This is a genomic window from Streptomyces sp. NPDC037054, assembly GCF_055606745.1.
In genome coordinates this window covers 1,018,547-1,074,297 of record NZ_JBVJSJ010000001.1, presented here as the reverse complement: position 1 = coordinate 1,074,297, position 55,751 = coordinate 1,018,547, and the positions used below count along the sequence as shown (strand labels likewise).

General features: G+C 71.5%; 55 protein-coding genes and 2 pseudogenes (2 of these 57 running past the window's edge). 41 read left to right on the top strand and 16 right to left on the bottom strand.

The features are described 5' to 3' along the window. Positions 1–1,323, top strand: partial view of an FAD-dependent oxidoreductase gene (locus ACZ7D7_RS04750; RefSeq protein ID WP_470822317.1) — the 3' portion only. 87 nt of this gene lie to the left of the window's left edge; the window shows 1,323 of its 1,410 coding nt (coding positions 88–1,410); its start codon lies off the left edge, out of view; it ends in the stop codon at positions 1,321–1,323. Positions 1,324–1,380: 57 nt separating this feature from the next. Here ACZ7D7_RS04750 and ACZ7D7_RS04745 read toward each other — a convergent pair whose 3' ends face one another. Both ACZ7D7_RS04745 and ACZ7D7_RS04740 read right to left on the bottom strand, forming a co-directional pair. Then, entirely contained in the window at positions 1,381–2,553 is a 1,173-nt protein-coding gene (locus ACZ7D7_RS04745) for a cellulose-binding domain-containing protein (RefSeq protein ID WP_470822315.1), read from the bottom strand. 132 nt (positions 2,554–2,685) lie between these two features. Beyond that, positions 2,686–4,071: a cellulase family glycosylhydrolase gene (locus ACZ7D7_RS04740; protein WP_470822313.1), complete on the bottom strand. Its 1,386-nt coding sequence runs from the start codon at positions 4,069–4,071 to the stop codon at positions 2,686–2,688. 236 nt (positions 4,072–4,307) lie between these two features. Between ACZ7D7_RS04740 and ACZ7D7_RS04735 the strand changes: the two genes are divergently transcribed. From ACZ7D7_RS04735 to ACZ7D7_RS04720, 4 genes and pseudogenes are all read left to right on the top strand, one after another. Further along, positions 4,308–5,048 carry an NUDIX hydrolase gene (locus tag ACZ7D7_RS04735; RefSeq protein ID WP_470822311.1) on the top strand — a complete coding sequence of 247 codons (741 nt, stop codon included), beginning with the start codon at positions 4,308–4,310 and terminating at the stop codon, positions 5,046–5,048. Between the two features lie 3 nt (positions 5,049–5,051). Next, complete coding sequence (locus ACZ7D7_RS04730) at positions 5,052–6,215, top strand: 5'-methylthioadenosine/S-adenosylhomocysteine nucleosidase family protein (RefSeq protein ID WP_470822309.1); 1,164 nt, start codon at positions 5,052–5,054, stop codon at positions 6,213–6,215. Beyond that, complete coding sequence (locus ACZ7D7_RS04725) at positions 6,212–8,203, top strand: hypothetical protein (RefSeq protein ID WP_470822307.1); 1,992 nt, start codon at positions 6,212–6,214, stop codon at positions 8,201–8,203. The genes ACZ7D7_RS04730 and ACZ7D7_RS04725 overlap by 4 nt, the downstream gene beginning before the upstream one ends. A 457-nt stretch (positions 8,204–8,660) precedes the next feature. Further along, positions 8,661–8,990: pseudogene (locus ACZ7D7_RS04720) on the top strand (putative ATP-grasp-modified RiPP); the annotation flags it as partial. Positions 8,991–9,213: 223 nt separating this feature from the next. Here the strand turns inward: ACZ7D7_RS04720 and ACZ7D7_RS04715 are convergent. After that, entirely contained in the window at positions 9,214–9,849 is a 636-nt protein-coding gene (locus ACZ7D7_RS04715; RefSeq protein ID WP_470822305.1) for a hypothetical protein, read from the bottom strand. A 373-nt stretch (positions 9,850–10,222) separates the two neighbouring features. On the opposite strand from ACZ7D7_RS04715, the gene hemL reads away from it, so the two are divergent. The 10 genes from hemL (at position 10,223) to ACZ7D7_RS04665 (ending at position 20,160) form a co-directional block, all read left to right on the top strand. After that, complete coding sequence (gene hemL / locus ACZ7D7_RS04710) at positions 10,223–11,539, top strand: glutamate-1-semialdehyde 2,1-aminomutase (protein ID WP_470822304.1); 1,317 nt, start codon at positions 10,223–10,225, stop codon at positions 11,537–11,539. Between the two features lie 35 nt (positions 11,540–11,574). Continuing rightward, on the top strand, positions 11,575–12,222 hold the full coding sequence (locus ACZ7D7_RS04705; protein ID WP_470822468.1) for a histidine phosphatase family protein: 648 nt from the start codon (positions 11,575–11,577) through the stop codon (positions 12,220–12,222). 164 nt (positions 12,223–12,386) lie between these two features. Next, a complete protein-coding gene (locus ACZ7D7_RS04700) occupies positions 12,387–13,685 on the top strand; it encodes a polysaccharide deacetylase family protein (protein WP_470822466.1) in 1,299 nt (432 codons plus the stop codon). Positions 13,686–13,751: 66 nt separating this feature from the next. Further along, positions 13,752–14,384, top strand: coding sequence for a TlpA family protein disulfide reductase (locus ACZ7D7_RS04695; RefSeq protein WP_470822303.1), 633 nt, complete (start codon positions 13,752–13,754; stop codon positions 14,382–14,384). A 1-nt stretch (position 14,385) separates the two neighbouring features. Next, entirely contained in the window at positions 14,386–15,156 is a 771-nt protein-coding gene (locus ACZ7D7_RS04690) for a cytochrome c biogenesis CcdA family protein (protein WP_470822301.1), read from the top strand. 3 nt (positions 15,157–15,159) lie between these two features. Then, positions 15,160–16,878, top strand: a complete 1,719-nt coding sequence (gene resB / locus ACZ7D7_RS04685) for a cytochrome c biogenesis protein ResB (RefSeq protein ID WP_470822299.1) — start codon at positions 15,160–15,162, stop codon at positions 16,876–16,878. A 29-nt stretch (positions 16,879–16,907) separates the two neighbouring features. After that, positions 16,908–18,026 carry a c-type cytochrome biogenesis protein CcsB gene (gene ccsB / locus ACZ7D7_RS04680; protein WP_470822465.1) on the top strand — a complete coding sequence of 373 codons (1,119 nt, stop codon included), beginning with the start codon at positions 16,908–16,910 and terminating at the stop codon, positions 18,024–18,026. A gap of 76 nt (positions 18,027–18,102) precedes the next feature. Continuing rightward, complete coding sequence (locus ACZ7D7_RS04675) at positions 18,103–18,708, top strand: RNA polymerase sigma factor (protein ID WP_470822297.1); 606 nt, start codon at positions 18,103–18,105, stop codon at positions 18,706–18,708. Beyond that, positions 18,705–19,679, top strand: coding sequence for a CU044_5270 family protein (locus tag ACZ7D7_RS04670; RefSeq protein ID WP_470822296.1), 975 nt, complete (start codon positions 18,705–18,707; stop codon positions 19,677–19,679). Before ACZ7D7_RS04675 ends, ACZ7D7_RS04670 begins: the two co-directional genes overlap by 4 nt. Positions 19,680–19,734: 55 nt before the next feature. Beyond that, positions 19,735–20,160 (top strand): SRPBCC domain-containing protein, encoded by a 426-nt coding sequence (locus tag ACZ7D7_RS04665; protein ID WP_470822294.1) that lies wholly within the window; start codon positions 19,735–19,737, stop codon positions 20,158–20,160. 19 nt (positions 20,161–20,179) lie between these two features. On the opposite strand, the gene ACZ7D7_RS04660 is transcribed toward ACZ7D7_RS04665, so the two are convergent. Beyond that, positions 20,180–21,580, bottom strand: coding sequence for a condensation domain-containing protein (locus tag ACZ7D7_RS04660; protein ID WP_470822292.1), 1,401 nt, complete (start codon positions 21,578–21,580; stop codon positions 20,180–20,182). A 240-nt stretch (positions 21,581–21,820) separates the two neighbouring features. On the opposite strand from ACZ7D7_RS04660, the gene ACZ7D7_RS04655 reads away from it, so the two are divergent. Beyond that, positions 21,821–22,768, top strand: a complete 948-nt coding sequence (locus ACZ7D7_RS04655) for a DMT family transporter (protein ID WP_470822291.1) — start codon at positions 21,821–21,823, stop codon at positions 22,766–22,768. Here ACZ7D7_RS04655 and ACZ7D7_RS04650 read toward each other — a convergent pair. Both ACZ7D7_RS04650 and ACZ7D7_RS04645 read right to left on the bottom strand, forming a co-directional pair. Next, positions 22,659–23,546, bottom strand: coding sequence for a LysR family transcriptional regulator (locus ACZ7D7_RS04650; protein ID WP_470822290.1), 888 nt, complete (start codon positions 23,544–23,546; stop codon positions 22,659–22,661). The two genes, ACZ7D7_RS04655 and ACZ7D7_RS04650, sit on opposite strands and share 110 nt — an antisense overlap. A 1-nt stretch (position 23,547) precedes the next feature. After that, the gene (locus ACZ7D7_RS04645; protein WP_470822289.1) at positions 23,548–23,892 is read right to left on the bottom strand and encodes a PLD nuclease N-terminal domain-containing protein; all 345 of its coding nucleotides are present in this window, start codon (positions 23,890–23,892) and stop codon (positions 23,548–23,550) included. Positions 23,893–23,980: 88 nt separating this feature from the next. Between ACZ7D7_RS04645 and ACZ7D7_RS04640 the strand changes: the two genes are divergently transcribed. The 11 genes from ACZ7D7_RS04640 (at position 23,981) to ACZ7D7_RS04590 (ending at position 32,871) form a co-directional block, all read left to right on the top strand. Then, the gene (locus ACZ7D7_RS04640; protein ID WP_470822288.1) at positions 23,981–25,438 is read left to right on the top strand and encodes a menaquinone biosynthesis decarboxylase; all 1,458 of its coding nucleotides are present in this window, start codon (positions 23,981–23,983) and stop codon (positions 25,436–25,438) included. Continuing rightward, positions 25,435–26,337, top strand: coding sequence for a menaquinone biosynthesis prenyltransferase MqnP (mqnP, locus tag ACZ7D7_RS04635; protein WP_470822286.1), 903 nt, complete (start codon positions 25,435–25,437; stop codon positions 26,335–26,337). Before ACZ7D7_RS04640 ends, mqnP begins: the two co-directional genes overlap by 4 nt. Before the next feature lie 100 nt (positions 26,338–26,437). Beyond that, a complete protein-coding gene (locus tag ACZ7D7_RS04630) occupies positions 26,438–27,112 on the top strand; it encodes a UbiX family flavin prenyltransferase (protein ID WP_470822285.1) in 675 nt (224 codons plus the stop codon). A gap of 75 nt (positions 27,113–27,187) precedes the next feature. Beyond that, positions 27,188–27,643 carry an Lrp/AsnC family transcriptional regulator gene (locus ACZ7D7_RS04625; protein WP_470822284.1) on the top strand — a complete coding sequence of 152 codons (456 nt, stop codon included), beginning with the start codon at positions 27,188–27,190 and terminating at the stop codon, positions 27,641–27,643. Between the two features lie 50 nt (positions 27,644–27,693). Next, positions 27,694–28,857 (top strand): aminofutalosine synthase MqnE, encoded by a 1,164-nt coding sequence (gene mqnE, locus ACZ7D7_RS04620; RefSeq protein WP_470822282.1) that lies wholly within the window; start codon positions 27,694–27,696, stop codon positions 28,855–28,857. An 89-nt stretch (positions 28,858–28,946) separates the two neighbouring features. Next, positions 28,947–29,591 (top strand): UdgX family uracil-DNA binding protein, encoded by a 645-nt coding sequence (locus tag ACZ7D7_RS04615; protein WP_470822281.1) that lies wholly within the window; start codon positions 28,947–28,949, stop codon positions 29,589–29,591. 48 nt (positions 29,592–29,639) lie between these two features. Continuing rightward, positions 29,640–30,164 carry a GNAT family N-acetyltransferase gene (locus ACZ7D7_RS04610; protein ID WP_470822279.1) on the top strand — a complete coding sequence of 175 codons (525 nt, stop codon included), beginning with the start codon at positions 29,640–29,642 and terminating at the stop codon, positions 30,162–30,164. Positions 30,165–30,249: 85 nt separating this feature from the next. Then, a complete protein-coding gene (locus ACZ7D7_RS04605; RefSeq protein WP_470822277.1) occupies positions 30,250–30,549 on the top strand; it encodes a DUF4229 domain-containing protein in 300 nt (99 codons plus the stop codon). A 151-nt stretch (positions 30,550–30,700) separates the two neighbouring features. Continuing rightward, complete coding sequence (locus tag ACZ7D7_RS04600; protein WP_336621081.1) at positions 30,701–30,802, top strand: putative leader peptide; 102 nt, start codon at positions 30,701–30,703, stop codon at positions 30,800–30,802. 65 nt (positions 30,803–30,867) lie between these two features. Continuing rightward, positions 30,868–32,169: a dicarboxylate/amino acid:cation symporter gene (locus tag ACZ7D7_RS04595; RefSeq protein WP_470822274.1), complete on the top strand. Its 1,302-nt coding sequence runs from the start codon at positions 30,868–30,870 to the stop codon at positions 32,167–32,169. Between the two features lie 30 nt (positions 32,170–32,199). Beyond that, a complete protein-coding gene (locus tag ACZ7D7_RS04590; RefSeq protein WP_470822272.1) occupies positions 32,200–32,871 on the top strand; it encodes a TetR/AcrR family transcriptional regulator in 672 nt (223 codons plus the stop codon). On the opposite strand, the gene ACZ7D7_RS04585 is transcribed toward ACZ7D7_RS04590, so the two are convergent. After that, positions 32,841–33,677 (bottom strand): MaoC family dehydratase, encoded by an 837-nt coding sequence (locus ACZ7D7_RS04585; RefSeq protein WP_470822270.1) that lies wholly within the window; start codon positions 33,675–33,677, stop codon positions 32,841–32,843. The two genes, ACZ7D7_RS04590 and ACZ7D7_RS04585, sit on opposite strands and share 31 nt — an antisense overlap. A 2-nt stretch (positions 33,678–33,679) precedes the next feature. Further along, on the bottom strand, positions 33,680–34,984 hold the full coding sequence (locus ACZ7D7_RS04580; RefSeq protein WP_470822269.1) for a 3-oxoacyl-ACP reductase: 1,305 nt from the start codon (positions 34,982–34,984) through the stop codon (positions 33,680–33,682). Between the two features lie 145 nt (positions 34,985–35,129). Between ACZ7D7_RS04580 and ACZ7D7_RS04575 the strand changes: the two genes are divergently transcribed. Next, positions 35,130–36,425, top strand: a complete 1,296-nt coding sequence (locus ACZ7D7_RS04575; RefSeq protein ID WP_470822267.1) for an acetyl-CoA C-acetyltransferase — start codon at positions 35,130–35,132, stop codon at positions 36,423–36,425. A 257-nt stretch (positions 36,426–36,682) separates the two neighbouring features. Continuing rightward, positions 36,683–38,611 carry an AMP-dependent synthetase/ligase gene (locus ACZ7D7_RS04570; RefSeq protein WP_470822265.1) on the top strand — a complete coding sequence of 643 codons (1,929 nt, stop codon included), beginning with the start codon at positions 36,683–36,685 and terminating at the stop codon, positions 38,609–38,611. Here the strand turns inward: ACZ7D7_RS04570 and ACZ7D7_RS04565 are convergent. Next, positions 38,608–39,558, bottom strand: coding sequence for a LysR family transcriptional regulator (locus tag ACZ7D7_RS04565; protein ID WP_470822263.1), 951 nt, complete (start codon positions 39,556–39,558; stop codon positions 38,608–38,610). The genes ACZ7D7_RS04570 and ACZ7D7_RS04565 overlap by 4 nt on opposite strands. Before the next feature lie 185 nt (positions 39,559–39,743). Here ACZ7D7_RS04565 and ACZ7D7_RS04560 point away from each other — a divergent pair, with 185 nt between their 5' ends. Continuing rightward, the gene (locus ACZ7D7_RS04560; protein WP_470822261.1) at positions 39,744–40,298 is read left to right on the top strand and encodes a DUF6817 domain-containing protein; all 555 of its coding nucleotides are present in this window, start codon (positions 39,744–39,746) and stop codon (positions 40,296–40,298) included. On the opposite strand, the gene ACZ7D7_RS04555 is transcribed toward ACZ7D7_RS04560, so the two are convergent. Then, positions 40,280–40,981 (bottom strand): class I SAM-dependent DNA methyltransferase, encoded by a 702-nt coding sequence (locus ACZ7D7_RS04555; protein WP_470822259.1) that lies wholly within the window; start codon positions 40,979–40,981, stop codon positions 40,280–40,282. The genes ACZ7D7_RS04560 and ACZ7D7_RS04555 overlap by 19 nt on opposite strands. Positions 40,982–41,220: 239 nt before the next feature. Beyond that, entirely contained in the window at positions 41,221–41,424 is a 204-nt protein-coding gene (locus ACZ7D7_RS04550; RefSeq protein WP_003974443.1) for a cold-shock protein, read from the bottom strand. A 301-nt stretch (positions 41,425–41,725) separates the two neighbouring features. Between ACZ7D7_RS04550 and ACZ7D7_RS04545 the strand changes: the two genes are divergently transcribed. Both ACZ7D7_RS04545 and ACZ7D7_RS04540 read left to right on the top strand, forming a co-directional pair. After that, positions 41,726–42,574, top strand: a complete 849-nt coding sequence (locus tag ACZ7D7_RS04545; protein ID WP_470822257.1) for a menaquinone biosynthetic enzyme MqnA/MqnD family protein — start codon at positions 41,726–41,728, stop codon at positions 42,572–42,574. 175 nt (positions 42,575–42,749) lie between these two features. Continuing rightward, positions 42,750–44,441, top strand: a complete 1,692-nt coding sequence (locus ACZ7D7_RS04540) for a serine/threonine-protein kinase (RefSeq protein WP_470822255.1) — start codon at positions 42,750–42,752, stop codon at positions 44,439–44,441. A 32-nt stretch (positions 44,442–44,473) separates the two neighbouring features. Here the strand turns inward: ACZ7D7_RS04540 and ACZ7D7_RS04535 are convergent, their stop codons facing one another. After that, positions 44,474–44,713, bottom strand: coding sequence for a hypothetical protein (locus ACZ7D7_RS04535; RefSeq protein ID WP_470822253.1), 240 nt, complete (start codon positions 44,711–44,713; stop codon positions 44,474–44,476). 33 nt (positions 44,714–44,746) lie between these two features. Beyond that, positions 44,747–45,628, bottom strand: a complete 882-nt coding sequence (locus ACZ7D7_RS04530; RefSeq protein WP_470822251.1) for a hypothetical protein — start codon at positions 45,626–45,628, stop codon at positions 44,747–44,749. 151 nt (positions 45,629–45,779) lie between these two features. Between ACZ7D7_RS04530 and ACZ7D7_RS04525 the strand changes: the two genes are divergently transcribed. The 4 genes from ACZ7D7_RS04525 to ACZ7D7_RS04510 all read left to right on the top strand — a co-directional run bounded on the left by ACZ7D7_RS04525 (position 45,780) and on the right by ACZ7D7_RS04510 (position 49,277). After that, positions 45,780–46,511 (top strand): prepilin peptidase, encoded by a 732-nt coding sequence (locus ACZ7D7_RS04525; protein WP_470822249.1) that lies wholly within the window; start codon positions 45,780–45,782, stop codon positions 46,509–46,511. Positions 46,512–46,642: 131 nt separating this feature from the next. After that, entirely contained in the window at positions 46,643–47,842 is a 1,200-nt protein-coding gene (mqnC, locus tag ACZ7D7_RS04520) for a cyclic dehypoxanthinyl futalosine synthase (RefSeq protein ID WP_470822247.1), read from the top strand. A 28-nt stretch (positions 47,843–47,870) separates the two neighbouring features. After that, positions 47,871–48,470, top strand: a complete 600-nt coding sequence (locus ACZ7D7_RS04515) for an imidazolonepropionase-like domain-containing protein (protein WP_470822245.1) — start codon at positions 47,871–47,873, stop codon at positions 48,468–48,470. A 111-nt stretch (positions 48,471–48,581) separates the two neighbouring features. Continuing rightward, positions 48,582–49,277, top strand: coding sequence for a demethylmenaquinone methyltransferase (locus tag ACZ7D7_RS04510; protein WP_470822243.1), 696 nt, complete (start codon positions 48,582–48,584; stop codon positions 49,275–49,277). Between the two features lie 96 nt (positions 49,278–49,373). Here ACZ7D7_RS04510 and ACZ7D7_RS04505 read toward each other — a convergent pair whose 3' ends face one another. Beyond that, positions 49,374–49,685, bottom strand: coding sequence for a PASTA domain-containing protein (locus ACZ7D7_RS04505; protein WP_470822463.1), 312 nt, complete (start codon positions 49,683–49,685; stop codon positions 49,374–49,376). 123 nt (positions 49,686–49,808) lie between these two features. Next, a pseudogene (locus ACZ7D7_RS04500) lies at positions 49,809–50,309 on the bottom strand (GNAT family N-acetyltransferase); the annotation flags it as partial. 97 nt (positions 50,310–50,406) lie between these two features. On the opposite strand from ACZ7D7_RS04500, the gene ACZ7D7_RS04495 reads away from it, so the two are divergent. After that, positions 50,407–51,690, top strand: coding sequence for a geranylgeranyl reductase family protein (locus ACZ7D7_RS04495; RefSeq protein ID WP_470822241.1), 1,284 nt, complete (start codon positions 50,407–50,409; stop codon positions 51,688–51,690). Positions 51,691–51,796: 106 nt separating this feature from the next. Here the strand turns inward: ACZ7D7_RS04495 and ACZ7D7_RS04490 are convergent, their stop codons facing one another. After that, positions 51,797–52,633 (bottom strand): C40 family peptidase, encoded by an 837-nt coding sequence (locus tag ACZ7D7_RS04490; RefSeq protein WP_470822239.1) that lies wholly within the window; start codon positions 52,631–52,633, stop codon positions 51,797–51,799. Between the two features lie 734 nt (positions 52,634–53,367). On the opposite strand from ACZ7D7_RS04490, the gene ACZ7D7_RS04485 reads away from it, so the two are divergent. The 4 genes in view from ACZ7D7_RS04485 to ACZ7D7_RS04470 are tightly spaced (at most 13 nt apart) and all read left to right on the top strand, a layout consistent with a single transcriptional unit that may run on beyond the window. Next, a complete protein-coding gene (locus ACZ7D7_RS04485; RefSeq protein ID WP_470822237.1) occupies positions 53,368–53,727 on the top strand; it encodes an NADH-quinone oxidoreductase subunit A in 360 nt (119 codons plus the stop codon). 13 nt (positions 53,728–53,740) lie between these two features. Further along, on the top strand, positions 53,741–54,295 hold the full coding sequence (locus ACZ7D7_RS04480) for a NuoB/complex I 20 kDa subunit family protein (protein ID WP_470822235.1): 555 nt from the start codon (positions 53,741–53,743) through the stop codon (positions 54,293–54,295). Beyond that, positions 54,292–55,035 (top strand): NADH-quinone oxidoreductase subunit C, encoded by a 744-nt coding sequence (locus ACZ7D7_RS04475; protein ID WP_470822233.1) that lies wholly within the window; start codon positions 54,292–54,294, stop codon positions 55,033–55,035. The genes ACZ7D7_RS04480 and ACZ7D7_RS04475 overlap by 4 nt, the downstream gene beginning before the upstream one ends. Continuing rightward, positions 55,032–55,751, top strand: the 5' portion of a protein-coding gene (locus tag ACZ7D7_RS04470) for an NADH-quinone oxidoreductase subunit D (RefSeq protein ID WP_470822232.1). It continues 603 nt past the right edge of the window; the window shows 720 of its 1,323 coding nt (coding positions 1–720); the start codon lies at positions 55,032–55,034; its stop codon lies off the right edge, out of view. Before ACZ7D7_RS04475 ends, ACZ7D7_RS04470 begins: the two co-directional genes overlap by 4 nt.

Genomic DNA, 55,751 nt, shown 5'->3' with positions numbered 1-55,751 from the left:
CGAGGCCTGGAGCCACTGGTCCTGGAATCGGGCCCGACGGCCGGCACCGCCGTGCGCGAGTGGGCGCACGTACGGCTGTTCTCCCCGTGGTCCGAAGTCATCGACCCGGCGGCCGAGAAGCTGCTCGCCCCGACCGGCTGGGTACGGCCGGACGGCGCGGCGTACCCGACCGGCGGCGACTGGGCCGAGCGCTACCTCCAGCCGCTCGCCGACGCCCTCGGCGACCGGGTCCGCCACGGCGTCACGGTCACCGGCGTCGCACGGGCCGGCCGGGACCGGATCGTCGACTCGGGCCGCGAGGAGCAGCCCTTCACCGTGCACGTGACGACCGCCGACGGCCACGAGGAGCGGATCAGCGCGCGTGCCGTACTGGACGCGTCCGGCACGTGGTCCACGCCGGGCCCGCTGGGCGCCGACGGTCTGCCCGCGCTGGGCGAGAAGGCCGCCGCCGACCGCGTCTCCTACCGCGTCCCCGACTTCGGCGACCCCGCCGTCCGGGCCCGTTACGCCGGTCGCCGCACGGCCGTCGTGGGCTCGGGCGCGTCCGCCTTCACCGCCCTTGCCGGGCTCGCCGACCTGGCGAAGGAGGCGGACGGCACGCACGCGGTGTGGGTCCTGCGCCGGGGCATCGGCGCGAACACCTTCGGCGGCGGCGAGGCCGACCAACTGCCCGCCCGCGGCGCCCTAGGGCTGCGCGCCAAGTCGGCGGTGGCGGCCGGGCACGCGAGCGCCGTCACCGGCTTCCGCACCGAGGCCGTCGAGCGGGACGGCGACCGGCTCGTCCTCGTCGCGGCGGACGGCCGCCGGCTGGAGCCGGTGGACGAGGTGATCGTCCTGACCGGTCTCCGCCCCGACCTGTCCTTCCTCTCCGAGGTCCGCCTCGGCCTGGACGAACGCCTCCAGGCCCCCACGGCGCTCGCCCCGCTCATCGACCCGAACGCCCACTCCTGCGGCACGGTCTACCCGCACGGCGCGGCCGAACTCTCCCACCCCGAGCCGGGCATCCACCTCGTCGGCATGAAGTCCTACGGCCGCGCGCCCACGTTCCTCGCCATGACCGGCTACGAGCAGGTCCGCTCCGTCGCCGCGTTCCTCGCCGGCGACCACGAGGCCGCCGCCCGCGTCGAACTGACCCTCCCGGAAACGGGCGTCTGCGGCGGCACGGGCCTCTACGACGACACGACCGACGCGGGGGAGCCGACCGGCACGACCGGCACGACCGACGCGACCGCCGCGGCGGAGCCGGAGAGCGGCGGGTGCTGCGCGCCCCCGGCCACCCTCCGGATCGGCACGACCCGCCCGGCCCCTTCCGGGAACTGCTGACGCACGCGTCGAATCCGCGGCGCCCGGTGGCCGCCACCGCTCCCGGCCGCGCCCCCGTCAGCAGGCGATCGGTGCCGAGCCCACCGCCACGTCGTCGAACCAGAGGGTGTCCTCGCCCACCCCGTAGCTCTCCCAGCCGAGGCGGAGGGCCGTCGGGCGGGGCGGGGTGGTGCGGGTGAGCCATTGCTGGTCGATGTCGTGGGTGGGGACGCCGTCGGCGTGCAGGCCCGGGATCCGCTCGTCGCCGAGCCAGGTGTCCAGGGCCGGGGCCGTCGTGTCGATCGCGAAGCGCAGGCACTGCCAACTGCCCGTCGGCAACGGCCTGCTGAGCGCGACGCCGGCCGGGCTCTGGGCCGGCAGGGTGGCGTCGTCGACCTCGCGGTTCCACTGCAGGGCGCCGTTCTGGCCGCCGACGCGCAGGGTCCGCCCCGCCTGGGAACTGTCGGGCATGGAGACGAACGTGACGTGCGCCGAGGGCAGCGCGGTGGTGTGCCGTACCCACATGCGTACGTGCAGCACCGGGCCGACCGAGGACAGGTCGGCGGTGGAGGCGACGAAGGCGTGGTTGCAGTAGCCCGCCCGGCCGTCGATCCGCAGCGACTTGGCGCCGCTGTGCGCCACCGCGGTGTCGACGGCGGCGGTGCCGGTGCCCTGGCAGTCGGGTGCGGTGAAGCGCCAGGCGCCGGACGGGGTGGAGCCGGTCTGGTCCTCGAAGTCCGAGCAGATCACCGCGCTGCCGCAGTCCGCGGAGGGCGGCGGCGTCGTGGGCGGCGGGGTGGTGGGCGGGGGCGTGGTCGGCGGCGGGGTGCCGGTGCCGCCGCAGGAGACGCCGTTGAGGGCGAAGTCGGTCGGCGCGGGGTCGGACGACCGCCAGGTGCCCTGGACGCCGAACTCCGCGGTGCCGCCCGTGGCCAGGGCGCCGTTCCAGCTCGTGCCGGTGGCGACGACCGCCGCGCCGGTCTGCGTGACCGTCGCGTTCCACGCCGACGTCACCTGCTGGTCACCGGCGTAGGTCCAGGTCAGGCGCCAACCGGTCAGCGCCGCACCGAGGTTGGTGACCTTGATCTGGGCGGTGTAGCCGCCGGTCCACTTGTTCACGGTGTAGTCGACCCGGCAGCCGGCTTGGGCACCGCTCGCGGACATCGCCGTGAAGCCGGACGCCAGCAGCACGACGGCCGTGAGGAGGGCCGTCCAGGGGCCCGACCGTAATCGGGGCAGAGTGAGGCGCATGTGTTCCTCCGTGACAGGAGTGGGGGGAGTGAGGGAAGGTGCCGGAGGGTTTGGGAGCGCTCCCAAAAGACGCTGTGTGCCGGGACGGGGCTCCGGCGCCGGCCGGAGCCGGAACCGGAGCCCCGTCGGGGGTCAGCTGGTGGGGAAGTTGTCGGCCGTGCTCACCCGGCTCTTGATCAGAGCGCCGGACTCGGTCAGCACGCCGCTGCTGCTGGAGTCGGTGCCGTTGCAGGTGCCCGGCTTGAACGCCGCGCTGCCCTCATTGGCGTCGGAGTACGTCCAGTTGGCGTAGCCGATCTTCAGCTGGTCGAGCAGGTCCAGCCACGCGATGCTGCTCGCCCGGTCCACCGCACCGCCACCGGTGGCGCTCACCGTGCCGAACTCGGTGACGAACAGCGGCAGTTTCGACGCCGCCCGGCTCACCGTGGCGCGGTAGTTGTCCTTGTGGCTCGCGGCGTAGAAGTGGAACGCGTACATGATGTTGGTCGCGTTCACCGGGTTGTTGATGATCTCGGTCTCGTTGGAGCCCTCCGAGACGCCCAGCGAGGACCAGGCGCGGGTGCCGACGATGATGACGGCGTCCGGGTCGTTGGCCCGGATCACCGGGATGACCTGCTCGGCGTAGCTCTTGATGGCCGCCCAGCTCACGCCGTTGGGCTCGTTGGCGATCTCGTAGATCACGTTGGTCTTGTTGGCGTTGCGGGCGGCGACGTTCGCGAAGAACGTCTTCGCGCGGTCGAGGTTGTAGTTCGGGTCGCCCGGCGTCAGGGTGTGGAAGTCGATCATGGCGTACATGCCGCGGGCCTCGGCCATGTCGACGAGGCTGTTCACGCGGCTGGTGAAGCCCGCCGGGTCCGTCTCGTAGCCCTGCTCCTGGACGTACATGGCGACCCGGAACAGGTCCGACTTCCAGTCCTTGGCCAGCGCGTCGAGGGACGCGTTGTTGTAGCACTTGCTGAACCACTGGATGCCGTGCGTGCTCATGCCGCGCAGCTGGATCGGGCGGTTGTACTGGTTGCAGAGGTGGACGCCGCAGACGTGGAGCTTGCCGTTGATGCCCACGGGGGTGCCGGTCGCGGGCGGGTCGGTCGGCGGGTCGGTGGGCGGGTCGGTGACGGAGCCCGTGCAGGCCACGCCGTTGAGCGTGAAGGCCGTGGGCTTCGGGTTGGAGCCCGTGAAGGAGCCCGTGAAGCCCAGGTCGGCCGAGGCGCCGGTGGCGAGCGTGCGGTTCCAGTCGAGGCCGGCGGCGCTGACCGTGGTGCCGGACTGCGACCAGGTGGCGTTCCAGCCCTGGACGAGCTTCTGCCCGGAGTCCGGCATCGTGATCTTCAGCGTCCAGCCGGAGACGGCGTCACCGAGGTTGGTGACCTTCACACCGGCCTGGAAGCCGCCCTGCCACTGGCTGGCGATCGTGTACTCGACCTTGCAGCCGGTGGCCGCCTCGGCGGGGGGACCGGCGAGGGCCGTGAGGCCGAGGCCGGTCGCGCAGGTCGCCAGTAAGGCCCAAAAGCGTTTCAAGGTGTTCCTCCTCGTACGAAGCGGAAACAGCGTCATTGCTTCATGGGAGCGCTCCCAAAGCCCATCGGCCCGAGACCGTACACCCCGTGGGGGTGCGCGTACAGGGATCGGACGGCCGAAGTCTGGGGCGGCGGGAGAGGTGCGGCTCCACGCGCGTCGCTGTCGCTGGCTGGTTCTCGACCGCGCGCGGCCATGCTTCTTGTTTGAGTGACAGTAATTGAAGTACCTTCGCCAATATGCAAGTTGACGAGTGGTCACCTCCTCCCGTGCTATTGACGGTCGATCTCGTGATCCTGACGCTGCGTGAGGGGCGACTGTGTGTCCTGCTCGTGGAGCGGGGCGAAGATCCTTTTCAGGGCATGTCGGCTCTGCCCGGCGGATTCCTCAACCACGACGGCGAGGAGATCCTGGACGCCGCCCGCCGTGAGTTGAGCGAGGAAACGGCTCTGGACGGCCGGCGGGTGCACCTCGAACCACTCGCCGTCTACGGGCAGGTCGGCCGTGATCCCCGGGGGCGAGTGGTTTCCGTGGCCCACTTGGCGATCGCTCCGGGGCTGCCCGAACCGGTCGCGGGCACGGATGCCATGGAAGCCGCCTGGGTCCCCGCGGATGCCGTCCTGTCCGGTGCGGTGGAACTGGCCTTCGATCACCACCGGATCGTGCTGGACGGGATCGAGCGCGCGCGTACCAAGCTCGAATTCTCGGCGCTGGCCACGGCGTTCTGCGAGGAACTCTTCACCATTGCGGAGTTGCAGAAGGTGTACGAGGCGGTGTGGGGCACCGAACTCGACACCCGGAATTTCTACCGGAAAGTCCAGGCCGCGAAGGGATTCATCGTTCCCGCAGGCTCGGGGCGCAGGAGCACGGGGGGACGGCCCGCGCGGCTGTACCGGGCCGGGCCCAAGACGGTGTTGTTCCCGCCGCTGATCCGACCTGCCTCGTCCACGACGGATGAGAACGCGAAAGGGGAAGGGTAATAGATGGCGAAAGACCTGGTGGTGATTCTCACCGCCCTCAATCTCGAGTACCAGGCCGTGCACCGCAAACTGGTCGGTCAACAGGTGCGTCGTCATGAGCGGGGGACGCGGTTCGAGGTGGGAACCGTGCGGGGCACCTCGTGCCGCGTCGCCCTCGGACTGACGAACAAGGGGAACCATTCCGCGGCAGTGATCGCCGAGCGCGCGATACAGGAATTCTCCCCCGTGGCCGTGCTGTTCGTCGGCGTCGCCGGTGCGCTGTGGGACACCACCAGGCTGGGCGACGTGGTGATGGCGACCCATGTGTACGCCTATCACGGCGGGACCAGCGAGGACGACGGACTCAAGGCCCGCCCCCGAGTGTGGGAGGCGGCGCACGGCATCAGCCAGCTCGGCTCGCATCTGGCGCGCGTGAACGACTGGGCCGACGACATGCCTGGTCAGGGGCGCGCTCCCCAGGTCCGCTTCGGCGCGATCGCCGCCGGCGAGGTCGTACAGAACTCAAGGATCTCGGCCGAGGCGCGGTGGATCCGGCAGCACTACAACGACGCGCTCGCCATCGAGATGGAGGCCGCCGGAGTGGCGCAGGCCGGTCACCTCAACGGGGCACCGGTGGCCATCATCCGGGGAATCAGCGACCGGGCGGATGGCACGAAGAGCAGCGCGAAGGACCGCAATTGGCAACCACGGGCGGCGGCGAACGCGGCGGCATTCGCCGTACGGCTGGCCGTGGAAGTGGTGGCAGAACAGGAGCAGATCGCCATGAACCAGGCAGACAGGGCCCCTACGGCCAACGCCCTTCGCGGGCACGTCAGCAATACCGCCCGCAACAGCACCGTTGGCATCATGGCCGGCTCGGTCGAGGGGAGCAGCGTGTATGTGCATGCGGGGCCGAAGGTGTCCGGTCCGGCAAACCTGGCTGCGGAACTGAACGATTTCCGTGAGCAGTTGAAGCGCCACCACACCGAGGGCGCCCTCGATGACGACACCTACCGGGAGGCACTGGTCGAACTGGGCTCCGCCCACCGGGCGGTGAAGGATAACACTCCGGAAGCGTCCAAGAGGGCGACGATGGCACTCAAGAGGTTACGCGGTCTGATCGCGGATTCGCCCGAACTGGCGGCCAGGCTCGCGCCGTTGGTCACCGCAGAGGGTGAACTGTCATGAGCGACGGCCGCGGTGGCGTGAGCAATTCGGCCTCCTACGGTTCCAGTGTCGGAATCCAGGCCGAGACCGTGCACAACTCCAATGTGTACTTCGTCCATCCCGATGCGTCGCCCCAGGAGAAGTACAACGTCGGAGTGCGGTTCCTGGAGGACGGCATCCCCAGCCGTGCCCGCGACATGATCAGTGACGCGATCGCCCACGGACACGACAGCGCGGAGGTCCGCTTCCACTGGGTGCTGGCCATGCTCAGTGGCCGCGCCTACCACGACCTCGGCAGCGGGGAACTCCAGCGACTGCGCCACGCGTCCGGGCTCGTCCGGACCTACGCCGAGGGCGAGTGGAAGGACGCGCTGCGCGTCGCCTTCGAACTGCTGGCGATGCTCGGCACCGCCGACGGCGAAACAGGACGCGTGCTGGAGCGGCTGCGTGCCCTGCCGGGGCCCCGGCGCGACGCGATCCTGCGCCACTTCGACCTCGTGCTCACCGGAGGCCTGAAGGACAGCCTGTGGGCCGAGAACTGCGAACGGGCCGAGGCCGATCAATTCGGCAACGGCCGCGCCGAACGGGTCTGGGCCTATTTCGAACCCGACCCCATCGGACCACGGGCCCTGCAGCCCCGCCCGAGCACCGCCGCCGCGGCCAGGGCGGCCTTCTCGCTCCGGGCCGGACTGTTCGGCGTCGCCGTCGCCTTCCTCTGGATCGCGGCGCTGACCGTGAACCCCGTCGACGCGGTCGTCGATTCCCTGCTGGCGCTCGGCGCGGGCCTGACCGCGAGGCGCTTCGGCCGGCGGTGGTGGTCCGAGGAGCAGCAGCTGAAGGCCAAGAAGGCCAAGAGCGCGTCCCGCAACGCGCACACCCGCGCCGCTGGAACCGCTGGGGACGGGTTCACCAAACGGGTCCGTCATTCGCTCGACCACTACTTCAGCGTCCGCGTGCCCCACGGGATCACCCCGCACGAATGGTTCCGTCGGACCGCCGGCATCCGGGACGGTCTGACCGCCGAGGTCGCGCTTCTCTACCGCGAGAGCCGCATCGGCGTGGACCGGGTCAACTGGCTGATCCGCCATCTCGCCGAGGACGCCCGGGACCGCTACTCCGACGGCACTCTCTTCGACGAGGACCACGAGAAGCAGACGCCGATGGCGGAGAAGGCGCTGTGCGTGCTCGCCCTCGCCGTTCTCGGCTTCGTGACCCTGGCCCTGATCGTCACGGCGTTGTCGGGCGGCGGCGCGTTGCGGATTCTGCTCGCAGTCGTGGCCGTGGCCGTCGCCGTCTGGTCCGGACGCGCTGCCGCGTCCTCGTGGCTGGATGCCCTGGCCGAGGAACAGCGGCTGGCCGAGGAGACCCGGGAGTACGAGGAGCAGCTCGCGGCGCGGCAAGCCGCCTACCAGAACTGGAAGTCGTTCCTGGACGCCACGCGCCCCAGCGAGCTGGAGATGGAGACGTGGCTCACCTGTGACAAGACGCTGTTCGTCGACGAGGCGCTGCGTCACTACCAGCTAACCTGGCGCGACCTCATCACCCACACCATCCTGATGACACCCGCGCGCCCCTACATGAGGGGGCGGGTGAAGGGCGGGCCCTGGCGGTACTCGCGCTACAGCTTCCGGCTGTTCCTCGTGACACAGGACGGCGTGCGCGAGATCAGCTCGGAATTCGACTTCACCGACGCGAAACGCGGGAACGAGCAGCGCAGCAACTACCGGTTCGACGCGTTGTCCTCCGTACAGGTCACGGAGCGCTCCGACGTCGGCTACGACCTCGAACTCGTCCTCACGAACGGGCCGGCCAGGAACATCCGGGTCAAGGACGCCGACGCCCATCAACTGGCGCCGGACGAGAACGCCCAGGAAATCGCCGAGATCAACCTCAACTCGGCCGGGTTCATCCACACCTTCCGACTGCTGGAAGGCATCGCGGCGGATGGCAAGGGCTGGATCGAACGGAACAACCCCAACAACCTGCCGCCGCTGCGTCCATCGGACTGAGCCCGCGGGTTGCCCTAACCGTGAGGGCCACAGGGGCGGGCAGGGAGTCGGTGCCCTGTCCGCCCGCTCGCCTCCACCGGCACCAAGTCCGGGACCGGGTTCGCCGCTCGTATGACGCCGCCGCGGGTGAACAGGCGGCCGGCCCATCCCTCACACGGCTGGAAGACGACCGGGCCGAGCAACTCCACGCGATGCGGCGGCGCGTGACCGCGTTCCACGGATGGGTGGTTTACCGGCCGAGGCCGGCCTCCGCCGTGCCCGCCCGGGGTGTCCCGGAAGGAAGCGGCACTCGCCGCCGTGCGACGGGACGGAAGAAGGGCGTTGTCGCAGCCCTTGAGAGCGGCCTCCTGCAAGGCGGTGTGGCCGCCTTGATGCTGGTCGGCCACAACAAGCGCGGTCAGACCGGCACCAACCCGGGCCACGTCCGACATGTCGACGGCCCGGCGTTGCGCCACCAAGGGAACGGCGGCAACTGGATCCGGAGACGCAGACCGCCCGGTACTTCGACAGGTCCGGGGTGCCCATCATGTCCCCGGGCCACGGCACATCCTCCGGGACCGCGACCTGCAGCACGGGCCAGGGCGACTGCAATAGTGACTCCCCTGACAGTAGTGGCCACCGCCGACTCGATCGCGTCCCTAGGCGGCGGGGGCCGCGGGTCGTCGAGGTTGGCGACGACCAGGACCGGACGACTGTCGTTCGTCAGCGAAGTCACTGGTCGGTGTCGTTCCCCGCGTCACCACCTGGGAGGTGTACGGCTCACCGAATACTGCGGCGTTCGGCGTGAGCGTCTCCCGCGACCAGCAGGCCGTTTGGCTCGGGAACCCGAACGGCCCGCAGTGGCCGCTACCTTCCTGAGACGGCCGCCACCGACGCAAGGTGGGCGAGGATGGGCGACGAGCCGCTGAAGGACAGGGCGGAACGTCGGACGCAAAGACTGGCCGTACTGCGCGTCACGCCTGTCATGGGGCGAGGCCCGGAGACCTTGCCCAAGCGCAAGAAGCCCGAAGTCAGGGCCACACCAGGCAATAAGGCTGATGCCCCGCCTCATGCAGCCGGTGGCTGAAGTCCTGCCACTCGTGCAGCAACTGGTACACGTTGAACGCGTCCCGCGGCCCCCCGCGGTCCGGGACCGTGGACCAGATGAACGCCGCCGCGCCGACCGCTTCCTCGCCTATGCCGCGCAGGGGGTCGACGACCGTCATGGGGAGTTTGACGACCGCGTAGTCGGGGTGGAGGACGACCAGTTCGAGGGGCGGGACCTTGTGGAGGGGGACGCCCTCTATGCCGGTGAGGACCATCGCCGCCATCGTCTCCGGCTTGATCTTGGTGAACATGCCGTTCATGCCGAGCTCGTCGCCGCCGAGTTCCTCCGGACGCATCGAGATCGGGACGCGGGCCGCGGTCGCACCGTCGGGCGCGCCGAAGTACTTGTACGTCACCCCCACCCGACCACCATTCCTGCTCCCCGCCCTGGGGCGGTCCCCGCGGTCGATCAACCGGTCGACCGGTTCGGGCTCACTCGGCGCACCGTGTGCCTGACGTGCCTCGGCCGTTCCCTCCGCGTCGCGTCGGTGCCTGCCCCGCCGGGCACGTCGAGGACCCAGGTCGTCAGTCCCCTCGCCCAGTCCGCCACCGCGATGCATATCTCCACCCGACTGCTTTTCTAGGACGCGTGTCCCCCGCCGCGCAACCCGATCATCGTGTCAGTGACCTCCCCCACGGCCGCCCGCCGAAACGTGCGCTGAAACATCTGTCCGTGGGGCGCGGCGAGGGAACGCCGGCAGGCCCCGAGACACCACGCCGGAACATCACGCCCGTGTGAGCTCTGTGTATCAGCCCCCAGTCTCGCAGATGAGACGGGGCGTGGGCCGGTACTGGCGAAGGTGGGGGAGGGGAGGGGGCCTACCCTGAGGAGGTCACTGGCAACCCGGAGTCCGAAAGCAGTCGGACCGGAGTCCGAGAACCGTCGGAGCCGGAGCCGAGAGCAGTCGGAGAAGGTCGGAGAAGTCGCAGGTCATGAGCGAACTGGCATATCCATACGAAGCACCGGGCTCGCAGGCTCTGTTCGACCGTGCGGCGGCCGTCACGCCCGGTGGCGTGAACTCCCCGGTGCGGGCCTTCCGCGCCGTCGGCGGCACGCCCCGGTTCATGGTGTCCGGCACCGGCCCCTACCTGACCGACGCCGACGGGCGGGAGTACGTCGACCTGGTGTGCTCCTGGGGGCCGATGATCCTCGGGCACTCCCACCCGGAGGTCCTCGCCGCGGTGCAGGCGGCCGTCGCGCGCGGTACGTCCTTCGGCACGCCCGGCGAGGGCGAGGTCGCGCTCGCCGAGGAGATGGTCGGCCGGGTCGGCCCGCTGGAGCAGGTCCGGCTGGTGTCCAGCGGCACCGAGGCCACCATGTCGGCGATCCGGCTCGCCCGCGGCTTCACGCAGCGCTCCAAGGTCGTCAAGTTCGCCGGGTGCTACCACGGGCACGTGGATTCCCTGCTGGCCTCCGCCGGGTCCGGCCTCGCCACGTTCGCCCTGCCCGACACCCCCGGCGTCACCGGCGCCCAGGCGGGCGACACGATCGTCCTGCCGTACAACGACCTGGACGCCGTGCACGCCGCCTTCGCCGCGCACCCCGGTGAGATCGCCTGCGTGATCACCGAGGCCTCGCCCGGCAACATGGGCGTCGTGCCGCCGATGCCCGGCTTCAACCAGGGCCTCAAGGACGCCTGCGCCGCGAACGGCGCGCTGTACGTCTCCGACGAGGTCATGACCGGGTTCCGTACCAGCCGCGCCGGATGGTTCGGCGTCGACGGCGTCGTGCCCGACCTGATGACCTTCGGCAAGGTCATGGGCGGTGGCTTCCCCGCCGCCGCGTTCGGCGGGCGCGCCGACGTCATGGCGCACCTCGCCCCGGCCGGACCCGTTTACCAGGCCGGCACGCTGTCCGGGAACCCGGTCGCCACCGCCGCCGGGCTCGCCCAGCTGCGGCTGCTGGACGACGCGGCCTACGCGAAGATCAACGCCGTGTCGGCGCAGATCCAGTCGATGGTGTCCGAGGCGCTGACCAAGGAGGGCGTCGCGCACACCGTGCAGAGCGCCTCCAACATGTTCTCGGTGTTCTTCACCGACCGGCCGGTGCGCACCTACGAGGACGCCAAGGCGCAGGAGTCGTACCGCTTCACCGCGTTCTTCCACTCGATGCTGGCGCACGGCGTGTACCTGCCGCCGTCGTCGTTCGAGTCCTGGTTCGTCTCCACGGCCCACGACGAGCGGGCCGTGTCGCGGATCGCCGACGCCCTTCCGGCGGCGGCCCGGGCGGCGGCGGAGGCGACCGCGTGAGCGCGCACGGCAAGGACGTCACCGTCGTCCACTTGATGCGGCACGGCGAGGTCGCCAACCCGGACGGCATCCTCTACGGCAGGCTGCCCGGCTACCACCTGTCCGAGCTGGGCCGGCGGATGGCCGACCGGGTCGCCGACCACCTCTCCTCGCGCGACGTGACGTACGTCGTGTCCTCCCCGCTGGAGCGGGCGCAGGAGACGGCGACGCCGATCGCGAAGGCGCACGGCCTCGACCTCGACACCGACGAGCGGCTCATCGAGGCCGACAACGTCTTCCAGGGCAAGACCTTCGGCGTCGGGGACGGCGCGCTGCGCAGGCCGGACAACTGGAAGCACCTCTACAACCCGTTCAAGCCGTCGTGGGGCGAGCCGTACCTGGACCAGGTGGTGCGGATGATGGGCGCGCTGCACTCGGCGAAGGACCGGGCGCGCGGGCACGAGGCCGTGCTGGTCAGCCACCAGCTGCCGATCTGGATCGTGCGGTCCTACGTCGAGAAGCGCCGGCTGTGGCACGACCCGCGCCGGCGGCAGTGCACGCTCGCGTCCCTGACGACGTTCACGTTCCAGGGCGACAGGATCGTTTCCGTGGGCTACACGGAGCCGGCCCGCGATCTTGTCCCGGCCCATCTCCTCGCCGGGGCGAAGCCGGTGAAGGGGAAGGACAAGGCCTTCGGGGCGTAAGGCGATCCGTGCGGGGCCGTAGCGACCCGGGCGGGGGACCGTGGTGTCCGGTCTCCACGGGACGTGAGAATTCTGTTACCGAGCCCGCGCAATTCAGCGGGAACTCCCGCGTTCGTCGCGTCCTCTCAGTGGGTGACCACGAGGACGTGACGATCGGGGACACCATGCGCACTCTCACCCGCAGGGGAATGCTCGGACTCGGCGCGGGCGCCGCTGCCGCCGCCTCGCTCACGGCGTGCGGCGCCCAGGCCTCGTCCGGCGGTGCGACCCATGCCGGCGGTTCCCGCGACGACCGGACGGGCGGCCCGGACCGGGGCGAAACCGGGCCGACCGCGCGGCCGATCGGCGACGGCTCCACCGCGTACACCGGCAAGCAGCCCCACCAGCCGCCCGCGCCCGTGCCGTTGGAGCCCGGTGAGACCCCGCCGCAGTTCGTCGTCTTCTCCTGGGACGGGGCCGGCGAGGTCGGCAACGGCCTCTTCCCGCGCTTCCTCGACCTCGCGCGGGAGCACGACGCCCGCATGACGTTCTTCCTCTCCGGCCTGTATCTGCTGCCCGAGTCGCAGAAACGGCGCTACGACCCGCCGGGCAACCCGCGCGGCGCCTCCGACATCGGCTACCTCACCGACGGCCACATCAAGGACACGCTGGCGAACGTCCGCCGCGCCTGGCTCGACGGGCACGAGATAGGCACCCACTTCAACGGCCACTTCTGCGGCGACGGACCCGGCTCGGTCGCCCACTGGACGCCCCGGCAGTGGCGCAGCGAGATAGACCAGGCGACGTCGTTCGTGAAGGAGTGGCGCACCAACACCGGCTGGCGGGACCTGCCGCCGCTGCCGTTCGACTACGACAAGGAACTCGTCGGCGGCCGTACGCCCTGTCTGCTCGGCCGGGACAACCTGCTGCCCACCGCCCGCGAGCTCGGCTGGCGCTACGACGCCTCGTCGCCGGGCGGCCTCCAGGTGTGGCCGGACAAGCGGCAGGGGCTGTGGGACCTGCCGTTGCAGCAGATACCGTTCCCGGGCCGCGGCTTCGAGGTGCTCGCGATGGACTACAACATCCTCGCCAACCAGTCGGTGAACTCGACCAACGCGCCCGCGCACCGCCACCCCGCCTGGCGCGAACAGGCCACCCAGGCCTACATATCCGGCTTCGAGCGGGCATACGAGACAAATCGCGCGCCGTTCTTCGTCGGCAACCACTTCGAGCAGTGGAACGGCGGCATCTACATGGACGCCGTGGAAGAGGCCCTCAAGCACATCGCGCGGGAGCGGGACAAGGGTGCCGACGTCCGGCTGGTGTCCTTCCGGCAGTTCACCGACTGGCTCGACGCGCAGCGGCCCGAGGTGCTGGCCCGGCTGCGCACCCTCGGTGTGGGGCAGCAGCCGCCCGGCGGCTGGAAGACCTTCCTGGCCGAGGCCGGTGCCGACCCCTCCCAGGGGGCCGCGAACGCTGCCTGAAATGCGGGTTTCCGCCCGCAAGGGGGGCGCGGAAGATCCCCGGAACGGACATGCGAAACTTTTCACATGAGTGCCGCCAGCCCCGCCCCCCAGCGCTCGACCCGCACCTCCCGTGCCCGCCGCCGTGCCGCCCTGACCACCGCCGGTGCCGCCGTGGCGGCGCTGCTGCTGTCCGCGTGCGGCTCGGGCGGCCCCTCCGGCGGAGGCGGCAACACCGGCTTCATCACGGGCAAGGACGGCATCGCCACCGTCAAGGCGGGGCAGCGGGCCGCCGCGCCCGACCTGTCCGGGCCCACCGTCGACGGCAAGCAGGCCGACGTGGCCGACCACAAGGGCAAGGTCGTCGTCGTCAACGTGTGGGGCTCCTGGTGCCCGCCGTGCCGCGCCGAGGCCAAGAACTTCGAGAAGGTCTACCAGGACGTCAAGGACGAGGGCGTCGAGTTCGTCGGCATCAACACCCGCGACTCCTCCGTCGGCCTGGCCCGCGCCTTCGAGAAGGAGTTCGGGATCACGTACCCGAGCCTGTACGACCCCACCGGCAAGCTGATGCTCCGCTTCGAGAAGGGCACCCTCAACCCGCAGGCCGTGCCCTCCACGCTGGTCATAGACCGGGACGGCAGGATCGCGGCCCGCACCCTCCAGGCGCTCAGCGAGGAAAAGCTGCGCGCGATGATCGCCCCGGTCCTCGCGGAGAAGTGACGTGAACCCCGTCACCACGCTCGCCGAGGCGGGCTACAACGGCACGGTGCTCAACGGCGCCCTGCTCGTGGCCCTGCCCATCGCCCTGCTCGGCGGTCTCGTCTCCTTCTTCTCGCCCTGCGTCCTGCCACTGGTCCCCGGCTACCTGTCGTACGTGACCGGCGTCACCGGCACGGACCTCGAAGAGGCCAGGCGGGGGCGGATGGTGGCCGGTGCCTCCCTCTTCGTCGTCGGGTTCACCGCCGTGTTCGTGTCCGGCGGCGCCCTGTTCGGCTACTTCGGGTCCACGCTCCAGGAACACCGCGACGTGCTGACCAAGGTGCTGGGCGTGCTCATGGTCGCCATGGGCGTGTTCTTCATGGGTCTGATGCCGTGGCTGTCCCAGCGCGAGTTCCGCTTCCACAAGCGGCCGGTGAGCGGCCTGGTCGGCGCTCCGCTGCTGGGCGCGCTGTTCGGGATCGGCTGGACGCCCTGCATCGGCCCGACCCTCGCCTCCGTGCAGGCCCTCGCCATCAACGAGGCCAGCGCCGGCCGGGGCGCCGTACTGACCGTCGCGTACTGCGTCGGTCTCGGTCTCCCCTTCGTCCTCGCCGCGGTCGCCTTCCGCAAGGCCCTCGGCGCCTTCGGCTGGGTCAAGCGTCACTATGTCTGGGTGATGCGCGTCGGCGGCACCATGATGATCGTGACCGGCCTGCTGCTGCTGACCGGCGTGTGGGACGGCATCGTGCAGCAGATGCAGACCTGGTCCAACGGATTCACTGTGGGGATCTGACCGATGAGCGACACCACCACCGACAAGGCCCCGGACACCGGCAGGGCCCCGGGCGAGGACCAGGAGCTCGGCGAGGCCGGCTCCCAGCTGTCCACCGCCCCCGCCGAGGACGCCCCGAACCTCCCGGCCCTCGGTGTCGTCGGCTGGATCCGCTGGTTCTGGCGCCAGCTCACCTCGATGCGGGTCGCGCTGCTGCTGCTCCTGCTGCTGTCGCTGGGCGCGATCCCCGGCTCGCTGATCCCGCAGAGCGGCACCGACCTCGCCCAGGTCGAGGAGTTCCGGCAGCGGCACGAGACGCTCGCGCCGATCTACGACAAGCTCGGCCTGTTCCACGTCTACAGCTCGGTGTGGTTCTCGGCGATCTACATCCTGCTGTTCGTCTCCCTCATCGGCTGCATCATCCCGCGCACCTGGCAGTTCGTGGGCCAGCTGCGCGGCCGGCCGCCGGGCGCGCCGCGCCGCCTGACCCGGCTGCCCGCCCACACCAGCTGGCGCACCGAGGCCGCGCCCGGCGAGATCCGCGACGCCGCCCTCGCGCTGCTGAAGAAGCGCCGCTTCCGGGTCCACGTGGTCGGTGACGCCGTCGCCGCCGAGAAGGGCTACCTGCGGGAGCTGGGCAACCTGGTCTTCCACCTGGCGCTCATCGTCATGCTGATCGCCTTCGCCTGGGGCCAGTTGTTCAAGTCCGAGGGCAACAAGCTGATCCTGGAGGGCGACGGCTTCGCCAACACGCTCACCCAGTACGACGACTTCAAGTCCGGCAGCCTCTTCACGCAGGACGACCTGGACCCGTTCAGCTTCGTCCTGAAGGACTTCACCGGCACCTACGAGCCGACCGGCCCCAACCGGGGCACCCCGCGCCTCTTCCAGGCGGACGTCACCTACAGCGTGGGCGCCTACGGCAAGGAGACCACGACCCGGATCAAGGTCAACGAGCCGCTGGAGATCGGCGGCTCGAAGGTCTACCTCGTCAGCCACGGATACGCGCCGATCATCACGGTCAAGGACGGCAAGGGCAACGTCGTCATGGACCGCGAGGCCGTCCCGCTGCTGCCGCTGGACGCCAACGTCACCTCGTCCGGCGCGATCAAGGTCATGGACGGCTACCGCAACGCCAAGGGCGTCAAGGAGCAGCTCGGCTTCCACGCGTTCTTCCTGCCCACCCACGGCGGGAAGGGCTCGACGATGCTGTCGCGGTTCCCGGCGGTGCTCAACCCGATGCTGGCGCTGTCCGCCTACCACGGCGACCTCGGCGTCGACTCGGGCGTCCCGCAGAGCGTGTACCAACTGAACAAGAAGAACCTGAAGGAGTTCAAGGACGCCGACGGCGAGCTGTTCAAGAAGCAGCTCAAGGTCGGCGAGACCATGACCCTCCCGGACGGCGCCGGCACCGTCACCTTCGAGGGCGTGAAGGAGTGGGCCGGCTTCCAGATCGCCCGGCAGCCGGCCAGCGGCTGGGCCCTCGCCGGGTCCGTCGCCGCGATCCTCGGACTCGCCGCCTCCCTGTTCGTCCAGCGCCGCCGCGTGTGGGTGCGCGTGGGCCGGGGCGCCGACGGCGTCACCGTCGTCGAGATGGCCGGGCTCGGCCGCAGCGAGTCCGCCAAGGTGCCCGAGGAACTCGGCGAGCTCGCCGGGATCCTGTACGAGCGGGCGCCGGGAGTTCCCGACCCCGAACCCTCCGATTCTCCTGCCGTACCTGCCGAAGGGGCTGAGAAGCAGTGACTCTCGCCGCCGCAACCGACCTGGCCGCCATGACGGACCTGGCCGCCGCGACCAACGAGAACCTCGCGCACATCAGCAACGTGCTGATCTACTCCGCGATGGCCGTCTACACGCTGGCCTTCTTCGCGTACATCGCCGAATGGCTCTTCGGCAGCCGCAGCAAGGTCGGCCGCACCGCGGCCGCGCTCACCGCGAAGACGGAGGAGGCCGGGGCCGACGGCCCCGCCGTCACCGCGCGGCAGGCCGGCGGCACCGCCGTGCTGGAGCGGCCCAAGGTCGTCGTCCGCTCCGCCTCCGGGACCCGTGACGTGCCCGACGGGCCCGGCGCGCACGGCGGCGACGCGCAGGGCGACCTGTACGGCCGGATCGCGATCTCCCTGACCGCCCTCGGCTTCCTGCTCGAACTCGGCGGCGTGCTCGCCCGCGCGCTGTCCGTGGAGCGGGCGCCGTGGGGCAACATGTACGAGTTCAACATCACGTTCTCGACGGTCGCCGTCGGCGTGTACCTCGGCCTGCTCGCCCTGCGCAAGGACGTCCGCTGGCTCGGCCTGCCGCTGATCACGGCGGTCCTGCTCGACCTGGGACTCGCCGTCACCGTGCTCTACACGGAGAGCGACCAGCTCGTCCCGGCGCTCCAGTCGTACTGGCTCTACATCCACGTCTCCACCGCGATCTTCTGCGGCGCGGTGTTCTACGTCGGCGCCATGTCCACGGTGCTGTACCTGTTCAAGGACGGCTACGAGAACAAGCTCGCGAACGGCGGCACGCCCGGCCGGTTCGCCGACTCGGTCCTGGACCGGCTGCCCGCCGCGGCCTCCCTCGACAAGTTCGCGTACCGCGTCAACGCCGCCGTCTTCCCGCTGTGGACGTTCACGATCATCGCGGGCGCCATCTGGGCCGGTGACGCGTGGGGCCGCTACTGGGGCTGGGACCCCAAGGAGACCTGGTCCTTCATCACCTGGGTCGGCTACGCCTGCTACCTGCACGCCCGCGCCACGGCCGGCTGGAAGGGCCGCAAGGCCGCCTACCTCGCGCTGGTCGCGTTCGGCTGCTGGCTGTTCAACTACTACGGCGTGAACATCTTCGTCTCCGGCAAGCACTCGTACGCGGACGTCGGCCTGGGCGCCCTCCGGTCCGTGGGTTTCTGAACTCCCGGTGTGAAGGCCGGTTCCCGTGACCCAGGTCACGGGAACCGGCCTTTGCCGTGCGGACAGGTAGAGGGGCGTGGATACGAATCTGCGGAAGCGCATCCGCGCGGGGGATCACGACGCCTTCGGCGAACTCTTCGACGCCTGCGCACGCTCCGTCTACAACCATGCCTACCGCCTCACCGGCGACTGGGCGACCGCCGAGGACGTCGTCTCGCTGACCTTCCTGGACGCCTGGCGGCTGCGGGAGCGCCTCGACGAGGAGGGCGGCTCGTTGCGGCCCTGGCTGCTGGGCATCGCCACGAACGTCACGCGCAACACCCGCCGCGCCGCCCGACGGCACGTCGCGGCCATCGCCCGGCTGCCCCGGGAGGAGCCGGTGCGGGACTTCGCCGACGAGGTGGCCGGACGGCTGGACGACGCGGAGCAACTGGCCGTCGTACGGGCGGCGCTGGCGCGGCTGCGGCGGGCCGAGCGGGAGGTGCTGGCGCTGTGCGTGTGGTCGGGCCTCGACTACACGGCCGCGGCGCTGGCGCTGGGGGTGCCGGTGGGGACGGTGCGGTCGCGGCTCTCCCGGGCGCGGAAAAAACTCGCGAAACATATGGAACCCCTGCAAAGGGTCGGACAGATGACAGGTGACCGCGCCACCGCGGTCGGGCCCACAAGGGAGGGACACCGATGAACCAGCTTCCCGAACGAGACCTTCCGCCGGGCCGTCACCGACTCCTCAAGGAGCATCTGATGACCGAGATCCGGCACTCCGACGAACCCGCCCGCGCCCGCAGGCCCTGGCTGCGCCCCGTACTGGTGGCGGGCGCCGCCGCGGCGATCGCCGCCGTCACGCTCACCTTCACGCCGTCCTCCGGCGGCACATCCGGAAGGAATCCGGTCGCCGCCCCGCCCGCGTCCGCACCCGCCACACAGGCCCCCGAGAGCGCCCCCCAGGTCCTGGAGCAGGTGGCCCTCGCCGCCGCCGGCCAGGACGTGCCGGAGGTGCGCGACGACCAGTACACCTATGCCAAGTCCCGGGTGACCTTCAACGAGTGGAAGCAGTGCGAGCCGGCGAAGCCCGGATCGCTGGTCACCCGGGAGATCTGGAAGTCCGTCGACGGGACCCGCGCGGGGCTGCTGCACGATCCCTCGCTCGCCCCCGACGTCGACAGCGGCCGCATCGAGCCGGACCGGGGCACCGGCCAGACCTACCGTGATCTGGAGGCTCTGCCCACCGACACCAAGGGGATGCTCGATCATCTGTACAAGACCAAGGGGGGCAAGGGCGAAAAGCCCCACCGTTACGCCTTCAAGAACGCGACGAACCTTCTCATGGAAAGCGTCCTGACCCCGAAGGTCAGTGCCGCGCTCTACCGGGCGGTCGCTGAGATTCCGGGCGTCGAGGTGGTGAAGGAGTCCCAGGACGCCGTCGGGCGGAAGGGCACCGCCGTCGGGTTCGTCGACGAGCGGAAGATCAAGCGGCTGGAGCTGGTCTTCGATCCCCAGACCTGGACGCTGCTCGGCTCACGTGAGGTGATGCTCAAGGACTCCAGGGACGCCCAGAGCAGGGACTGCAAGAACATGCTCAGGGCCGGCACGGTGCTGTGGGGGCATGCCGTCATGGAGCGCGGCATCGTCGACGCGGCCGGCAAGCGTCCGTAAGCGTCTCACCGGGCGACCGGGTGCGTTCCGCGCGCGGGCGAGGCACGCTGGTGGTATGAGCGAGCGCGGCACGAGCGACACCGACGCCGTCCGGCAGGACGGCGTCGAGGTCCGCGGGAACACGCACCTGCTGCACTTCCTGGTGCGGCTTCCCCGGCCCATGGAGAAGGTCTGGCCCGCGGTCGCCACCGAGGTCGGGCTCGCGGCCTGGTTCACCCCGGCCGACGTGCTCGAACCCCGCCTCGGCGGCGCCGTCACGCTGCGCGACGTCGGGTCGGGGCAGGTCACCGCCTGGGACGTGGAGCGGATCGCCGAGTACACCGTGGAGGGCGGCGGACGCCTCCGCTTCCACCTGGAACGCGACGGCGACACCGGCACCGCCCTGCGCTTCACCCACGAGTACGGCGGCGGGGAGGCGTCCGAGCGGCGCTGGCGCACCCGCTTCGAGCGGCTCGTCGAGCTGCTGGAGGAGCGCGCGTAGCCGCCCCCTCACGCGCGAGTCACACCAACCCGCGCGCCACGCCCGTGATGATGTCCCGGAGCCGTTCCGTGTAGAGCCGCAGGTTCTTGTGCGCGATGTCGGTGTCCGGGTAGCGGCCGGCGAACCACAGGCCCTCGTGGAGCCGGCTGACCCACGCGCACACCTGGTCGCCGTACGACACCCGGATCAGCCCGTACGCCTTCAGGTCCGACCAGCGGTCCGCGCCCGGCATGGCGCGGGAGTCGACGAACGACACGATCGAGTACAGGTCCGGGGAAGTGGGCCGGAAGTCCGAGCCGAGCAGCCGCAGCACCCGGGCCAGCGGCATCCGGGCCAGCCGCCGGTTGGCCTGCAGCTCGGCGCGCACCGCGCCCAACACGGCCGTGAAATCGGGGAGTTCGGCGACCGGGATCTCCACGGGCGCCCCGCCGACGTACCAGCCGACCGAGTCGGCCCACCGGGACTTGGCGCGGGTGTGGAACGGCACCACCGTGCGGTAGACCGGCCGGCCGCCGATCTCGTGGACGATGAGGGCCGTCGCCGCCAGGACGCCGACGAGACTGCCGCCGTAGGGCCGGCAGTGGGCCTCGAACGCGGCGGCGTCGGCCGCGTCCACCAGCGGCTCGCACAGCAGCTTCTGCGGGGGCAGCGGGCCGCCCGGCTCCAGGCCGAGGTCGACGGGGAAGCTCGGCAGCCTGCCGTCGCACCTGTGAATGAACTCCCGCCAGCGGGCGACGACTTCGTGGGTCTCGTCGATGCGGTCCGCGTCGGCGCGCTCGGTCTCGCAGAAGTCGACGTAGCTGCCCGTCGGCTCCCACGCCACGGGCCGGTCCTCGACGCGCGCCGCGTACAACTCGTGGATCTCGGCGGGGATGCGGTGCAGCGAGTAGGCGTCGACGTTGCTGTGGTCGAAGGCCATGTAGACGCTCGCGCCGTCGTCGCGGACGACCGCCGTGTAGATCAGGTTGGGCCAGCGCAGCGCGTCCGCCGTCTCGTCGAAGCGGCGCTGGAGGTGCCGGACCAGCGCGTCGGCGTCGGTGAACTCCCCGACGTCCTCGCGCTGGAGGGACACCGCGTCGGCGTCGAGGGTGAAGCGGCGCATCTCGTCGCCGGACTCCCCGGCCCAGCGGAAGCCGCTGCGCAGCGTCTCGTGCCGCAGGGTCCAGGAGCGCAGCGCCTCCTGGAGCGCGTCCAGGTCGACCGGGCCGGGGACGTCGAAGGCGGCGCCGAGCCAGGTCGGCACGAACAGGCCGTCCTCGCGCACCGACCGGGCGGTCCTGATGTGCGACTCCTGGATGTACGCCGGCGGCCGGGAGTCCTCCGGCAGGCCCGCCGCGGTCTCGACGGTCGCCGCGCTGAGCGTCCACTCGACGAGTCGTCCGGGCCGGACCTCGCAGCGCTGGATGTCGGTCGTTCGCACGGGGCGTCTCCGTTCGCAGTTGTGCACAGACCCGACCAAGGGAATGCCGCGCGGGCGAGCGCGTACAGGGTGTGTCGTGACATTTCCGTGGAACGGATGGTGCGTCGAACGGTGTTGCGAGGCTCCCGCCCGTAACCCGGCCGTGCGACCAGGGCCCATCGACGGCGCCGATGACCCCATCGGCAGGACGCCCCGGTGACGCGTGGACCGGCCCCGCGGGCCGCTCGTAGCGTCGTCGGCATGTCATCGGAGCACAGGGGCACGGCCCAACTCACCGCGGCGATGGTGCTGTCCGGCACGCTCGGCGTCTTCGTCGTCGAGTCGGGCGCCTCGCCCTTCAACGTCGTCTTCTTCCGCGTCCTGTTCGGCGCGCTCGCCCTCGGCGGCTACATCGCGGCCCGCGGCTGGCTGCGCGACCACGGCTTCACCCCGCGCACCCTCGGCCTGGCCGTCCTCGGCGGCGTGTTCATCGTCCTCAACTGGGTGCTGCTGTTCCAGTCGTACGAGAACACCTCGATCTCGGTGGCCACGGTCGTCTACCACACCCAGCCGTTCTACGTGGTGCTGCTCGGCGCCCTGCTGTTCCGCGAGCGGCTCACCGCCGCCAAGGTCGGCTGGATCGCGGTCGCCTTCGCGGGACTCGTCCTGGTCTCCGGCGTCACCCCCGGCGACTTCACGTCCGGCGGCGCCTATCTCACCGGCATCGGCCAGGCCCTGCTCGCCGCGCTCCTCTACGGCCTGTCCACGCTGGTCACCAAGCGCGTGACCGGCGTGCGCCCGCACCTCGTCGCGCTCGTGCAGGTCCTCGTCGGCATCCCGCTGCTGCTGCCCTTCGCGGACTTCGCGGCGATGTCCTCCGCGGGCACCGGCTGGGGCTGGCTCGCCGGCCTCGGTGTCATCCACACGGGCCTGATGTACGTCCTGATGTACGCCGCCTACGCGCAGCTGCCGACGTCGAAGATCGCCGTGCTGGCCTTCGTCTACCCGGCCGTCGCCATGGCCGCCGACTGGGCGGTGTACGGCCACCACATCGGTCTCGTCCAGGCGCTCGGCGTCCCGCTGATCGTGACCGCGAGCCTCAGGGTGACGCTTGCTCGGCCACGAGCCGCCGCGCCCGCTCCACGAACAGCCGCGCGTGCGCCGGAAGCCGCTTCCCGGCCCGCCACGCGAGCTGCGTCCGGAGCGTGAACGGCGCCCGCCAGTCCAGACGCACCAGGGCACCCGCGGCCAGTTCGGCGGCGACCGTCACCTCGGGCAGCAGCGCGAGCCCGAGACCGGCCGCCGCCGCACGCTTGGTCGCCTCGATCGTGCCGAACTCCATGAACTCCACGTCGCCCGCGGTCCGCAGCTCCCGCTCGAACAGGTCCCGGTAGGCGCAGCCCGGTTCGGTGGCCAGCAGCGGCGGCCCCACCAGGTCGGCGAGCGCGACCGGCCGCCCGGCCAGCGGGTGCCCGGGCGCCGCGACCAGCGCCAGCGGCTCCACCGCCAGCACCTCGGCCTCCAGGCCCGGGTGCTCGGTCTCCGCCTCCATCAGGAAGCCCAGGTCGTAGGTGCCCTGCCGCAGCGCCTGCCGGGTCTCGTCGCCGATCGTCGTGCGCAGCGACAGCCGCACCTTGGGGTGGCGGTGGTGGAAGTACTCCAGCAGCGGCGGCAGCCGGTACGAGGTCAGCGACTCCATCGTGCCGACGGCCAGCGTGCCCGACGGCTCCTCGGGCTCGGCGACGGCCGCCCGCGCCTCCTCGCTCAGCTCGATGATCCGCCGGGCGTACGGCAGCAGCCGCTCACCGGCCTCCGTCAGCCGGATGCGGCTGCCGAGCCGGTCGAACAGCTCCACGCCGAGGGACGATTCGAGGGACCGGATCTGGCCGGTGACGCTGGACTGCGCGTACTTCAGCTCGGCGGCGGCCTGCGTGAAGCTGAGCACCCCGGCCACCTTCTCGAACGTGACGAGCAGCCGCAGCTCCACGTCAGGGCTCGTCCCGCTTGTCCTCGGGCCTGCCGTCGCCCTTGCCGTCGCCCTTGGTGTCGTCGTCGAGGGACTTCAGGAAGTCGGGGTTGTCGTCCGGCGCCACCCACTGCCGCGAGCGGCCGGAGCCGCCCGCGCGCATCCCGGACCAGCCCTCGGCGGCCGGGCTGCGCTTCTTGCCGGCGATCAGCCAGGAGATCGAGCCGACCAGGGGGAACAGCAGCACGAGGATCGCCCACAAGGGCTTGGGCATGTGACGGATGTCCTCGTCCTTCGTGCTGATGCAGTCGATGAACGCGTACACGCTCAGTGCCAGTGGCACGAGGAACATCAGCACCCGCAGCATGGGGCCTCTCCAGCCGTACGGTCGTCGGGGCCGTGGCCCGGCCCCCCAGGTACAGGGCAAGGGTAGCCGCTCAGGGATACTTGGCCCCATGGCTTACGACGATCTTCGCTCCCTGCTCAGGGCGCTGGAGCGCGAGGGCGACCTCAAGCGCATCAAGGCCGAGGTCGACCCGCATCTGGAGGTCGGTGAGATCGTCGACCGGGTGCAGAAGGCCGGCGGCCCCGCTCTCCTCTTCGAGAACGTCCGCGGATCGAGCATGCCGCTCGCGATGAACGTGTACGGCACCGACCGCCGCCTGCTGAAGGCCCTCGGCCTGAAGTCGTACGGCGAGATCTCCGACAAGATCGGCGGCCTGCTGAAGCCGGAGCTGCCGCACGGCTTCGTCGGTGTGCGCGAGGCGTTCGGCAAGCTCGGCGCGATGACGCACGTCCCGCCGAAGAAGGTGAAGTCCGGCTCCGCGCCCGTGCAGGAGGTCGTCCTCACCGGCGACGACGTCGACCTGGAGCAGCTGCCCGCGCTGTTCACGTGGCCGAAGGACGGCGGCTCCTTCTTCAACCTGGGCCTGACCCACACCAAGGACCCCGAGACCGGCATCCGCAACCTCGGCCTGTACCGGCTCCAGCGGCACGACCGGCGCACGATCGGCATGCACTGGCAGATCCACAAGGACAGCCGCAACCACTACCAGGTCGCCGCCCGCCGCGGGGAGCGCCTGCCGGTCGCCATCGCCTTCGGCTGCCCGCCCGCCGTCACCTACGCCTCCACGGCGCCGCTGCCCGGCGACATCGACGAGTACCTGTTCGCCGGGTTCCTCGCGGGCAAGCGGATCGAGATGGTCGACTGCAAGACGGTCCCGCTCCAGGTGCCGGCGCAGGCGGAGGTCGTCGTCGAGGGCTGGCTGGAGCCCGGCGAGATGCTGCCCGAGGGCCCGTTCGGCGACCACACCGGCTTCTACACGCCGCAGGAGCCGTTCCCCGCGCTGAGGATCGACTGCGTGACGATGCGGAAGCGGCCGCTGCTCCAGTCGATCGTCGTCGGCCGCCCCCCGACGGAGGACGGCCCCCTCGGCCGCGCCACCGAGCGCTTCTTCCTCCCCCTCCTGAAGATCATCGTGCCGGACATCGTGGACTACCACCTGCCCGAGGCCGGCGGCTTCCACAACTGCGCGATCGTCTCGATCGACAAGAAGTACCCCAAACACGCCCAGAAGGTGATGCACGCGATCTGGGGTGCGCACATGATGTCCCTGACGAAGCTGATCGTGGTCGTCGACTCCGACTGCGACGTGCACGATCTGCACGAGGTCGCCTGGCGGGCGCTGGGCAACACCGACTACGCGCGTGACCTCAGCGTCGTCGAAGGACCCGTCGACCACCTCGACCACGCCTCCTACCAGCAGTTCTGGGGCGGCAAGGCGGGCATCGACGCGACGAAGAAGTGGCCCGAGGAGGGCTACACCCGGGACGGCGGCTGGCCGGACATGGTGCTGTCCGACCCGGACACGGCGGCGAAGGTCGACCGCCGCTGGAAGGAGTACGGCCTGTGAGTTCGGCTTCCGCGGCGATCCCGCAGCCGGGGCGCACGAGGGCGTTCCTGCGCCTCGTGATGATCGAGCACTCTGTCTTCGCGCTGCCGTTCGCGTACATCGCCTCCCTGACGGCGATGTACCAGTGGGACAAGAACATCCACTGGGGCCGGCTGCTCCTCGTGACCGTCTGCATGGTGGGCCTGAGGACGTTCGCGATGGCCGTGAACCGGATCATCGACCGGGAGATCGACGCGCGGAACCCGCGCACGGCCCACCGCGAACTCGTCACCGGCGCGATGTCCGTGAAGCACGCCTGGACCGGCGCCCTCGTTGCGCTCGTCGTCTTCCTGGGCGCCGCGGCCCTGCTCAACCCGCTGTGCCTGGCCCTCGCCCCGGTCGCCGTGATCCCGATGGTGGTCTACCCCTACGGCAAGCGGTTCACGAACTTCCCGCAGGCCATCCTGGGTCTCGCCCAGGCGATGGGCCCCATCGGCGGCTGGCTCGCCATCACCGGCAGCTGGTCCTGGGACGCGGTGATCCTGGGCCTCGCGGTCGGCATCTGGATCGGCGGCTTCGACCTGATCTACGCCTGCCAGGACGTCGAGACCGACCGCGCGATCGGCGTCCGCTCGGTCCCCGCCCGCTTCGGCATCCCGGCCGCCATCTGGGGCGCCCGCGGCTGCCACGCCGTCACCATGGCCCTGTTCGCCTGGTACGCCGTGGCCACCGGCGCCGGCGTCTTCTTCTGGCTCGGCCTGCTGATCGTCGCGGGCGCCTTCGCCTACGAGCACACCATCGTCCGCCCGCACGACCTGTCCCGCCTGAACCGGGCGTTCTTCTCCACCAACGGCTTCATCGGCATCAGCCTCTTCGTGTGCGCCCTGATCGACCTCCTGGTGCGCGGGCTCACGCCGTAACCCCTTCGAGTGGCCGCTCCCGGTCCCAGCGCGGCCCGTCCGCGCGGGGATGGGGTACGGCGCTCGTCGCGCATGCCGGGCCGCCGGATAGGCTCAATATGTGAACGCAGGAGAATCGCAGCGCACGCCTTGGATCGTGGGGGTGTCCGGGGCTTCCGGGACGCCGTACGCCGCTGCCGTGCTGCGGGCGCTTCTCGACGCCGGGGAGAGCGTGGACCTCGTCGTCAGCCGGGCCTCGCGGCTCACCCTGCTCGACGAGACCGGCATCTCCTTCCGTGACGCCCACTGGCGGGACGACCTGCGGGAATGGCTGTCACGGGGGGCCGACGGCAAGCCCGGCGCCTTCGACGTGGACGTCACCGGCGTACGGCACTGGCCCGCGGGCGACCTCGCGGCGGGGCCGTCGTCGGGGTCGTACCCCGCCAAGGGCATGCTGATCGTGCCCGCCTCCACGGCCTGCGTGGCGGGGGTCGCGCTCGGCCTGTCGAAGGACCTGCTGCAGCGCGCGGCGAGCGTCACCCTCAAGGAGCGGCGCACGCTGGTGGTGGCCGTGCGGGAGACCCCGCTGGGCGGCCAGACCCTGCGGCACCTGGTGGCGCTGGACGACGCGGGCGCGAGCGTGGTGCCCGCCTCCCCGGCGTTCTACGCGGGGGCGACGCACATCCAGGACCTGGTGGACTTCGTCGCCGGACGCGTACTCGACTCGGCGGGCGTCGGCCACACGCTGTACCGCCGCTGGAAGGGCGGGCTCGGCGGCGGGAGCCGCACCGACTGACGACGCGCCGCAGCGACCCCCACAGCACATTCAGGACCCTCTCAACAGACCTCTTCAGCGGAAGGCTTCGATCGCATGGACGCGGTGGACAGGCAGCTCATCCAGGCCCTGAGGGAGAACGGCCGGGCCTCCTACGCGGAGCTGGGACGCCTCGTCGGACTGTCGGGACCCAGCGTCACCGACCGCATCAACCGGCTGGAGGCGGCCGGCGTCATCACCGGCTACCGCGCCACCGTCGACGCCGCCTCCCTCGGCCTCGGCGTCATCGCCCTCATCGGCATCTCGCTCTCCGACGCCGCCGACCACGAGGACGTGGCCGCCCGGCTGAAGGACCTCCAGGAGATCGAGGACTGCTGGTTTATCGCCGGCGACGACTCGTTCATGCTCAAGGTGCGCGCCACGGACGTCGACGGCCTGGAGAAGATCATCCGCCGCCTCAGCGGCACCAAGGGCGTCTCCCGGACCCGCACCACGATCGTGCTCTCCACGAAGTGGGAGAACCGCGTCGGTGAGCTGCCCGAAGAGGTCTGAGGGCACGGGCGTACGGTGGACGGAGTCTGTCTCAGAAAAGGGGTATCCGCATGGACGTCGGGCTCAAGCGCGAGCTGGAGGAGAAGGTCCGCTCCGGTGAGCGGCTGACCCGCGAGGACGGCATCGCGCTGTACGAGTCGGACGACCTGGCCTGGCTCGGCGGGCTCGCCCACGAGGTGCGGACGCGGCTGAACGGAGACGTCGTCCACTTCAACGTCAACCGCCACCTCAACATGACGAACGTGTGCACCGCGTCCTGCGCCTACTGCTCCTTCCAGCGCAAGCCGGGCGAGAAGGACGCGTACACGATGCGCATCGAGGAGGCCGTCAGGCTCGCCAAGGCGATGGAGGCGGAGAACCTCACCGAGCTGCACATCGTCAACGGACTCCACCCGAACCTGCCGTGGCGCTACTACCCCCGGTCGCTGCGGGAGCTGAAGGCCGCGCTGCCGAACGTGTCGCTGAAGGCGTTCACGGCGACGGAGATCCACCACTTCGAGACGATCTCCGGGCTGAGCGCGAGCGAGATCCTCGACGAACTCATCGACGCCGGCCTGGAGTCGCTCACCGGCGGCGGCGCGGAGATCTTCGACTGGGAGGTCCGGCAGCACATCGTGGACCACCGCACCCACTGGGAGGACTGGTCCCGGATCCACCGCCTCGCCCACGAGAAGGGCCTGAAGACCCCGTCCACCATGCTCTACGGCCACATCGAGGAGCCGCGCCACCGCGTGGACCACGTGCTGCGGCTGCGGGAGCTCCAGGACGAGACCGGCGGCTTCCAGGTCTTCATCCCGCTGCGCTACCAGCACGACTTCGTGGACATGAAGGACGGCAAGATCCGCAACCGCCTCCAGGCCCGGACGCAGATGGCGACCGGCGCGGAGGCGCTGAAGACGTTCGCGGTGTCGCGGCTGCTGTTCGACAACGTCCCGCACGTCAAGGTCTTCTGGGTCATGCACGGCGTCCAGACCGCCCAGCTCGCGCTCCAGCACGGCGCGGACGACATGGACGGCTCGGTCGTCGAGTACAAGATCACGCACGACGCGGACAACTACGGCACGCCGAACAAGCTGACCCGCGAGGACCTGCTGGACCTGATCCGCGACGCGGGCTTCCGGCCGGTGGAGCGGAACACGCGGTACGAGATCATTCGCGAGTACGACGGGCCCGACGCGGGGCGTCGGGAGACGCCGCAGGCGATGCGGGTCTGACCGCGTCGGCCTCGCCGTCTTCGGGGCGCGGGTGCGTCGTGGCTTGTCGCGCAGTTCCCCGCGCCCCTCAGGTGGGTACTCGGGGCGGCGTGAGCAACGCGCCCGAGGACGCTTACACCGCCGAGCCCTTCGTTCCCGCCCGCGGCGGGCTCCCCGCGCTGCGGAAGGCCGCCGCCGGGTGCCGGGGGTGCCCGCTGCACCGGGACGCGACGCAGACCGTGTTCGGCGCGGGGAGCGCCGACGCCCGGCTGATGCTCGTCGGCGAGCAGCCCGGCGACCAGGAGGACCGGCAGGGCAAGCCGTTCGTGGGCCCGGCCGGCAAGCTCCTGGACCGGGCGTTGGAGGAGGCCGGCCTGGACCCGGCGGACGCGTACGTCACGAACGCGGTGAAGCACTTCAAGTTCACGCAGGCAGAGCCCCGCAAGCGCCGGATCCACAAGGCGCCCACCCTGCGGGAGACGACCGCGTGCGGGCCGTGGCTGGCGGCCGAGCTGGCCCTCGTGGAGCCCGAGCTGATCGTGGTGCTGGGCGCCACCGCAGGCAAGGCGCTGCTGGGCTCGTCGTTCCGGGTCACGCAGGTGCGCGGGACGGTGCTGGAGGAGGAGATCCACGGGCGCCGCGAGCGGCTGGTGCCGACCGTGCACCCCTCGTCGGTGCTGCGGGCGGACGACCGGGAGGCCGCGTACCAGGGGCTGTTGTCGGACCTGAGGGTGGCGGTGCGGGCGCTGGGGTGACGGGGACGGGGCGACGGGGGTGTCAGGGGTGGTGCTTACGATTTCCCCATGCCCCTCGCCTTCACGCTCGATCACCCCGTCACGCCCGGACTGCGCGACGGCATCCTCGATCTGTGGGCCGACGTCACCAACGCGGGCGGGGCCGTCGGCTTCGTCCCGCCGGTGGGCCGGGAGGCCGTGCGGCCGGAGCTGGTGAAACACCTCACGGCCATGGCCGAGGGGCGGGCCAGGCTGCTGGTGGGCCACGACGAGGAGGGACGGGTGGCCGCCACCGCCTTCTTCCACCACAACACCCACCGGCTGATGACGCACTGGGTCTGGCTCTACACGGTGATGGTGCACCCCCGGCACCAGGGCAAGGGGTACGGCCGCGACCTGCTCGCGGCCGCCGCCGACGCGGCCCGCACCTTCGACGGCGTCGAGGCGATACGGCTCACCTGCCGGGGCGGCCTCGGCCTGGAGCGCTTCTACGCGTCCGGCGGCTACAAGGAGGTCGGCCGGATACCCGACGCGATCCGTGTCGCGCCCGGCGACGACCGGGACGACGTCGTCATGCTGCTTCAGCTCGCGTGAGCCCGCACACCCCGGTGCGGGACCGGCGTTCCGCCGTGCTTCACTGGAGAGAGCCCGCCGGCCGGAACCGAAAGAGTGGATTGAGATGCTCCGCTACACACTGATGCGCCTCGGGATCTTCGTGGGCTGCCTCGTGGTCGTCTGGGGCCTCGTCTACTCCGGTGTCTTCCCGCGCGGTCTCGGCGAGTCCAACGGCATGTGGATCATCCTGCTCGCCCTGCTGGTCTCCGCGCCGATCAGCTTCGTGGTGCTGCGCAAGGAGCGCGACCGGGCCTCCGAGCAGATCGTCACGCGGGTGGACCGCATGAAGGCGAACATCGAGAGCAACCGCAGCCAGGAGGACGCGGCCGACGACACGGCCCGCGCCCAGGGCCAGGCGTCGTAACCCGCGCCGAGCGGCGACTTCCGAGCGCCCCGGCTTTTCCGGACATCACCGGAAAAGCCGGGGCGCTTTGCATTGTGTGGCCGCCCGACGTGGCCGGCCTCTCAAAGCCAGGCTTTGGGTGTCCCAAAGCTGCGGTGTTAAAGTCATCTTTATGAAGCCCGCAGCCGCGCCCCGCACACCCCCGAGCGTTCCGCTCGTGGCGCGCCTGCACGTGGACCTCTGTCGGTGCGCGTCCGCGACCTGTCGTCCCTGACGTCCTTCACCCGTCGTCCTCCACGTCAGTCCCCCCGCGCCTCGCGCCGCATTCCCCAACGGAGCATGTCCGTGTCCACGAACACGAAGTCCTTCACGCTGCCCAAGGTGCCCTTCTGGGCCCAGATACTCGGCGGCCTCGTCCTCGGCGTCCTGCTCGGCTGGCTCGCCCGCGGCCAGGACCTGTCCTGGCTCGTCACCACCCTCGACAAGATCGGCAGCACGTTCGTCGGCCTGCTGAAGCTCGCCGTCGCGCCGCTCGTCTTCTTCGCGATCCTCGTCTCCATCACCAACCTGCGGAAGGTCAACAACGCGGCCCGGCTGGCCTCGCGCACCCTCCTCTGGTTCATGATCACGTCGCTGATCGCGGTCGCCATCGGTCTCGTCATCGGCCTGGTCACCAACCCCGGCGCCGGCACCGGCCTCACCCCGAAGGACGGCGCGAAGCCCGAGACCACCGGCTCCTGGATCGACTTCCTCACCGGCATCGTCCCGACCGACGTCATCACGCCGTTCACCGAGCTGAACGTCCTCCAGATCGTCTTCATGGCCGCCGTCGCCGGCATCGCCGCCCTCCAGCTCGGCGAGAAGGCCCAGCCGATCCTCACCCTGAGCGAGTCCGTCCTCGAACTCCTCCAGAAGGCCCTGTGGTGGGTCATCCGCCTCGCCCCGCTCGGCACCGTCGGCCTCATCGGCAACGCCATCGCCACCTACGGCTGGGACCTGATCGGCAAGTACGCCACCTTCACCGCCGACATCTACGTCGGCTGCGCGATCGTCCTCTTCGGCGTCTACCCGGCGCTCCTCGCGACCGTCGCCAAGGTCAACCCGCTCCAGTTCTTCAAGGGTGCCTGGCCCGCCATCCAGCTGGCCTTCGTCTCCCGCTCCTCCGTCGGCACCATGCCGCTCACCCAGAAGGTCACCGAGCGCCTCGGCGTGCCCAAGGAGTACGCGTCCTTCGCCGTGCCGTTCGGCGCGACCACCAAGATGGACGGCTGCGCCGCGATCTACCCGGCGATCGCCGCGATCTTCGTCGCCCAGATCTTCGACATCCAGCTCGGCCTCGGCGACTACCTGCTGATCGCGTTCGTCTCCGTCATCGGCTCCGCCGCCACCGCCGGCCTCACCGGCGCCACGGTCATGCTCACCCTGACCCTGTCCACCCTGGGCCTGCCCATGGAGGGCGTCGGCCTGCTGCTGGCGATCGACCCGATCCTCGACATGATCAGGACGGCGACGAACGTCGCGGGCCAGGCGCTCGTGCCCGTCGTCGTCTCCGCCCGCGAGGGCATCCTCGACCGGGACGCCTACGACACCGTCGGCGCCTCGCCCGTGGACGAGCCGCAGCGAGTTGTAACGGCTGCCTGATCCGGGGGGTGCGGACCGTACGCTTGCCGTATGGGTGCCGTGAAGACCAAGCGGATGCCGCGTGCGGTCCGTGAGCAGCAGATGCTGGACGCCGCCGTGCAGATCTTCGGGCGGCGGGGGTACATGGCCGCGTCGATGGACGAGATCGCCGAACTCGCGGGCGTCTCCAAGCCGTTGGTGTACCTGTACCTCAACTCGAAGGAAGACCTGTTCACCGCCTGCATCCGCCGTGAGGCGAAGGCGCTCACCGAGGCGGTGCGTGCCGGGGTCCGCCCCGGTACGCCCGCCGACCGGCAACTGTGGGACGGGCTGGGGGCGTTCTTCACGCACACCGCCCGGCATCCCGACAGCTGGGTGGTGCTGCACCTCCAGGCCCGCACGCACGGCGACCCGTTCGCCGCCGAGGTCGCCGCGATGCGCGAGGAGATCGTCGCGTTCGTGACCCAGCTCATCGCCGCCGCCGCGCGCGAGGCCCACCGCGACCCCGACCTGCCCGAGCGCGAGGTCGCCGGGCTCGCCGAGGCGCTCGTCGGCGCCGCCGAGTCGCTCGCCGACTGGGCCAACGCCACCCCGGGCGTCACCGCCAAGCAGGCGGCGGCGACGCTGATGAACTTCGCCTGGGCCGGGCTCGGGAACCTGATGGACGGGCGGCCGTGGACGCCGCCGGCCGTTCAGAGCGAGGAGACCGTCCCCGTGACGTGACGGCGGTCTCCGCCGCGCAGTTCGAAGCGTCCGTCCCGGGCGGCGTACGTCACCGTCCCGGGCAGCGGCACCGGCGCCAGGAAGCGGGCCCGCACCGCGACCGCGTCCGGCGTGCCGTGCTCGGCCAGGCAGCGGGCGACCGTCCACATGCCGTGCGCGATGGGGCGCGGGAAGCCGAACACGCGGGCGGTGAGCGGGTGGAGGTGGATCGGGTTGCGGTCGCCCGAGGCGGCGCCGTAGCGGCGGCCGATGTCCGCGCCGAGTCGCCAGTCGGTGAGCGGGGGCAGGGGATCCGGGTGCTCGCGGGGCGCGTCGGCCGCCGTGCCGCCCTGCGTGCGGTGCCGGGCCAGGTAGGTGCTGCGGGACTCCCAGACGACGTCCCCCGCGACCCGCGCCTCCGTCACGACGGTCGCCTCCGTGCCGCGCCGGTGCGGCGCCAACCCCTCCACGTGCACGGCGAGTTCGTAGGTGTCGGCGGTGGTCAGGCGGGTGCGGCGGGTGATGTCGATCGACGTGTGCACCAGGCCGAGCAGCGGCAGCGGGAACGCGCGGTCGCTCATCAGGCGCATGGCGAGCGGGAAGCCGAGGACGTGCGGATACGTCACCGGCAGGGCGTCGTCCCCGGTCGGGAAGCCGCACACCCGCTCGTAGGCGGCGAGCCGCGCCAGGTCGACGCGCAGGCCGGGCAGCACCAGCCGGGTGCGCGGGAAGTCGGCGTCGGGGCGCGGTCGTTTGAACGGCGACAGCAGCGCGCCGCGCGCGAGGAGGGGCGCCAGGGCCGGGGATGCGGTGAGGGTGGTCGGCACGGTCAGGCCCCCAGCAGGCTCTGGCCGCAGACCCGGACGACCTGGCCGTTGACCGCGCCCGAGGCGGGGTGGGCGAACCAGGCGGTGGTCTCGGCGACGTCGACGGGCAGGCCGCCCTGGGCCAGGGAGTTCATGCGGCGGCCGGCCTCGCGGATGAGGAGGGGGACGGCGGCCGTCATCCGCGTCTCGATGAAGCCGGGCGCCACGACGTTGACCGTCACGCCGTGCTGTTCGAGGGCGCGCGGCGCGAGGGAGCGGACGAGGCCGACGACTCCGGCCTTGCTCGCGCCGTAGTTGGTCTGGCCGGCGTTGCCCGCGAGGCCGGCGATCGACGCCGTCGCGACGACGCGGCCGCCGGGGCGCAGGGTGCCGGAGCCGAGGAGCGCGTCGGTGGTGCGCAGGACGCTCGCGAGGTTGACGTCGAGGACGGAACTCCAGCGCTCGGCGGGCATGTTGACCAGGCGGCGGTCGCGGGTGATGCCGGCGTTGTGGACGAGGACGTCGAGGCCGCCGGGGAGCGCGGCGGCGATGCGGTCCCCGGCGTCGGCGGCCGTGATGTCGAGGGCGAGGGCGGTGCCGCCGAGCCGTTCGGCGACCTCGCGGGCGGCGTCCTCGGCCTGCGGTACGTCGAGGACGACGACGTGGGCGCCGTCGCGGGCCAGCGTCTCGGCGACGGCCGCCCCGATGCCGCGCGCGGCGCCGGTGACGAGGGCGGTGCGGCCGGCGAGGGGCCGGTCCCAGTCGTCCGGGGGCGTCGCGGGGCCGGCGGCGACCTCGACGACCTGGCCGCTGACGTAGGCGGACTTGGGGGAGAGCAGGAAGCGGAGGGTGGACTCGGCGGCGTCCGCGTCGGTGAGGCGCAGGAGGTTGACGGTCCTGCCGCGGCCGATCTCCTTGCCGAGGGAGCGGGTGAAGCCCTCCAGGGCCTGCTGGGCGGCGGCCTGGTGGTGGTCGGCGGGGTCGAGGGGCGCGCCGAGGACGAGGACGCGTCCGCTGTCGGCGACGGACCGGACGACGGGGTGCAGGGCGGCGTGGACCTCGGCGAGGGCGTCGACGTCGCGCACGCCGGTGGCGTCGAGGACGACGGCGGCGGGTTTGCCGGTGTCGTCGGCGCCGAGTCCGGTGCGGGCGAGGACCGGTGCGAGGGCGAGGCCGGACGGGCCGGCGGTGAGGTGGAGCAGGCCGCCGCGCAGGGTGGGCCGCTCGGTGGACCAGCGTGTCAGCGCCGCCGGTTGCGGCAGGCCGAGGCGGCGGGTCAGAAAGCGGCCGGGCGCGGTGCCGGTGAAGCTCAGATAGCGGTCGGCCATGTCCAACTCCCGAGATGCGGTCGTGCGGTCCCGATGGTTCCGGTGTTCCCCGAGTTCCTTACCGTGGAGTAAGGTTACCGGTGGTAAGCCTAGGGCACGCGTCAGGTACAGGTCGACCCGAGCAGGTCGACAGGAGGAGGTCGGGATGAGCCCCCTGAAGCCCCCCACGGCACGGCGGGTCGCGGTGATCGGCGGCTCGCGCGTGCCCTTCGCCCGCTCCGACGGGCCGTACGCCACCGCGTCCAACCAGGAGATGCTCACCGCCGCCCTCGACGGCCTGGTCGAGCGGCACGGGCTCGACGCGCCGGGCGCGGTCGACGAGTTCGTCGCCGGGGCCGTGCTCAAGCACAGCCGGGACTTCAACCTGGCCCGCGAGACCGTCCTCGGCTCGAAGCTGGACCCGCGCACGCCCGCGTACGACATCCAGCAGGCCTGCGGCACCGGGCTCCAGGCCGTGATCGCCGCCGCCAACAAGATCGCCCTCGGGCAGACCGAGGCCGCGGTCGCGGGCGGCGCGGACACCGCGAGCGACGCGCCCCTCGGCGTGAACGACCGGCTGCGCCGCATCCTGCTGGAGGCCAGGCGCGCCAAGTCGGCGGGCGCCCGCCTCAAGGCCCTCGCGAAGATCCGCCCCGGCCACCTCGTCCCGGACATCCCGCGCAACGCCGAGCCGCGCACCGGCCTGTCCATGGGCGACCACGCCGCGATCACCGCCCGCGCCTGGGGCATCGGCCGCCAGGCGCAGGACGAACTGGCGGCGGCCAGCCATCAGCGGCTCGCGGCGGCCTACGAACGCGGCTTCTTCCAGGACCTCGTGGTGCCCTTCCGGGGACTGGAACGCGACCAGAACCTGCGGCCCGGCTCGACGGTGGAGAAACTGGCCGCGCTGAAGCCCGTGTTCGGCGTCGACCGGCCCGAACCGACCATGACGGCGGGCAATTCGACACCGCTGACGGACGGCGCGGCCGTGGTGCTCCTCGCGAGCGAGGAGTGGGCCGAGGCGCGCGGCCTCCAGCCGCTCGCGTATCTGACGGCGTACGAGACGGCGGCCGTGGACTTCGTGCACGGGGACGTCGCGGACGGCGGCTGCGACGAGGACGGCCTGCTGATGGCCCCGGCGTACGCGGTGCCGCGCATGCTGGAGCGGGCCGGGCTCGGCATCGAGGACTTCGACCTGTACGAGATCCACGAGGCGTTCGCGTCCCAGGTGCTGGCGACGCTGGCCGCGTGGGAGAAGCGGGGCCTGGCGCCCGTGGACCGTGCCCGGCTCAACGTGGCCGGGTCGTCGCTGGCGACCGGGCATCCGTTCGCCGCGACCGGCGCGCGGATCGTCGCGACGCTGGCCAAGCTGCTCGCCGAACGGGACGCGCCGGGGCGGGGGTTGATCTCGGTGTGCGCGGCCGGCGGTCAGGGGGTGACGGCGGTGCTGGAGCGGGCTTGACGGGCGCAAGGCTCGCCCCGGTGGCGCCGGGCGGGCACGAAGGAGACAGACCGTCCGGTAACCCACGAGGCTGCACATCCCCGGCGCCGTACCCGCCCCGATTGCGCACAGCCCTCTCACGCGCGGGCCGTACGATCCCCAGATCCGACCGGCGGTGACCCCTGTCCCCCGGACCGCCGGTGAACGCCTCGGCGCGCGAGGCGCGTACGTCATGCAGCACCCCGCAGTACTTCCGCTGCACGCCCCAGGAGCCGCCCGTGACCACCCCGCTGCCCTCGTTCGCGGCCTCCGCCGCCTACGACGACGCCCCCGGACCCGTCCTCGTCGAGCCGCAGACCCGGCGCCTGGACGGGGTCGTGCGGGAGGCGTACGTACCGCCCTTCGCGCCGCCCGTGCGGCACGGCTCGCTCGCCGAGCTGCCGTTCGAGAACGCGGCCGCGGTGCCCGACGACGTGGTCCTCAGCCGCAAGGGCCCGGACGGCAGGTGGGGCGACGTCACGGCGACCGCGTTCGCCGCCGAGGTGCTGGCCGTGGCGAAGGGACTCGTCGCCGAGGGCCTCATGCCGGGCGACCGCGTCGCGATCATGGCGCGCACGACGTACGAGTGGACGCTGCTGGACTTCGCCGCGTGGGCGGCCGGCCTCGTGACCGTCCCCGTCTACCCCACCTCCTCCGTCTTCCAGACCCGCTGGATCCTCCAGGACTCCGGCGCCGTCGCCCTCGTCACGGAGACCGCCGCACAAGCCGCGTCCATCGGCCCGGAACTGGAGCACATCCCCGACCTGCGCCACCTGTGGGTCATGGAGAAGGGGCACGTGGACCGGCTCGCCGAGTCCGGCGCCGGCCTGCCCGACGGCGAGATCGCCGTGCGCCGGGGCATGCTGAGCCCGGACACGCTCGCCACGCTGATCTACACCTCCGGCACCACGGGCCGGCCGAAGGGCTGCGCCCTGACCCACGGCAACTTCTTCGCCGAGGTCGACAACGCCATCGAGCTGCTCTACCCGATCTTCAAGGCGCGCACCGGCGAGGAGCCGTCGGTCCTGCTCTTCCTGCCCATGTCGCACGTCTTCGGCCGCATGGTCGCCGTCGCCTGCGTCCGCGCCCGGGTACGGCTCGGACACGCGCCCAGCCTCAAGTCGGAGGACCTGCTGCCGGACCTCGCCGCCTTCCGGCCGACGTGCCTGCTGACCATCCCGTACATGCTGGAGAAGGTGTTCAACGCCGCCCGCGCCAAGGCCGAGGCGGGCGGCCGGCTGTCGTCCTTCGACCGGGCGGCGTCCATCGCCCGGCGCTACGGGGAGGCGATGGAGGCCCGGCAGACCGGCACCGGCGGCGGCCCCAGCCGCGCACAGCGCACGGCCCGCGCCTTCTACGACCCGCTGGTCTTCCGGCGCATCCGCAACGCCATGGGCGGCCGGGTCCGCTACGCGATCTGCGGCGGCTCCCCGCTCGGCCGCCGCCTGGCCGCCTTCTACGCCGGAGCCGGCATCGAGATCTTCGAGGGCTACGGCCTGACCGAGACGACCGGCGCGGCCACGGTGACGCCGCCGCTGAAGCCGCGCCTGGGCACCGTCGGCTGGCCGCTGCCCGGCACCCGGGTCCGCATCGCCGCCGACGGGGAGATCCTGATCTCCGGCGAGCAGGTGCTGCGCGGCTACTGGGACCCGCAGGCCGGCGGTGTCGTCCCCGTCGCCCGCGACGGCTGGCTCGCCACGGGCGACATGGGCGAGCTGGACGACGACGGCTACCTGACCATCACCGGCCGCAAGAAGGAACTCCTGATCACGGCGGGCGGCAAGAGCGTGGCCCCGGCCCCCCTGGAGAACTGGCTCCGCGCCCACCCCCTGATCTCCCACTGCCTGGTCCTCGGCGACCGCCGCCCCTTCGTCAGCGCCCTCGTCACCCTCGACGTGGACGGCGTCACCCACTGGCGCTGCATGAACGGCAAGCACCCCGTCCCGCCGGAACTCCTCGTGGACGACCCGGAGTTGCACGCCGTCCTGCAACGCGCGGTGGACGAGGCCAACAAACTCGTCTCCCGCCCGGAATCCATCCGCCGCTTCGCGATCCTCCCCACGGACTTCACGGAGGAGTCGGGCCACCTGACCCCGTCGATGAAACTCCGCCGGGACCGCGTGCTGCGGGACTTCGCGGACGTGGTGGAGGAGCTGTACGGGGGTTAGCCGGCGGGACCTGCCGGGCCGCCCGGGCCCGCTGGTCCGCCCGGGCCGGCGGGGCCGACCGGGGGCCGGCTGCGGCGCACCGTGTCCGCGAAGGCGCGGGCCGCCGGGCTCAGGGCGTCCCAGTGGCGGACCGCCCAGCCGACCGTGAGGGGACGCAGGGCGGGAAGCGGGACGAGGCGGAGAGTGCCACCGTTGCCGGGGACGTCCAGGCCGGGCAGGGCGGGGACCACGGCCCGGCCCAGGCCCAGTTCGGCCAGCAGCAGCGCCGTGTCCCAGTCGGCGACACTCGTGTCGTAGGCGAACCGCACCCCCAACCGCGCGCACTCCGCGTCCAGATGGGCGGCGGAGGTGGAGTTCGGCGGCAGCCGGATGAGGCGGAGGCCCTCCAGATCGGCCGCGTCCACGGACGGGCGGGCGGCCAGCGGGTCGTCGGACCGTACGGCCAGGACCCAGGGCAGGTCCATCACGGGGCGCTGCTCGATGCCCCGCACCGGCGGACCCAGCGTGATCCACGCCAGGTCCAGGTCGCTGTCGGCCAGCGCGTCGAAGCAGCCGCGGCTCGAACTCTCCGTGCGGAACTCCAGCCGGACGTCCGGGTGCCGCTGGCGGAACGCCACCACCGCGTCCGACATGAAGTGCCGTACGGTCGTCGCGCCGGTCGCGACCCGCACCGAGCCCCGCTCGCCGTCCACGAGCTCGCGCAGCCGCCGCAGGGCCAGATCCAGGCCCGCGATGCCGTCGGCCGCCGCCGCCTCCAGGACCCGGCCGGCCTGCGTCGGCACGACACCGCGCGGCTGCCGCTCCAGCAGGCCGACCCCGGTCTCCCGCTCCAGCCGCTTCACGTGCTGGCTCACCGCCGACTGCGTGCACCCCAGTTCACGCGCCACCGCGCTCAGGCTCCCGGCCCGGCACACCGCCACGAACACCCGTAGGTCGTCCAACGTCACAACACCCAAGCTAACACTTGGAGTTGAGCACAAAACTTAAGGATTGACTGGGCTCCGGCCGCGTACGACGATCCTCGCAGGGCCCGGGCGGCAACCCGCTCCGCGCTCCGCCGGGGTCCGGACCGGGGCGGGGGAGGAGCGGGTGCCGACCCACCACGCCCGCTCCCGGAAAGGACACCCCCACCGTGCCTTCCTCCGCCGAACACGCCCGCACCCTGCTGCTCCGGGCGGGCGCCGACGCCCTGTCCCACCCCGGCGGCACCCTCCTGACCCACCTCGACCGCGTACGGACCCAGCTCATCGCCTGGGACGCCCGGCCCGCCCTCCAGCTCGCCGGCCTGTGTCACGCCGCGTACGGCACCGACGGCTTCCCCGCCGCCCTCCTCCCGCTCGACCGCCGCGCCGACCTCGCGGCCGTGATCGGCGCGGAGGCCGAGGCGATCGTGTACGCCTACGGCAGCTGCGACCGCGGCGCCACCCACCCGGGCTTCGCCTCGTCCCGCGCCCCGCTCCACGACCGCTTCACCGGGCGCGCGCATGTCCCGGTGCCACGCCTGCGCCGCGACCTGGCCGAGCTGACCGCGGCCAACGAACTCGACCTCGCCCGCCAGGACGCCGCGTTCCGCGCACGGTGGGGCCCCGAGCTGCTGGACCTGTTCACCCGCCTGCGGCCCCTGCTGAGCGAGGCCGCCTGGAGCGACTGCGCGACCGTCCTGGGCGATCAGCTCCGGTCGGCCTGAGGAGCCCCGGCGGACCCGTCGGCGGTCTCCGCCGCGATCTTGCGGGCGATCAGGAAGGCCTGCGGGGACGATTCGCCCGCCGCCGTGTCGGCCTCGCGGACGGTACGGCTCTGGAGCGTGAGCCCCGCGGCCTCCAGCAGCTCGGCGATCCGCTCCGGCCGGCGGCGCCTGAAGTCCAGGGACACCGGGCGTCCGAAGGGGCGCTCCAGGGTCCGGGGCGCGTCCCCGACCTGGAAGGCGACCAGCAGGTGGCCGCCCGGCGCGAGGACCCGCGCGAACTCGGCGAACAGGTCCGGCAGCCGGTCGTCGGGCGTGTGGATGCTGGAGTACCAGGACACGGCGCCCGCGAGCGCCCCGTCGGGCAGATCGAGCTCCAGGATCGAGCCCTGCTCGAAACGCAGCTCCGGGTTCTCGCGCCGGGCGACCGCGAGCATCCCCTCCGACAGGTCGACGCCGTGCACGTCCAGGCCCAGCTCGGCCAGCCGCGCGGTGACGCGCCCGGGACCGCAGCCGAGGTCCGCCACCCGCGCACCGGCGCCGACCGTCTCCGCGAACGCGGTCAGTACGGCCCGGTCCAGGACCCGGCCGATGGGCTCGGCCCGGAACCGCTCGGCATAGTCCTCGGCGATGGCGTCGTAGAAGTCACGGGTTCCGGTCAGAAAGGTGTCGGTGTCGATGCTCATGGCCCGGGATCGTAGGACCGGCCACTGACATGTGAGTCGATCACGGCGATGTATGTACTGACAATGCGGGAGCCCATGCAGTGATCATGCGGGGCGATCGTGCGGGGCGTACGACGGGAGTTCGCCGGGAGTTCACCGACGGCCGTGGAGTGAATGGGCCCGGGGGTGTGAAAAAACGGGGCCGGAAAAGGGCAGGAGCCCCGTCGCCTGACGGCGCGGGGCTCCTTGGGTACTACTTGTCAGACAGGGGTGACGTTCTCAGCCTGCGGGCCCTTCGGACCCTGGGTGACGTCGAAAGACACCTGCTGGTTCTCCTCCAGGGACCGGAATCCCTGCGCGTTGATCGCGGAGTAGTGGACGAAGACGTCGGGGCCGCCGCCCTCTTGGGCGATGAAACCAAAGCCCTTTTCGGCGTTGAACCACTTCACGGTTCCGGTAGCCATAAGCCCTCCTTGGGCTCAAAAGGGTTGCCCTGCTCCAGAACCAGCAAGTGTGAAGAATGAATTCTGCACAACTGCCTATGCCTGAGAATGACGAGAGCCCGCGGTCACATGCTCCGCAGGCTCTGTACTGCAAGGGAAACCAAACTGCAACTTGCGATGAGCCTAGCACGCAGAGGTCCCGATGCAATAGAGGCCAAGATCACGTCACCCGAATGTTTGAAGATCCCCGCGGAGATCCCTGCCGAGTGCTGCCGGTGGGGGTGGCGGCCGGTTCCCGGGCACCGAGGGCTAGCCTCACGATGTGGACAATTCTCGCACCCGGCCGCGTGTCGGCCACATCCAGTTCCTGAACTGCCTGCCCCTGTACTGGGGGCTCGCGAGAACGGGCACGCTCCTCGACTTCGAGCTCACGAAGGACACCCCGGAGAAGCTCAGCGAGAAGCTGGTGCAGGGCGACCTCGACATCGGTCCGGTCACCCTCGTCGAGTTCCTCAGGCACGCGGACGACCTGGTCGCCTTCCCCGACATCGCCGTCGGCTGCGACGGCCCGGTGATGTCGTGCGTGATCGTCTCGCAGGTTCCGCTGGAGAGCCTGGACGGCGCCCGGGTCGCCCTCGGCTCGACCTCGCGCACCTCCGTGCGGCTCGCCCAGCTGCTGCTGGCGGACCGTTTCGGCGTACGGCCGGACTACTACACCTGCCCGCCCGACCTCAGCCTGATGATGCGGGAGGCCGACGCCGCCGTGCTGATCGGCGACGCCGCGCTGCGCGCCAACCTGCACGACGGGCCGCGCTTCGGCCTCCAGGTGCACGACCTGGGCGCGCTGTGGAAGGAGTGGACGGGGCTGCCGTTCGTCTTCGCGGTGTGGGCGGCCCGGCGCGACTACCTGGAGCGCGAGCCGGTCATCACGCGCAAGGTGCACGAGGCCTTCCTCGCCTCCCGCAACCTGTCCCTGGAGGAGGTCGGCAAGGTCGCCGAGCAGGCGGCCCGCTGGGAGGACTTCGACGAGCAGGTCCTGGAGCGGTATTTCACCACCCTCGACTTCCGCTTCGGCGAACCGCAGCTCGCGGCGGTCGCGGAGTTCGCGCGACGCGTCGGCCCGACGACGGGATTCCCGGCGGACGTGAAGGTCGACCTGCTGGAGCCCTGAGGGCACCGGCGCCGCGGCCCCGTGGGCGCGCCGGGCGCGGCACTACGCTGCTGCTGGGCAGTCGTACGGGGCCTGTCGTAGGGCCAGTCGTACGGGGCCGGTCGTACGGGGATGACACGGGGGACAGTCGCACGGGGGATCCGGGGAGGCTCGGGGACTCGGGGGAGGAGTGACCATGCAGCCGCTCGACGTCGACGAACCGGCCGCGGTGGGGCCCTACCGGCTGCTCGGACGGCTCGGATCCGGCGGCATGGGCCGGGTCTACCTGGGGCGCAGCGCCGGCGGCCGCACGGTCGCGGTCAAGGTCGTGCACCCGCACTTCGCGCTCGACGAGGAGTTCCGGGCCCGGTTCCGCCGCGAGGTGGAGGCCGCGCGGCGGGTCGGCGGCGCCTGGACGGCGCCCGTGCTGGACGCCGACCCGGACGCGCGCGTGCCGTGGGTCGCCACGGCCTACGCGGCGGGCCCGTCCCTGACGGCGGCCGTCGCGGACGGCGGCCCGATGCCCGCGCACACCGTACGGGCGCTGGGGGCGGGGCTCGCCGAGGCGCTGACGGCGGTGCACGACCTGGGGCTCGTGCACCGGGACGTGAAGCCGTCCAACGTCCTGCTCACCCTGGACGGGCCCCTGCTGATCGACTTCGGCATCGCCCGCGCCACGGACGGCACGGCGTCCCTCACCTCCACGGGCGTCTCCATCGGCTCGCCCGGCTACATGGCGCCCGAGCAGATCCTCGGCAAGGGCGTCACCGGAGCCTGTGACGTCTTCTCGCTGGGCGCGGTCCTGACGTACGCGGCGACCGGTGAGCAGCCCTTCCCCGGCGACTCCTCGGCCGCGCTGCTCTACAAGGTCGTCCACGAGGAGCCGGAGCTCGGCGCGCTCTCCGGTGAGCTGAGGGGCCTCGCCGCGGCCTGCCTCGCCAAGGACCCGGCGGCGCGGCCGACGCCGGCCGAGGTGGCCCGGCGGCTGGCTCCGGACGGGGCGGCCCGGCTCGTCGCGGGCGGCTGGCTGCCGGGCGCGCTGGTGGAGCAGGTCAGCCGGAGCGCCGTGCGGCTGCTGAACCTGGACGCCACGGGCGCCGACGCCGCGTCCGGGCCGGTGGGGTTCAGCAGCCCCGCCGTACGGGCGCCGGACACGGTGGGCGGGGAGGGCGCCGGGGCGCCGACGAGGGGGGAGTTCGGGCCGGCGCCGGTGATGCCGGGGAGTGCGGGTGTGGGTGGGGGTGGCGGTGCGGTTCCACCGCTGCCCGCGGGGGCGCCCACTGGGGCCGGGCTGCCCTCGGACGCCCGTCCCGGCAAGCTGTCCGTCTCGGTCGCGGCCACGTCGGCTCCCGGGAACGGGGGACGCGGGCGGCGCCTGAGCTGCACGGTCGCGCTCGCCGTCGCGGGGGCGCTGGCGGCGGTGACGGTCGGCTCGGTGTTCGTGTTCGACCTGCTGCCGGGCGGCGAACGGGACTCCGCCGACGGCGCCCAGCAACCGGCCCCGAGCGCCGACGGGACCGACGGCGGCGCGGCGTCCGCCGTGCCGGCCCGCTACCTCGGCACCTGGGAGGGCCAGGGCACGGTCCTCGACGGCAAACTGCCCGCGGGCACCTTCCGGGTCACGGTCCAACGGGCCCGCGTCGGCCAGGAGCTGGGCCGCCTCACGCAGACGGACCAGCTCGGCGGCGTCTGCACCGACGTACTCACCCTGAAGCAGGTCACGAAGAAGCAGCTGGTGGCTGCCTCGGTCGGCGCGAAGAAGAACCCGGGCCACTGCAACCAGGCCGCGACGACCGTGCGGCTCGTCCCGGTCGGCGACGACCTCACGTACGAGTCGGACAGCAAGGAGTCGGGGTACCCCGAGGCACGGATGTCAAAGGTCAAGTAACACCGACCCGCGCCCCGCGCGCAGGAGCCCCGTCAGCCCTCGCCCTCCACGAACAGTTCGTCCGCGGTGTCGACGGTGGCGGCCCGGGTGACCCAGGTGCGCAGGGTGTCCAGGTCGGTGCAGGTGGTGATGCGTTCGCGCGCGAGGTCGGGGATGTCGATACCGCGGGCGTCGAGGAATAGCAGGACGCTCTCGGCCTGGCCTTCTGTCCGCCCTTCCGCGCGCAGCCGCTGGGACGTCTCGGAGCGGAAGAACGAGAGGTCGACGGCCATGAGTTGCCTCCAGGTTTCGGCGGCGCGCGGTCGTCAGTCCGAGGCGTTGCCCTCGTCGGCGTCCTGGAACAGTTCGTCCGCGGTGTTGACGGTGGCGGCCCGGGTGACCCAGGTGCGCAGGGTGTCCAGGTCGGTGCAGGTGGTGATGCGTTCGCGCGCCAGGTCGGGGATGTCGATTCCGCGGGCGTCGAGGATCAGCAGGATGCTCTCGGCGTGGCCTTCCGCGCGCAGCCGCTGGGACGTCTCGGAGCGGAAGAACGAGAGGTCGACGGCCATGAGTTGCCTCCAGGTTTCGGCGGCCCGGGCGGTTCCGAGGCCGAGTTCGGTGAGTTCGGCGAAGATCCTCGCGGACTCCTCGTCGATGGTCTTCAACGCGACGGCCAGGGCTTTCAGTATGGCAGCGGCATCCGGATCCTTGGCGTGGGTGATGGCGCTGAGTGTCGCGAGGGGGATGTCCCGGGCAGCGCGGGACGGGTCGGTGATGACGGGGACGTTGTGAGGGCCGAGGACCAGGGCGCGCAGCGTGAGCGTCGGCCACTGCGGGGGCCCGACGGTGAAGGGCTTCGCGGCCCACTCGGCGGTGCTCTTGTCCTGGCACGTCACGAGCAGGACGGGCGGGATGCCGTACTTCTCGGCGAGGTGGGAGACGTAGTAGGCCCACGTGGTGGGTTTACCGGGAGCCCGCTTGCCCTGTGCCTCGACGATCAGCAGGAGGCTTCCGTGGGACGCGGTGTCGATCTTCAGGAGGGTGTCCACACGCCGTTCCGTGGGTCTGACCTCCGTGAGGTCCGTGGGCATGAGGGAGACCGCGACCGGGTCGGGAAAAGGCAGGTCGAGGGCCCGGAAGGTCCGGGCGAAGATGCCGGGGTCCTCCTGGAAGATGCGATGCATAGCCTCGTGGGATGAGCTGACCATGCGAGGACGGTAGGTCGGCTGATGGGCATGGCGCGGGCATATGCCAAAGGCTCACTCCAACGGGTGAACAGGGTGTGCGCGTGGTGTGGCTGGTAGCGTGCCGTGCCTTGATTTCGGGTGCCGGGCGGGCCGGTCGGGGGTGGCGGTGGGGATGACAGGGGCGCTGGTCGTTGTCGCGTTGGTGTGGGGTGCCGTGGCCGGTGCCCTGCTGCCGCGGGCCGCCTATCGGTTCGCGGTGCCCTCCGGTGAGGCGTGGCGGGACCTGTGCCCCGCGGAGCATCCGCTGCGCGGCTGGCTCGGGCGGGCGCGGTGCCGTGAGTGCGGGGAGCGGGAGCGGGCCTACGGCTCCGGCCCGGGCGGCCTCGCGGCCGTCACCGCACTGGTGTGCGCGGGACTCGCCGCCGCCACCGGCACCCGGCCCGAGCTGGCCGTCTGGCTGCTGCTCGCGCCGGTCGGCGTGCTGCTGGCGCTCGTCGACCTCCGGGTGAAGCGGCTGCCCGACCCGCTCACCCTGCCGCTCGCCGCCGCCGCGCTCGCGCTGCTCGGCCTCGCCGCCCTCGCGCCCGAGCACGCCGGGCAGTGGACGACCGCCCTGCTGGGCGCCCTCGCGCTCGGCGCCGGCTACTTCGTACTGTTCCTCATCAGCCCCGGCGGCATGGGCTTCGGCGACGTGAAGCTGGCGCTCGGCGCGGGCGCCGTCCTCGGCTGGTACGGCTGGCCGACGGTGATGCTGGGCACCTTCGCCGGGTTCCTGCTCGGCGCGCTGTACGGCGGCGCGCTCGTCCTCGCGCGGCGCGCCGGCCGCAAGACGGCGATCCCGTTCGGACCGTTCCTGATCACGGGTGCCTACCTGGGTGTGCTGGCGGGCGCGTACGCGGCCTGACTGGCCCGGCCACCCGGAGCCGCCCCCGCCCCGCCGGCGTCAACCCGGCTCCGTACGGCCGACGTCGGCCCGAAAACCCGGCTGGCGTACGCTGAGGACGTCCGTCCACAACCCTTACGAAAGGGACGCCGGTGACCGAGAAGGCCGACCTTCAGCCCATCCTCGACCGCGCAGCCGCCGGTGGGCGGATCACCCCCGAAGAAGCGCTCGACCTCTACCGCGACGCCCCGCTGCACGCACTGGGCGCAGCCGCCGACGCCGTGCGCCGCCGCCGGTACGCCGGCACCGAGCACATCGCGACGTACATCATCGAGCGCAACATCAACTACACGAACGTGTGCGTCACGGCGTGCAAGTTCTGCGCCTTCTACGCCGCCCCCAAGGACACCGCCAAGGGCTGGACGCGCGACCTGGACGACATCCTGCGCCGCTGCGCGGAGACCGTCGAGCTGGGCGGCACGCAGATCATGTTCCAGGGCGGCCACCACCCGGACTACGGCGTCGAGTACTACGAGAAGCACTTCAAGGCCATCAAGGACGCCTTCCCGCAGCTCGTGATCCACTCCCTCGGCGCCTCCGAGGTCGAGCACATGGCCCGCATCTCCGGGGTGCCGGTCGAGGAGGCGATCCGGCGCATCCACGCCGCCGGGCTCGACTCCTTCGCCGGCGCCGGCGCCGAACTGCTGCCCGCGCGCCCCCGCAAGGCCATCGCCCCGCTGAAGGAGTCCGGGGAGCGCTGGCTGGAGATCATGGAGATCGCGCACAACCTCGGTGTCGAGTCCACGTCCACCATGCTCATGGGCACCGGCGAGACCAACGCCGAACGCATCGAGCACCTGCGGATGATCCGCGACGTGCAGGACCGCACCGGCGGCTTCCGCGCCTTCATCCCGTACACCTACCAGCCCGAGAACAACCACCTGAAGGGCCGCACGCAGGCGACCCTCTTCGAGTACCTGCGGATGATCGCCGTCGCCCGGCTGTTCCTCGACAACGTCGCCCACATCCAGGGCTCCTGGCTGACGACGGGCAAGGAGGTCGGCCAGCTGTCCCTGCACTACGGCGCCGACGACCTCGGCTCGATCATGCTGGAGGAGAACGTCGTGTCCTCCGCCGGGGCCAGGCACCGCTCCAACCGGCTGGAGATCATCGACCTGATCCGCCGCGCCGGGCGCGTGCCCGCGCAGCGCGCGACGACGTACGAGCACCTCGTCGTGCACGACGACCCCGCCAACGACCCGGTCGACGACCGCGTGGCCTCCCACATCTCCTCCACGGCGATCGAGGGCGGCACGGCGCACCCCGAGCTGAAGCTCCTCGCGTCCAACTGACCCAGGAATAGGGACGATCCGCCCCCGCATGCTGACGATTCACGCCGCCGAGGCCTCGCCCGACACGGCCGTCCTGGTCGACGGCGCGCGGATCGCCGCCGTCGGCCCGTACGAGACGCTGGCCGCCGACCGGCCGCGGGCCCGCGTGCGGCGCTGGCCCGGCATCCTCACGCCGGGCCTGCTCAACCCGTACGGGCCCGAACTGCTGGAGCAGGCCTACCATCCCGACCCGCGCGAGGCCGACCGGCTCGGCACCGAGCCGGTCTTCGGCAGCCGCGCGCAGGCACTGCTGCGCGCCGACGCGTCCGCCGCGGGCGCGAGCGCGCGCCGGGGCGTGCAGCGGATGCTGGCGCACGGCACCGTCGCCGTCGCCGGTGAACTGCGCGCCCGTGCCGCCCTGGACGCGGTGCGCCGCGCCGGGCTCGCCCTCGCGGGCCGCCCGCCCGTGCTGCCGGGGCCCGCGGCCTTCTCCCCGGTGCCGCTCGTGCTGCTGCCGCGGCTCACCGCCGGGTCGCCGGCGCGGTTCGCGGTGTTCGACGTGCCCGACCGGGACGCCCTCGTGCGTCTCGGCGCCGGCACGTGCGTGGCCACCGTCGTGGGCGGCCGGCTCGTGCACCGGCGTGCGTAGGCACGCGTAGGGACGCGGGAGGCGCGGGGCGCGCGGGCGGGTGCGGGCGGGTGCGGCGCGCAGGCGGGTGCGGCGCGTGGGTCCTGAGGGGCGTACTGCCACAATGGGTGGGTGACCCGCGCATCCCTGGACAAGCAGCCGCACGAAGTCGCCTCGATGTTCGACGACGTGGCGGGACGTTACGACCTCACGAACGACGTGCTGTCCCTCGGGCAGGCGCGCCTGTGGCGCAAGGAGGTCGCGAAGGCGGTGGACGCCCGGCCCGCGCAGAAGGTCCTCGACCTCGCCGCCGGCACGGCCACCTCCTCGCTGCCGTTCGCCCGCACCGGCGCCTACGTCGTCCCCTGCGACTTCTCCCTCGGCATGCTCCAGGTGGGCAAACAGCGCCACGGCTGGCTGCCGTTCACGGCCGGCGACGCGACCCGGCTGCCCTTCCGGGACGACGTGTTCGACGCCGTCACCATCTCCTTCGGGCTGCGCAACGTCCAGGACTTCGACGCGGCTCTGCGCGAGTTGCACCGTGTGACGCGGCCCGGCGGGCGGGTCGTGATCTGCGAGTTCTCGCAGCCGACGTGGGCGCCGTTCCGGACCGTCTACACCGAGTACCTGATGCGCGCGCTGCCGCCGGTCGCCCGCGCGGTGTCCTCCAACCCCGACGCGTACGTGTACCTCGCCGAGTCCATCCGCGCCTGGCCCGACCAGGCCGCGCTCGCCGGGCACCTGAGCCGGGCCGGCTGGTCGAAGGTGGCGTGGCGCAACCTGTCGGGCGGCATCGTGGCCATGCACCGGGGCTTCAAGGAGAGCTGAGCCGCGCGTCCGAGCCGCGGGTACGGGGCCGTTCCGGCCTCACTTCGTGGCCGAGGGCACGGCTCTCACGGGTGGCCGGGGCCGTCGGCCGGGCCGTCACGGGTGGCTGAGGGCCGGGTACGGGTCCTCCGGTTCGCCCAGTTCCCGGCGCAGCCCGCCCGGCGGCGGAGTGCCCCGCCGGGGTTCCCGGACGCCCCCGCCGCCCTCGCCGTCGCCGAAGTCGAACCAGACGGTGACGACGGCGCCCCGGGGGATCGCGACCCCGGGCGGCGGGTACTGCCGTACGACGTAGTCCACGACGGTGCGGTGGAAGTCGGGCCGGTCGGGCGCGGCGAGCAGCACGCCGCCCGCCTCTGCCGTCTCACGCGCGTCCACGGCCATCAGGCCGACGAGGCGTGGGACGAGCACTTCCGGACTCTTGGGTGTCAGGCGCACGGACGTCACCCCCAGCGGTACTGGCAGAGTAACTCCGGCCAACCACCGCCCGGAAGCGTCATGTACCTTTCCGTAGCCGACGATTACCGTCCGTAACAGGTCCAGGCGATAGCAGTGGCCGATGCGCCCGGAGGGGCTCGTGAACTTCTCGGCGAGTTCCATGCCGAGCCGCCGGGTCACCGCGATCGAGCGTTCGTTGCGCGAGTCGACCATCGCCACGACGCTGCCGACGCCCGCGCCGCGGACCCGCTCCAGGGTCTCCCGCGCCGCCGCCGTGACGTACCCCTTGCCCCAGTGGGCGCGGCCGAGCCGCCAGCCGATCTCGATCTCGCCGGCCGGGCCCCAGGCGTGGGGCCAGGGCTGGGCGCCGGTGAAGCCCATGACGCCGCCCGCCTCGTCGAGCATCGTCCACAGGCACAGGCCGAGTTCCGCGTCGTGCCGCCGCTGGCGCGCCGTGAGTTCCTCGTAGACCGACAGCTCGGCGGACCGGCCGCCCTGGAACTCCATCACGTCCGGGTCGTCGAAGACCCGGTGCCAGGCGACGGCGTCCTCGTCGGTGGGGACGCGCAGCCGCACAGCGGGGAGAGCTCGGTTCACAGGGCAGCCCTTCAGCCGGTTGATCGATGCCGCTGAATAGACTGCCCATGTCCAGTGCCGGTCGGCACGCAGATTTCGAACTTGGGGAGATCCCGCCGTGACCGAGCCCCTCTCCGACACGTCCGCCGATGTCATCGTCGTAGGCGCGGGGCCGGCCGGCTCCACGACCGCGTACCACCTGGCCAGGGCAGGGCTCGACGTCCTTCTGCTGGAGAAGACCGAGTTCCCGCGGGAGAAGGTGTGCGGCGACGGCCTGACCCCGCGCGCCGTCAAGCAGTTGGTGTCCATGGGCATCGACATCTCCGAGGAGGCGGGCTGGCTGCGCAACAAGGGCCTGCGGATCATCGGCGGCGGGGTGCGGCTCCAGCTGGACTGGCCGGATCTCGCCTCCTTCCCCGACTACGGACTCGTCCGCAAGCGCGACGACTTCGACGAGCAGCTCGCCCGCCAGGCGCAGAAGGCGGGCGCCCGGCTCTACGAGCGCTGCAACGTCTCCGGCCCGGTCGTCGACGACCGCACCGGCCGCATCACCGGCGTCACCGCCAAGCTCGGTGTGGAGAAGCGCGAGGTCACCTTCCGCGCGCCGCTCGTCGTCGCCGCCGACGGCAACTCCACCCGGCTGTCGCTCGCGATGGGCCTGCACCGCCGCGAGGACCGCCCGATGGGCGTCGCCGTCCGCACGTACTTCACCTCGCCCCGGCACGAGGACGACTACCTCGAGTCCTGGCTGGAACTGTGGGACCGCCGCGGCGCCCAGGACCGGCTGCTGCCCGGCTACGGCTGGATCTTCGGCATGGGCGACGGCACCTCGAACGTCGGTCTCGGCGTCCTCAACACCTCCGAGTCCTTCAAGGAACTGGACTGGCGCGAGGTCCTGAAGGCCTGGTGCGCGTCCATGCCGGAGGACTGGGGCTACACGCCGGACAACATGACGGGACCGATCCGCGGCGCCGCCCTCCCCATGGCCTTCAACCGCCAGCCGCACTACACGCGCGGTCTGCTCCTCGTCGGCGACGCGGGCGGCCTGGTGAACCCGTTCAACGGCGAGGGCATCGCCTACGCCATGGAGTCCGGCCAGATCGCCGCCGAGGTCATCGTCCAGGCGCACGCCCGCTCGACGCCCGCCCAGCGGGAGATCGCGCTGCGCCGCTACCCGCGGATCCTGAAGGACACCTACGGCGGCTACTACACGCTCGGCCGGGCCTTCGTGAAGCTCATCGGCAACCCGAAGGTCATGCAGATCGCCGCCCAGCGCGGTCTGACGCACCCGATGCTGATGAGGTTCACCCTCAAGCTGCTCGCCAACCTGACCGACCCGACGGGCGGCGACGCGATGGACCGCATCATCAACGGCCTGAGCAAGGTGGCCCCGAAGGCCTGACCGGCCGGCGGAGCGAGAACGCGACGGAAGGGCCGCTGCCCCCGAGGCAGCGGCCCTTCCGTATGTCGCTCTTCGCCCGACTTGCGTCCGTCGGGCCGGTTTTGGTCTAGAGGACGCGGACCGCGCCCGACGCCGGGTAGCCGGAGAGGTCCTGGATGACGACGCCCTTGGACGGGTTCGCCGCGTCCAGGTACTGGCCGTTACCGATGTAGACACCCGTGTGGTACGCGGAGCCCTTGCCGCCCCAGTACAGGATGTCGCCGACCTGGAGGTTGGACAGCGAGACGTCGGTGCCGACCATCGACTGGTCCTGCGAGACGCGCGGCAGGTCCACACCGACCTGGCGGAACGCGGCCTGCACGAGGCTGGAGCAGTCCCAGGCGTTGGGGCCCGTGGCGCCCATGACGTAGGCGTCGCCCACCTGGGCCTTGAGGAAGGAGATCACGGTCGCGACGCTGCCGCTGGCCGGCGCGGACGCGGTCGCGGTGCTCGCGGAGGCGGAGGCGCTCAGGGTGGGGCGCTCGGCGCTGCGGGCGGCGCGCTCGGCGGCTGCCTTGCGGGCGGCCTCCGCGGCCTTCTTCTTGGCTTCCGCCTTCTTCTTGGCCTCGGCCAGGTCGGCCTTGGCCTCCTTGGCCGCCTCGGCGGCCGCTGCGTCACGCTCTGCCCGCAGCTGGTAGTTCGCGGCGGCCAGCTGCGTGGCGTCCGCGGACTCGGCGACCTGCGCGGCCAGGTCCGCCGTCAGGGTGGGCAGTTCGAGGGTCTGCGCCGCCGGTTCGGCGGCGTTCGCCGAACCCGACGCACCGGCGACTGCCAGGGTGCTGAGGACGCCACCGGCAACTCCGGCCCGCATCGCGATCGTCGACGCGCTGCGGCGGGGTTTCCGGTGGCTGCGTATGTGAGCGGTGTGGGACATGAGAACTACGGGTACCAGGGGCTCCTCCATACCTTCAAGAAACGTGTGCTGCGCCACAGTTGTTCAATCGAGGCCCGAATCCCGGGCGTGTCGCTCTTTATTGACGCCGTAACGGACATTGCGGGCGCGCCCCGACTGGCCCGTGATCACGGTCTTTCATCATTACGCCCGAATTGCCCCCCGCCTACCACCTGTTGGGACGGGTGGCCAAGCCCGCTTTTCAGACGCCTCTCATGGTGTGGCGGAGGTCACGGAACGATTACCGGGATGAGTGCGTCGTGTGTACACCGCGTCGCGCGAGGCGTGGCCGGATCCGCTCGTGAACGCGTGCACGCGTCCACATCGCTCCCCGAACCCCCTCCGAGGTGTGAACGGACTCCACTATCAAGCGATCCCGTCCAGCGCCAATTTGCATGCACGGGAAGCCTCTTGATATGGAGACGCACCTCTCTCACCTGCACTGACGAGCGAGAATGTCACGTCTGGTGATCGACTGGACGCTTCGCGTACGAAGATCAACGCTCATACGACTTCATGATCCTTCGTCAGGTGGTGGAGATCACAAAGCTTGTGCAATACCCCGTGTCGCAGATCACAGACCTGCGGGCATAAGATGCGGAGCAGTTGGGCTTGTGACCTGCTTCACATGTTCTCGATCTTCGCCGGGACAGGCGGGGTTCAGGGGGCTGCCGGGGCTGCCGGGTCGGAACGTGAGCCCAATGCAACCGCCAGCAGTCAGTGCCGACTGAGAGGAGCGAGGAGCGGTGAACGCGTATGCGCCCATCCTCGTACTGGGAGCCCTCGGGGCAGGCTTTGCGATCTTCTCCGTGGTCATGGCCACGCTGATCGGTCCGAAGCGGTACAACCGCGCCAGGCTCATGGCCTACGAGTGCGGTATCGAGCCGACCCCCACGCCGGCCGGCGGCGGGCGCTTCCCCATCAAGTACTACCTGACGGCGATGCTCTTCATCGTCTTCGACATCGAGATCGTCTTCCTCTACCCCTGGGCCGTCACCTTCGACGCGCTGGGGATCTTCGGGCTCGTGGAGATGCTGCTCTTCGTGCTCACCGTCTTCGTCGCGTACGCGTACGTGTGGCGGCGCGGCGGGCTGGAATGGGACTGAGGGGCCTTTAGCCATGGGACTCGAAGAAAAGCTGCCGAGCGGCTTCCTGCTGACCACCGTCGAGCAGGCCGCGGGCTGGGTGCGCAAGGCGTCGGTCTTCCCCGCCACGTTCGGTCTGGCGTGCTGCGCCTTCGAAATGATGACGGCGGGCGCCGGCCGGTACGACCTCGCGCGCTTCGGCATGGAGGTCTTCCGCGGCTCACCCCGCCAGGCGGACCTGATGATCGTCGCGGGCCGGGTGAGCCAGAAGATGGCCCCGGTCGTGCGGCAGGTCTACGACCAGATGCCCAACCCCAAGTGGGTGATCTCCATGGGGGTCTGCGCCTCGTCCGGCGGCATGTTCAACAACTACGCGATCGTCCAGGGCGTCGACCACATCGTCCCGGTCGACATCTACCTGCCCGGCTGCCCGCCGCGCCCCGAGATGCTGATGGACGCCATCCTCAAGCTCCACGAGAAGATCCGGACGTCGAAGCTCGGGGTCAACGCCGAGGAAGCGGCCCGCGAGGCGGAGGAAGCGGCACTCAAGGCGCTGCCCACGATCGAGATGAAGGGTCTGCTGCGATGAGCGACGTGAACGACTCCGGCGGCGCGAACCCCGAGAAGGACCTCTCGGCCTCCAACCTCCCCGGTCAGCGCGGCCAGGGCGGCGAGGAGATCCGCGTCCAGCGGGGCATGTTCGGCGCCAACAACGGCGGGGACACCTCCGGCTACGGCGGCCTGGTGCGCTCGGTCCGGCTCCCGGGGCCGGCGAGCCGCCCCTACGGCGGCTGGTTCGACGAGGTCGCCGACGAACTCGAGGGCGCGCTGGAGGAGCAGGGACTGCTCCCCGGCAACGCCATCGAGAAGACGGTCGTCGACCGGGGCGAGCTCACTTTTTACATCGAGCGCGAGCACCTCGTCCGCGTCGCCCGCACCCTGCGCGACGACCCGGCCCTGCGCTTCGAGCTGTGCACCGGCGTCAACGGCGTCCACTACCCGAGCGACAAGGGCCGCGAGCTGCACGCCGTCTACCACCTGCGCTCGATCACCCACAACCGGCTGATCCGCCTGGAGGTCAGCTGCCCCGACAGCGACCGCCACATCCCGTCGCTGGTCTCCGTCTACCCGACCAACGACTGGCACGAGCGCGAGGCCTACGACTTCTTCGGCATCGTCTTCGACGGGCACCCGGCGCTCACGCGGATCATCATGCCGGACGACTGGCAGGGCTTCCCGCAGCGCAAGGACTACCCGCTGGGCGGCATCCCGGTCGAGTACAAGGGCGCGCAGATCCCGGCCCCGGACCAGCGGAGGTCGTACTCGTGACCACCTCCCACACCCTGCCCCGCGAGACCACCGAGGGCGCCGTCTACACCGTCACCGGCGGCGACTGGGACGAGATCGTCCGGTCCGCCTCCCGTGCCGACGACGAGCGCATCGTCGTCAACATGGGACCCCAGCACCCCTCCACCCACGGTGTGCTGCGCCTGATCCTGGAGATCGAGGGCGAGACCGTCACCGAGGCCCGCTGCGGCGTCGGCTACCTCCACACCGGCATCGAGAAGAACATCGAGTACCGGACGTGGACCCAGGGCTCCACGCTCGTGACGCGCATGGACTACCTGACGTCGTTCTTCAACGAGACGGCGTACTGCCTCGCGGTCGAGAAGCTCCTCGGCATCGAGGACCAGGTCCCCGACCGGGCCTCGGTGATCCGCGTGCTCCTGATGGAGCTGAACCGGATCTCCTCGCACCTGGTCGCCATCGCCACCGGCGGCATGGAACTCGGCGCCACCACGGTCATGATCTACGGGTTCCGCGACCGCGAAATGATCCTCGACCTCTACGAGCTGATCACCGGCCTGCGGATGAACCACGCGTACATCCGCCCCGGCGGACTCGCCCAGGACCTGCCGCCCGGCGCGGCGGACCGCGTCCGCGAGTTCGTCAGGACGATGGAGAAGAACCTCCCGGAGTACGACAAGCTCGCCACCGGGAACCCCATCTTCAAGGCACGCATGCAGGGCGTCGGCCACCTCGAC

Bases quoted from the DNA above. Each gene is read 5' to 3' on its own strand.
- ACZ7D7_RS04640 (WP_470822288.1), top strand. From the start codon at position 23,981: ATGGCTTACGACGATCTTCGCTCCCTGCTCAGGGCGCTGGAGCGCGAG.
- ACZ7D7_RS04480 (WP_470822235.1), top strand. From the start codon at position 53,741: ATGGGACTCGAAGAAAAGCTGCCGAGCGGCTTCCTGCTGACCACCGTC.
- ACZ7D7_RS04540 (WP_470822255.1), top strand. From the start codon at position 42,750: ATGCAGCCGCTCGACGTCGACGAACCGGCCGCGGTGGGGCCCTACCGG.
- ACZ7D7_RS04695 (WP_470822303.1), top strand. From the start codon at position 13,752: ATGAGTGCCGCCAGCCCCGCCCCCCAGCGCTCGACCCGCACCTCCCGT.
- ACZ7D7_RS04595 (WP_470822274.1), top strand. From the start codon at position 30,868: ATGTCCGTGTCCACGAACACGAAGTCCTTCACGCTGCCCAAGGTGCCC.
- ACZ7D7_RS04665 (WP_470822294.1), top strand. From the start codon at position 19,735: ATGAGCGAGCGCGGCACGAGCGACACCGACGCCGTCCGGCAGGACGGC.
- ACZ7D7_RS04670 (WP_470822296.1), top strand. From the start codon at position 18,705: ATGAACCAGCTTCCCGAACGAGACCTTCCGCCGGGCCGTCACCGACTC.
- ACZ7D7_RS04725 (WP_470822307.1), top strand. From the start codon at position 6,212: ATGAGCGACGGCCGCGGTGGCGTGAGCAATTCGGCCTCCTACGGTTCC.
- ACZ7D7_RS04745 (WP_470822315.1), bottom strand. From the start codon at position 2,553: ATGCGCCTCACTCTGCCCCGATTACGGTCGGGCCCCTGGACGGCCCTC.
- ACZ7D7_RS04730 (WP_470822309.1), top strand. From the start codon at position 5,052: ATGGCGAAAGACCTGGTGGTGATTCTCACCGCCCTCAATCTCGAGTAC.
- hemL (WP_470822304.1), top strand. From the start codon at position 10,223: ATGAGCGAACTGGCATATCCATACGAAGCACCGGGCTCGCAGGCTCTG.
- ACZ7D7_RS04625 (WP_470822284.1), top strand. From the start codon at position 27,188: ATGGACGCGGTGGACAGGCAGCTCATCCAGGCCCTGAGGGAGAACGGC.
- ACZ7D7_RS04590 (WP_470822272.1), top strand. From the start codon at position 32,200: ATGGGTGCCGTGAAGACCAAGCGGATGCCGCGTGCGGTCCGTGAGCAG.
- ACZ7D7_RS04700 (WP_470822466.1), top strand. From the start codon at position 12,387: ATGCGCACTCTCACCCGCAGGGGAATGCTCGGACTCGGCGCGGGCGCC.
- mqnE (WP_470822282.1), top strand. From the start codon at position 27,694: ATGGACGTCGGGCTCAAGCGCGAGCTGGAGGAGAAGGTCCGCTCCGGT.
- ACZ7D7_RS04535 (WP_470822253.1), bottom strand. From the start codon at position 44,713: ATGGCCGTCGACCTCTCGTTCTTCCGCTCCGAGACGTCCCAGCGGCTG.
- ACZ7D7_RS04735 (WP_470822311.1), top strand. From the start codon at position 4,308: ATGCAAGTTGACGAGTGGTCACCTCCTCCCGTGCTATTGACGGTCGAT.
- ACZ7D7_RS04580 (WP_470822269.1), bottom strand. From the start codon at position 34,984: ATGGCCGACCGCTATCTGAGCTTCACCGGCACCGCGCCCGGCCGCTTT.
- ACZ7D7_RS04515 (WP_470822245.1), top strand. From the start codon at position 47,871: ATGCTGACGATTCACGCCGCCGAGGCCTCGCCCGACACGGCCGTCCTG.
- ACZ7D7_RS04610 (WP_470822279.1), top strand. From the start codon at position 29,640: ATGCCCCTCGCCTTCACGCTCGATCACCCCGTCACGCCCGGACTGCGC.
- ACZ7D7_RS04475 (WP_470822233.1), top strand. From the start codon at position 54,292: ATGAGCGACGTGAACGACTCCGGCGGCGCGAACCCCGAGAAGGACCTC.
- resB (WP_470822299.1), top strand. From the start codon at position 15,160: ATGAGCGACACCACCACCGACAAGGCCCCGGACACCGGCAGGGCCCCG.
- ACZ7D7_RS04605 (WP_470822277.1), top strand. From the start codon at position 30,250: ATGCTCCGCTACACACTGATGCGCCTCGGGATCTTCGTGGGCTGCCTC.
- ACZ7D7_RS04575 (WP_470822267.1), top strand. From the start codon at position 35,130: ATGAGCCCCCTGAAGCCCCCCACGGCACGGCGGGTCGCGGTGATCGGC.
- ccsB (WP_470822465.1), top strand. From the start codon at position 16,908: ATGACGGACCTGGCCGCCGCGACCAACGAGAACCTCGCGCACATCAGC.
- ACZ7D7_RS04525 (WP_470822249.1), top strand. From the start codon at position 45,780: ATGACAGGGGCGCTGGTCGTTGTCGCGTTGGTGTGGGGTGCCGTGGCC.
- ACZ7D7_RS04705 (WP_470822468.1), top strand. From the start codon at position 11,575: ATGCGGCACGGCGAGGTCGCCAACCCGGACGGCATCCTCTACGGCAGG.
- ACZ7D7_RS04490 (WP_470822239.1), bottom strand. From the start codon at position 52,633: ATGGAGGAGCCCCTGGTACCCGTAGTTCTCATGTCCCACACCGCTCAC.
- ACZ7D7_RS04645 (WP_470822289.1), bottom strand. From the start codon at position 23,892: ATGCTGCGGGTGCTGATGTTCCTCGTGCCACTGGCACTGAGCGTGTAC.
- ACZ7D7_RS04600 (WP_336621081.1), top strand. From the start codon at position 30,701: ATGAAGCCCGCAGCCGCGCCCCGCACACCCCCGAGCGTTCCGCTCGTG.
- ACZ7D7_RS04555 (WP_470822259.1), bottom strand. From the start codon at position 40,981: ATGAGCATCGACACCGACACCTTTCTGACCGGAACCCGTGACTTCTAC.
- ACZ7D7_RS04550 (WP_003974443.1), bottom strand. From the start codon at position 41,424: ATGGCTACCGGAACCGTGAAGTGGTTCAACGCCGAAAAGGGCTTTGGT.
- ACZ7D7_RS04530 (WP_470822251.1), bottom strand. From the start codon at position 45,628: ATGGTCAGCTCATCCCACGAGGCTATGCATCGCATCTTCCAGGAGGAC.
- ACZ7D7_RS04655 (WP_470822291.1), top strand. From the start codon at position 21,821: ATGTCATCGGAGCACAGGGGCACGGCCCAACTCACCGCGGCGATGGTG.
- ACZ7D7_RS04715 (WP_470822305.1), bottom strand. From the start codon at position 9,849: ATGCATCGCGGTGGCGGACTGGGCGAGGGGACTGACGACCTGGGTCCT.